Raw genomic sequence first — 42,068 nt, 5'->3', positions numbered from 1 at the left:
GTAGCTCTGAAATGGTGGTTCTTACTTTCCATTTTAACCTACGATGTGCAGCAATATGGAGGGCTATTTTTGCGGTTACGTTCATCATAGCTAGCCTGAAAGCGCGAAAGCCTGAGACCAATTGAGTTACTACTTACTCTATACTCTATCAATCGGATACAAAAAGAATCCCCCTTTCATTCCTCAACCGAAATGAGAGGGGGATTCTTCATGCAATGAAAAGCCGGAATTAAAATGGAAGAAAAGCAGCGTTTGGAGAGCTTGACTAGAGCTTGCTTAATGATAAAGTAGATCTTACGTAAAGCTGCGTATAGCCAACTTATAGCTACGTATAGCCTACTTGCAGCCGACGCTCAGCCTAGACATCAGCCTTATACAACGGCATTAATATCATAAATTCAGTTCCCAAGCCTACCTGACTTTGTACGGTAATATTCCCACCATGCGACTCCACAATCGAGCGGGTAATGGCGAGACCGAGACCTGCGCCACCTTGTTTGCGCGAACGAGAACTGCTTGTGCGGTAAAATCGCTCAAAGATATGGGGCAGATGTTCAGGTTCAATGCCTGTGCCGTTATCTTTCACTGATAATTCAGCCTTATGATACGTGGCATATAACGTTATGGAGATGGCTCCATGCTCAGGATCGGTGTGCTGCACCGCGTTATGGAACAGATTCAGCACAACCTGCTTCAGCTTGTAAGGGTCAGCCAGTACATATACTTCAGCCGTCAGATCGAGATGAACGGATCTTTGCTGAGCCATCATGGCAAGTTGTGGTTGCATTTCGAGCAGCAGACTGTCCAGCTGAATGACCTCTCGCTCCTGCTTCGGAGTCTGATCGAGCTTGGTTAGTAACAGCAAATCTTCCACCAGCTTGTTAATTCGTACAGATTCGCCATGCATGCTGTCCAGCGCTTTATACAATTGATCTTGATTGGTCGCTGCACCCCGCTGCAGTACTTCAATGAAGCCGTGAATGGAGGTGAGCGGGGTACGAAGCTCATGGGAAGCATCAGACAAGAAACGCTGCATCTGCTCTTTCGATTCCCGCTCTGCTTCAAACGAATTCTCCAGCCTTTCAAGCATGCCATTGAATGAAACTGCGAGCTGATCCACTTCCTCTTGTCCCTGAACGACGGGAAGGCGTTCTGCGAGGCTGCCTGCATCGATCTGTTGTACTTTATTCACCATGTTAGATAGAGGAACCAGTGTCCGGCGTAATACCTTAGTGTATAGAATCAGACCGGCTACCATGGCCAACAGCGATAACATGAGGAAGATTAGAAGCTGTTTAATAATCAAGTCTCTCAGTGGCTTCGTAGCCGTGCCCATCTGCACCATCGGTAAACCGCGATTGCGTGGACCGGGTGAAGCGAATACAATCAATTGCTCATTCCCTTGGCTATCCGTGACGATCCGGTAGGGAATATGTTTTTGTTCTTTCAACTCATCTGTAATGTCCTGATATTCAGCGGTTGATAGTTGAGGGGCTTTCAGACCATCTTCTCCAAAAACATCCTCGAACGTACCTTGGTTATCAAACAGGGCCAGTGAACGGTCAGGAATAAACAGCACCCGATTACCAGACCCGTTTCCAGCCTGTCCACCAAAAGGATTGTTGGAAGAGCCGTTACGTGACTGGATTCCGAGCCAAACCGGGGGCATGGACATGAGCTGTTCTTCCATGGTTTTTGCCTGATTCCGGTAGAGAAAGCTTTCCATGATCCAGAATTGCAGGATACCGATTAACAATAACAGCCCAGCAAGCACGAACAGAGAACGTGAGAGCAATTGAGATCGTAATGAACGAGGCCAGATCCATTGGTGCAGACGTCTTAAACGAAGTTTATTTTTCTTAGGCAGCGAGTTCATCAGAGATCCACCCTGTACCCGACACCCCGAAGCGTACGAATGAGTTTATGCTCTTTATCCCCGAGTTTGTCGCGCAAGGAACGAACGTAAACCTCCACAATATTTTCTTCCCCGCCAAAATCATACCCCCAAACCCGGCTCAGAATGGTCGCTTTGCTAAGTACAATTCCATGATTAAGCACAATAAATTTTAACAGTTCGTATTCGGTAGGAGATAACTCCAGGACCTGATTCTGATAGGTGATTTCTTTGCGCTGATCATCAATTCGGAAGGGACCGTGGGTGACGGCTCCTATTAATAAAGGAAATTGATTCCGCAGTCTGGCCTGAATCCGGGCGAGCAGCTCGTCAAAGGCAAAGGGTTTGATCATGTAATCGTCAGCACCTAACCAAAGGCCCTTAACCCGATTCTCGACTTCATCCTTCGCTGTCAGCATAATTACACCAACCTCGGCACCAGTCTTACGCAGACGCTCGACCACTTCGAATCCATCCATCTCTGGCATCATGACATCCAGAATAGCCATATGTGGCTTGAATTCAAGCGCCAACTCAAGCGCAGCGGCTCCATCGGGTGCGGTGCGCACATCGAAGCCCTCATTGCTTAATCCAAGCTCTAGAAATTGTAAAATATGCGGTTCATCATCAGCCAATAGTATTTTAATTCCGCTGCTAAGCTTCATAATGTGCTTCTCTCCTTGCCTGATCCATCTAGATTTCTCCCTCACTTCGGAGGGACTGTATGTTGTATTATCGCTTGCCAAACTGAAATTTAGCTGAAAGGATTGTGAATTATCCTCAGACAACATTCAGCGGGCACTCATCCCAGTTTTATTTTGGCATGTCACAATACTAGACATGAAGAACTTTGAAGGAGTGATTAACATTGAATAACACCAAAAGAAGGATGGATCTTGTCCTTCTGCCGATTGTATTACTGGCGGCATTTCTGAATGGGTACGGTATCTGGAACGATCAATATGCCAATTCCTATTATACGACTGCCGTTGGGAGTATGCTCAGCAACTTCCATAACTTTTTCTATGCTTCACTAGACTCGGCAGGCTCGGTCACTGTAGATAAACCACCTGTTGTCTTCTGGATCCAGACGGCCTTTGCCTATGTCTTCGGATTGCACGGATGGAGTGTTATTTTGCCGCAGGTATTAGCGGGAATCGGTTCGGTGCTCCTGATCTATTTCATGGTGAAACCTACATATGGTCTTGCAGCAGCACGAATCTCGGCACTTGCGATGGCGACTGTGCCTGTTGTGGCGGCAGTCAGCCGGACCAACAATATTGACAGCATGCTGGTGTTTACACTACTGCTGGGTTCATGGTTTTTGTTCAAAGGCAGCAAACAAGGCAGTACTTGGCGCATTCTGGTTGCCTTTGGGTTAATAGGCGTAGCCTTTAATATGAAAATGCTTCAAGCCTACATGATTCTCCCGGCTTTTTACTTGTTTTATCTGCTTGCATTTCAGGCGAAATGGAGAAGGAAGATCATCCTGCTGATCGGCAGCACAGCAGTTCTGGCGGTGGTTTCCTTATCCTGGGCGGTCACTGTGGATTCTATCCCCGAAGACGAGCGGCCTTATATCGGCAGCAGTGAGACAAACTCGGTCATGGAACTCGCCTTTGGATACAATGGACTGGCTCGCCTAACGGGTCAGCAGAATACTGCAGGTAACGCAGGTATGCCAAATGGTATGGGACAGGGAAATAATCGGGGCAATCGAGGAGACTTGTCTTCAGGCCCTAATCAGACAGATAGTGGTGTTCCTGGTGCTGGGCAAGATGTCAATGCACCGGATAACGATAATATGAATGGTTCGAACGGCTTGAACGCCATGGGCGGCATGAATGGGCCGAATGGCAATTTCCCGAACGGACAGATGCCGAATGATATGGAAATGCCAAATGGAAGAAATTTCGGCGGAGGCATGGGAGGAATGTTTGGTACGGGGGAAAAAGGTCCTCTGCGTCTGTTCCAGACTGAACTGTCAGGTCAAGCTAGCTGGCTGTTGCCAGTTGTGCTGCTTGGGTGCATTGCCCTATTTGCAGGGTTAAGACGGAGAAATATAACCAGCAAGCACAAGGAAGCCTTGTTCTGGATGACATGGCTGCTTCCCGTTGCTGCCTTTTTCAGTGTGGCAGGCTTCTTCCATCAGTATTATCTGATTATGCTTGCACCTCCAATTGCGGCGCTGACTGGCGCAGGATTTGTAGCGATGTGGAAGTCATATCGTGATCGCGATGGATGGCAGGCATGGTTGCTTCCGGTGTCCGTGCTGCTGACGACCCTGTTCGGCTGGTATATCATGCAGGCGTATAACGATACGATTGGTGCAGGCTGGTCCATTAGTGAATTGATCGCAGGTATTCTGGTCACGGTCATCCTGGTCGTTATGCTGCGTCGTACACATCGTTTGAAACAGGGCTTCATTATCACGGGATTCATGGTGATGCTGATCGGTCCAATCTACTGGGCATTCACCCCAATCACTTATGGCGGCAACAGCATGATTCCGGCAGCAGGACCTACTGGTTCCAATGGTATGTTTGGTGGAACAGGAATGGGCATGCCGATGGTGAGCGGTGCAGGAAACACAGAAATGCCTACAATGGGTGGCCGTGGCGGAATGGGTAACCGTAACGAAGAAGTGGATACAGCCACACTGAATTATCTAAAAGAGCACAATACAGGCGAAACGTATCTCTTCGCCACAACAGACTATAATCAGGCAGCACCTTATATCATCGATGAGAAAGCAGCGGTGATTACGCTTGGAGGTTTCTCCGGGTCAGACCCGGTGTACACAACAGATGAACTGGAGCAACTCGTCAAGAGCGGGCAAGTGAAATACTTCATGGTTGGTGGCATGGGTGGCCGAGGAGGAAACTCGGAAATTAGCGATTGGATCAAAGAACACGGAACCGAGATTCCAACGTCAGAATGGCAGACAGGCACCGACAGCGAATCTACGGATAACGGAGACACCGGAAACAGAACTGGATTCGGATTCGGCGGACAGACTACCTTGTATGAAGTGAAATTGTAAGCTGAAATGAAAAACTCGAACGAAGTCCATTGGAAAAGGGAGGGGACAAACATGGCTCACGCGTACCGATATAGCATTATTATTCCCATGTATAACGAAGAAGCGGTGATCGAGGAGACTTATCGGCGTCTGAAGAAGGTCATGGGCAGCACAGGAGAGAGTTATGAACTGTTGTTTGTTAATGATGGCAGCGTGGATCGAAGTGCACAGATGATCCGTGATTACGCCCGTTGGGACGAGAGTGTCAAACTGATCGATTTTGCCCGTAACTTCGGACATCAGATTGCGATAACAGCGGGTATGGATTACGCAGTGGGGGATGCGGTGGTTATTATTGATGCGGATCTGCAGGACCCTCCCGAACTGATACTGGATATGATCGCCAAATGGAAAGAGGGTTATGAAGTCGTATATGCCCGTCGCACCAGAAGAAGTGGGGAAACTCGTTTCAAGAAATGGTCGGCAAGTCTGTTCTATCGTGTACTTCGTGCTTCAACGGATACAGATATCCCGGTAGACACCGGAGATTTTCGCCTGATTGACCGCAAAGTATGTGATGAGATGAAACGTCTTCCGGAGAAAAACCGGTTTGTGCGCGGGTTGGTCAGTTGGGTCGGATTTCGTCAGACTGCGATTGAATATGAACGCGATGAACGTCTGGCAGGCGAAACAAAATATCCGCTGAAACGCATGTTGAAGCTAAGCCTGGACGGCATTACTTCATTTTCGTATAAACCGCTCAAGCTCGCAGGTTATGTAGGTGCAATCCTGTCGGTTGGCGGATTCATCTATATGTTAACGGTTATTGTTTCGGCCATCTTTACAGATTCAACAATTAAGGGATGGCCATCCATTGTGAGTATCATGCTGATGTTTAACGGATTCATCCTGATCATGCTGGGCATTCTGGGCGAGTACGTTGGCCGTATCTATGATGAGACCAAGGCGCGTCCGCTATACATTGTGAGAGATGTAGTTCAGGCCGAGGGCCAGCAAGCGCAATCCCGATTGACAGCCCGAGTTGCTCATCATGACTAAGCGTCTAGTGACACTCTTCAAGTTCGGTATTGTGGGTGTTGCAAATACGGCAGTGGATGCGGTGGTGTTTGCTTTGCTTGCAGTGGTCGGTGTACCGGTTCTGATGGCTCAAGTAATCTCGTACAGCTGCGGTGTTGCGAACAGTTATTGGCTGAACGGCAGGTGGACTTTTCGAGATACGGCACGAGGGGGCGGCGATAGAGCGAAATTTATTCGTTTTCTAATCACCAATCTCATCGTTCTCGCATTATCCGCCCTCATTCTGATGACTTTGCACGATATGCTGGGTTGGAGTCTCGTGATGAGTAAAATCCTGGCGACCTTGATGGGGATGGTTCTGAACTATATGGCTAGCAGATATTGGGTGTTTCGTATCGCTACTTAGCTGCCCACAGCGTGCAATATTGGTTATAAGAAGCAAATGAAAGGAGTGTATGATGATATGCGAATTAAAAAAGCAGTTATTCCGGCAGCGGGTCTCGGAACCCGTTTCCTGCCAGCGACCAAAGCACAGCCCAAAGAGATGTTACCGATTGTAGACAAACCGGCCATCCAATACATTGTTGAAGAAGCAGTGCAATCAGGCATTGAGAATATCCTCATTGTGACTGGACGCAACAAAAAATCCATAGAGGACCATTTTGATAAATCGGTTGAACTTGAACATTCTTTGTATGCCAAGGGCAAACAGTCTTTACTGGAAGAGGTGCAGGCCATCAGCGAGATGGCAAATATTCATTTTATTCGTCAAAAAGAACCGTTGGGTCTGGGGCATGCCATTGGGTGTGCACGGCAATTTGTAGGGGATGATGCTTTCGCTGTACTGCTGGGAGATGACATAATGGTGTCTGATCCGCCTGCACTTGCACAGATGGTACATCTCTATGAAAAGACAGGCAACCAGATCATCGGTGTCCGTCAGGTAGACGCGGCAAATGTGAGCAAATATGGCATCATTGACTCGAATGGTGCAGAGGACCGGGTTCACCGGATCACCAATCTGGTTGAAAAACCTTCTCTTGCAGAAGCACCATCCCGAACAGCTGTAATGGGACGATACATTCTGAAACCTTCCATCTTTCCAATCCTGGATCAGATCGAGAGAGGGGCTGGAGGGGAATATCAGTTAACGGATGCTTTGAAAGAAGTGAGTCAGGTGGAGGAACTGTTGGCCCTTGAACTGGAGGGGCGCCGCTACGATATTGGTGATCAATTCGGATATATTCAGGCAATCTTGGAGATCGGACTGATGCGCAAGGAATTACAGCCCATGCTGACACCCTATCTTCAGAAGCTTGCAACCCAGTGGGCATAGGGATTGATATGTAGCAGAGGTTTAGATCTGCTATAGGACGAGTTCTCCTCCGTGCCATGGTTCTGTCATAGACTCTAGTGTTGTACAATTATTCCAGTAACGCTACAATTAGCAAGAAGTTTAGGTTGCTCTTTGAGGAGTGAGGAATCATGAATGAATCTATCATCAGGGACCTTATTAAGTATATGGACGTGGAGGACAACGCCGCCATTCAGTACATTCAGACCGAGCATCGGATGAAACTGGGACTCTTTTGGGGGATACAGGAAGGCAGCCGGGTTCTGGAAATCGGGTGTGGTCAGGGAGATACAACGGCCGTGCTTGCACATCTGGTGGGGGAGCACGGGTACGTTCATGGTGTAGATATTGCACCGGAGGATTATGGTACACCGCTGACCGTAGGCGAAGCGGCAGCCAAGCTGCGGAGATCTCCACTGGGTGATCGAATTCGAATGGATTATGATTTTGACATTTTAAGTGATCAGGTTCAATTCACCGAGAATGAGTTTGATGTTATTGTACTTTCCCATTGTTCTTGGTACTTGAAATCGTTTGACGAACTCGCCGAGATTCTTAGCAAGGTTAGGACGTGGGGACATGAGTTATGTTTTGCAGAATGGGATGCCCGAGTTACAGATGTGAGCCAGCTCTCACATTGGTTATCCGTTCTGATTCAGTCCCAGGTCGAATGTTACAAGGAGAACAGCTTCTCCAATGTGCGCACGCTCTTTACACCGGAGGACATCCAAGAGCTTGTCTCTGCGGCAGGCTGGACGATTAAGGAAGAGAATTCGATCCATTCTCCCGAGCTGCAGGACGGTCGCTGGGAAACCGAAATGACACTGGCAGAAGCGCCTGTGGAACTGAAACTGCTTCCGATCCCGGACAAAGTAAAGACACTTCTTCTTTCCGAACTGAAATTACTTAAGACACATCATGTCTCGGGGCCAGGGAGCCCACTGGGAACGTATGCGATGGTTGCCAAAAAGCAGTAAAGAAATAGCTATTTGCAGTATATTATAAGAAAAAAGTCCATCACGTACTTTTCACAGAAGACAGACCGTTTAGCTGAATTTTTTCTTGTGATAATTGAATGGTTCAGCTCCGCTGGAAACATATAAATGCCATAATCTAAAAAAATGTGTTTACTTCATCACAGTAATTTTGATATTATAATCGCAATATCAAATGCGACGAAGAGACGAGTAGATAAAATTCATTCTTTCAAAGAGAGCTCCGGTAGCTGAAAAGGAGTAAAGAACTTTTTATTGAATAAAGACTCAGAGCAGCACATCGGAACTTAGCATTAAGGGATGGTGTGACAGGAGCTCCTGTTACAGAGCTAGAGTATGAACGGTCTACAGCTAGCAACATGGTTGTAAACCTTTACTTGAAGAGGCGGATATGGTGACATATTGGCGAATCTGGGTGGTACCACGAGAGTTCAATCTCGTCCCTGAGACTATTGTCTTGGGGATGGGATTTTTTGGTTTTTCCGGGGTGTGACTACACGCTTTGGAATTGCCTGAATAGTGTTAATTAGGAAGTCAATTTCATAATACGTTTTTGGTGAGTTATGAAATTGGTCAAAGAGAAGAATCACTTAAACTGAAAGGAAATGATGATTGAATGTCAGCAAAATTGAAAGTTGGTATCGTCGGAGGAACAGGAATGGTGGGTCAGCGTTTTGTGGACCTGCTTGATCAACATCCATGGTTTGAAGTAACAGCTATTTCTGCAAGCGCCAATTCGACAGGTAAAACATATGAAGAATCCGTACAAGGTAGATGGAAACTCGCAGTTCCTATTCCGGAAGCTGTGAAGAAAATCGTTGTTCAGGATGCTTCCCAGGTTGAGGCTTTTGCCAGCCAGGTTGACTTTATTTTCTGCGCGGTTGATATGAAAAAGAATGAAATTCAAGCACTCGAAGAAGCTTACGCTAGAACAGGCACACCTGTCGTGTCCAACAACTCAGCTCACCGCTGGACAGCAGATGTACCCATGGTAATCCCTGAGATTAACCCGGGACATCTGGATGTTATTGAAGCTCAACGCAAGCGTCTGGGTACAAAAACCGGATTTATTGCTGTAAAACCAAACTGCTCGATTCAGAGCTATGTGCCTGCACTGCACGCCTTGCGTGAGTTCAACCCGACTCAGGTCGTTGCTTCCACGTATCAAGCAATCTCGGGAGCAGGTAAAAACTTTACGGACTGGCCTGATATGCTTGATAATGTCATTCCATACATCGGTGGCGAAGAAGAGAAGAGTGAGCAGGAACCACTACGGATCTGGGGTAGCATCGAAAATAATGAGATCGTCAAAGCATCGGCTCCATTAATTACAACCCAATGTATTCGTGTTCCAGTAACGGATGGACATCTTGCGACCGTGTTTGTAAACTTCGAGAAAAAACCAAGCAAAGACGAAATTTTGGAGCGTTGGTTGCAGTTCAAAGGTCGTCCGCAGGAACTGGCTCTGCCAAGTGCACCAAAACAATTCATTACGTATTTTGAAGAAGAGAACAGACCACAGACAAAACTGGATCGTGATATCGAACGCGGAATGGGTGTATCCACAGGCCGACTGCGCGAAGACTCACTCTATGATTATAAATTCGTGGGATTGTCCCACAACACGCTCCGCGGAGCGGCAGGTGGTGCGGTTCTGATCGCAGAACTGCTTAAAGCCGAAGGATATATTCAACCGAAATAAGTGTAAAGGCATCATGAGCAGCAGATTTCTGAACAGCATATTTCATGAAAAACCATCACTTGTTGATGGTTTTTTTTGTATTGTGAACAGGGACCAGAAAATGGGCAGGAATAGATTAAAGAGATTCCAGTAGAGGGTTGTAGTGGCGTAAAACGCCGACAATGTTGTCGGCGTTTTTTACTCAGGCTCATTTAGATATACATAATGTAAGAAATAGCCTATATGTTTAGAACATACGTGAGCTATATCATGTGAAGTTTAAGATACTATGCTAGTTTGCTGCTTCATAGCAGCTGCTGGGCACTGAGCCGAAACCTCGGCTTCAGGAAGACTGCGACTTTTTAAACGGGATGCAGGACAACTCCCTTCTTCGTCACGCTTGGTTTCCCAATTGACCGGGTTGGTCATATCCGGGATGCGCTGCTCCAAAATGGCCTGATATTGACGTGCTTTCTCTTCCAAATGGGCTACGCGGCTCTTGGCCTCTTCAAGCTGAATCAGCGCCGCTTCCTTATACTCCATCATAAGTGCGAATCGCTGCGAAACGGTTGAATCACCTTCGAGGCAGAGATCGACGTATGTTTTAATATTTTCAATCGGTAAACCTGTCTGCTTGAGGCATTTGACGCCATGTAGCCAATTGATGGATTCTTCATCAAACACCCGAATATTATTTTTATTGCGTTGAATGCTCGGAACCAAGCCTTTATCCGTGTAAAAGCGAACAGCGTGCTCTGTGAGTCCCGTAAGCTGGGCAGCATCCTGGACAGTATACATATGTACTCCTCCTTCTAAAAAAATATTGGAGACCGCTTGACTTCGTGTAAGACGAAGGAGCTAGGGTTATTGTAACGCAAGTCGGCCGGAAGTGGAATCCTCGCTTCGTTACTGAATTTCAGGAATACGTGACCACTTGCGATTCACAATTGAACCATAGGAGGAATTGAATATGCAAACTGTAACCTTGAACAATGGAGTGAAAATGCCGATTATTGGCTTTGGTGTCTACCAGGTTCCCGATGCTGATGAATGTGAGAACACGGTATATGAGGCGCTGAAGGCCGGTTACCGCCTAATTGATACCGCTGCCGGTTACCTAAACGAAGAAGCGGTTGGACATGCAATTAAACGCAGTGGCATAGCGCGGGAAGAACTTTTCATCACGACCAAGCTTTGGATTCAGGATGCAGGATACGAAAGTGCCAAGCGGGCGTTTGCCAAATCGTTAAGTAAGCTGCAGCTCGATTATCTGGATATGTACCTCATTCACATGCCGTTTGGTGATTACTACGGCGCATGGCGTGCGATGGAAGAACTATACCGTGAGGGCAAGATCAGGGCTATCGGTGTCAGTAACTTCCTACCTGACCGCCTGATGGACCTCATCGTCCACAACGAAGTTGTGCCTGTTATCAATCAGATCGAAACTCATCCGTTTCAACAGCAGGTCGACAGCGCTGTTTTCATGAAAGAACAGGGGATACAGCACCAGTCATGGTCCCCGTTCGCCGAAGGTCGCAACAATTTGTTCAGCAACGAAGTCTTGGTTTCCATTGCCGAGAAACATAACAAATCCGTCGCCCAGGTTGTACTGCGCTGGCTTGTGCAGCGGGATGTTGTTGTTATTCCAAAATCAGTACGCAAAGAGCGGCTTATCGAGAACTTCGATATTTTCGACTTTGTACTAAGCCCGGAAGAGATTGCAACCATTTCCACACTGGATACCAAGGAAAGTCTATTCATGAAGATTGATAATCCTGAAGTTGCCAAGATGCTGGGCAATATGAAAGTGGATTTGTAGCCAAGAACTGATTGCTAGGTTTACTAAACGTAGCATTATCGTTGCACTTGAAGTAATAAAAGCAATCCAATGCAAAACGCCGACAATCATGTCGGCGTTTTTTTCATCCAATATTTTGCTAGGCCGCAGATGTCTTATCTGACTTTTGCAGAAGCTGAGAGCGACGACCGAGCAGATAACCTGTTAATGAAGCAAGCATCTGCTGGAATACCATGCCTAGAACAACCGGGACAGCAACAGGTGGCGGAAAATAAGAAACAGCCAGTACTGCGCCAGCGCTGATATTACGCATACCTCCATTGAACACCAGAGCGACCTGATCGGCCTCGTTCCAGCCTAGCAATCGGGCGATGAAGTAACTTAGCGCATAACCGAATGATGCCAGGAAAATAATGATGACCGCAAGACCAGCCAACTTCCAGTTGAAATCAGCCAAGTAGGGCGCAACGACAGATCCGTTAATCGCAACGACAGATGCCATGAACAATTTGGATAACGGATTCAACCTTGGTCCCCAGACCGGGACAATGGCGCCTTTGGTCCACTCATTCAGCAGCATACCGAGCAGGGATGGTACCACAATCATCCAGAACAGACTGCTCATCATGGCTGCTGTGTCCAGTGTGACACTGGTTCCGATTAACAGGGATAACACCCCGGGCACTACAAAAGGAGCAAGCATGGTATCAATCAAGATGATGGATAGCGTAAGTGCGATATTGCCCCGATATATACTGACCCAAATGAAGCTGCTTATTCCTGTCGGGATCACGGCTGCCAGAACCAGGCCCGTTATGGTATACGCATCTGTAGGGAAAACCAGATGACCCATACCGAGAGCAATTAGAGGCATCGCCAAATGCAAAATAAACAGACATACAAACAGGGGGAACGGCTTCTTCAGCACGTTCACAAAATCCCGTATCCCAAGACTGATACTTCCAGCGAACGTCATGAACGCAAAAAGCCAAGGAGATAAAAAGGTATAAGAAGAAAGAAAACTCCCGCATAACACGCCAATAATAATACTGATTGGGGTAATCAGTGGCATGATGCGGTTCAAGCGATGGTTCAAGGCTTGAAGCATAATCATGACATCCCTTTACCGTGTGATTTTACTATTATACATGTTAATAACGTTGGCTGCAGACCCATTTGCAATGAAGCAGTCTGAACAGGTATCATGGAATTGGAACAAGGATTCCGATCAGGAGAAGGGGAGATGATCATGTTTATAAGAAAAAGAAAGCACACATTAATGATGACAGGGCTTATTGCATCAAGTATTCTTTTGATTTCGGCCTGTTCTGTCGTGGAACAAGCTAATCAAAGTCTAAATTATGTGAGTGGGGCTACTGATTATATAGAACAGGTATCAACCGCCGGGGCTGATCTGCAAGAGCTCGCATCAAGTGCGGTGAATAATCCGGAGACTACAACGCAGATTCAGGAGAAAATCGATCTGATCCAAGCAGAAGCAAGTGAATTTTCTCAGTTGACTGCTCCTGCAATAGGAGAGAGCATTCATGAAAATCTGGTTAGTTACAATACTCAATTAACAGAAGTTGTGGGCAATTTCGAGAATACAATTGCAGAGCAAGGTTTTACGGCAGAAAATTGGGAAAAGACGGGCATTCCTGAACTGATCACGAACATCAATAATTTGAAAGATCCGCTAAGCGGACTTCAGGGTGAATAAGTTGAATTAACTTTCAATATGGAAGACAACACAGTTTGAAATTTTCATATTTTATAAGGGCGAGATATCGGGATGATTGAATTACCGTTATGCTCGCTTTTTTATTTTCCAAAAACTCATGCATATTTAATATCACAGGAGCTAGACTATATCATGTGAATAGGAAATGTATATTACATTAATCTCATATTGATGTGAAGATGATCTATGGTTTGACAAGGTTGGGACAGAGGCGTATGATGAACATATAGATTAATAAAGTATAGTTACTTACTATAAGTTTATAATTGCACCTAAAACTATTTTGCCAAAGGAGAACTGAGTCATGACCCAACACAATGGAAAAGTAATCATTATTACAGGTGGAGCTAGTGGTATTGGTAAAGAAACAGCACTTCAACTTTCGGATCAAGGTGCGACTATTGTTGTCGCTGATTATAATGAAGACGGAGCGAAGAAGCTTGCGGCACAGATTGAAGCAGCAGGCGGAACAGCGGGCGCGTACAAAGTAGATGTATCCAAAGGGGACGAGATCAAAGCCCTGATCGACTGGACAGTTGAGCAATATGGTACGTTAAGCGGTATTTTCAATAACGCAGGCATTGGACTTGTGAAGCCATTTCTGGAGATGGACCCGGAATCCTATCACAGAGTCATTGATGTAGATCAGCACAGTGTATACTACGGTATGTATTATGGCGCGAAAAAAATGGTTGAATTGAATGTACAAGGTACTATTGTAAATACAGCTTCGATCTATGGAAGTGTTGCTGCAGTAGGCAGCTTCAACTACAACGCAGCCAAGGCTGCTGTTGTTATGATGTCCAAATCCGGTGCATTGGAACTTGCTGAGCATGGAATTCGTGTAGTTGGTGTAGCACCTGGTTTTATCGAAACACCGATTTTGGGTGATGACCAAGCCATGAAAGATGCGCTTGCTACTCAACATATGCGTGGAGAGCTCATTCAACCGGAGAAAGTAGCCAGTGTGGTTACATTCCTGTTCAGTGATGCAGCAAGTGCAGTGAACGGTACAACCGTAGCCGTAGATGATGGATTCCTCAGCTTCAAAACCAAATAAAATAAGTAACCTTTCTAAAATTAAGAGAACTCATCTCAAAAAAGAAAAACAGAAAAAAACGGTGCAGAACGATTTATTCGTTTTGCACCGTTTTTGTATTTTCATTTTGTCGAATCATCCCGAAATTTCAGAGATCGTGATACAATTAACAAGGGTATAGCTTTGTATCATTTTGTGGTGTCATATACAATTCGAACTCCGAGAGAGCCATAACTCTCTTCTTTGTAATGACATTGAGAACAGGTTTTGGTCGAACATAACGCATCGTTATGAACTTGTAATTTTTCGTTGCACTGTGGACATTTATTTTCAAAAAGAGTCTTCAACACGTTAAACATGCTTAATCACTCATTTCGGATTAATTTACTTGGTTTTTATTATAACGGATAATATTCGCTGTGTATACCACTTTTGAGTGGTGTTGAAATGATATTTATATAGCACGAAAGGAAGCGCATAACCGATGGATCTTCTGCTTTTTGTCATCATGTTTATACTGGGTCTGGTCGGTTCATTCTTCTCCGGTTTGTTGGGTATTGGTGGGGCCATTATCAATTATCCGCTGCTGTTATATGTTCCATCCTGGATGGGATTGGAGCCGTTCTCAGCACATCAGGTATCGTCGATTAGTATGTTTCAAGTGTTCTTCGCTTCACTTGCCGGTGTGATTGCATTCCGCAGAAAAGTAAAAACGGGTAGAAGTGGTGGAGCGATCGTTCACCGCGGTTTGGTGCTGTACATGGGCTCCAGCATTCTTGCTGGCAGTCTGATCGGCGGGTTCATATCCGGTCATCTGGACGGAAGGGTTATTAATCTGATCTATGGCATTCTGGCGATCATCGCGATTGTGCTTATGCTGATTCCCGGAAAGGGAAAGCTTGATACCTCAGAACCACTGGTGTTTAACCGATGGATTGCAGCAGGTACTGCTTTTGCAGTAGGCATTGTATCAGGAATTGTTGGTGCGGGGGGTGCCTTTATCCTTATTCCCATCATGCTGACGATTCTCAACATCCCCGTACGAACGACAATTGCTTCTTCACTGGCGATTGTATTTATCTCCGCCATTGGCGGCGTTATAGGAAAAATTACGGGTGGAGACATTCCGATGGACCCCATCATCTATACGGTGATCGGTAGTCTGCTGGGGGCATCCCTTGGTTCACGGGTTAGTTCGATGATCAATGTGAGGGTACTTCGATATGCATTAATCGTACTTATCGCCATCACAGCGGTCAAAGTCTGGTCATCCATTCTGTAAAATCACGTATATGGGAATGAACAATGACGATTTCGTAACCAAACGGTTGGATCGCCGTATAAAGGTTATGAACATGAGCTGAAGCGTTGGATACACGATCAAATGAGTTCAGTTTTCGTCCATGGAGCACCTCATCTCCTTTCATGGATACATGTTTAACATTAATAGAATTTGAGGTATCCACCCTATGAACAACGTACTCACAGAACAGGCTGATGCAGGATATCGGCTAGCTGAGCAGAAAGCATCTCAGTATTTCACCTCTCTTAGGCAGCAACTTATAGATAATACGTATACAACAGCACTTACCCAAGATATTCATGTATGGCAAAAAAAACATATTCATCGTTTTGCCTGGCTTTCTCTTTTATCACCTAGCAAAAGAAAACCGGATCCCCGGGATGTTCATAGATATATTCACTGGCTGAATACGACAGGAAAGCTGGATGATTACCTGGATCGGAGTATCTCCTATATTTATATGCGAGATCTGGGGCAAGCCCTTGATTCTCCGGGTACGCAGACCCGAATTCAGAACGTTGTCCAGAATACCAAAAAATACTTTGTGGGCTCTGCCACTGGGCGCAAAGGACAGACTGATTATATCAGTCTGGCTGCGTTGTACCGGTGGGGACAGAAGGAGCACATAGAATCCGCTGTCATCTGGGTGATGAACAAATTAAAGAATGTAGCATCCAACATCCCGAAGGAGCTGGATGCAGAGCAGGCGCAGCGGAAGCTGATCAAGATCATTCTCGGCGTGGTCCTTCATGTGGACGATGAGATGAATGAGCAGACACCACCTGAAGAACGTGCCCGGAGATTTGATGCGGCGATCCGACTGGGTTATTCGTACGGTTTGACGTATCCATTTGTGGATGACCTGCTGGATTCTCAGGCTTTGACTGTTCAGGAAAAAGAACAATATTCCCTGATGATACGTGATGCACTTCTTACCGGGGTCGTCCCTGATCTGGGGGAGTGGAAAGGCAGCAACCTTGAAGTAATTGAATATGTGCATTCCGAGCTTCGGGAAGCATTTGAGTACATCAAGAACTACCAGCATCCAGAAAAACGGCGCACGTTTTTAGAGCAATCCTATGTATTCTTTCAGTCTCAGGAGATCGATCGCAACAAGAAATTAGCCAATGCGAATTACAGCAATGAAGAATTGTACATTCCGATTATTATCAAATCTTCTTCTTCCCGATTAATCGTCCGGTCTGTTCTCAGTGCTCCAGTGGATGAAGGATTTGATCTGCGGACGTTCTATTACGGGATATATAATCAGTTGGCTGATGATTTTGCCGATATGTTTGACGATATGGAAGAAGGGGCAGTAACTCCATATACGTACTATTTGAAGTATCGAGATTTGCGCCCTGATCTGATTAATCCATATGAATTGTATTGGGCAGTCATCTCACATCTAATCCATGATGTTTACAACTCGGATGCCAAGACCCGTGAGGTCATACTGGATCGTGCCATTAACGGTCTGAAGCGCTGTAAAGAACGGTTGGGGCAGCAAAAATATGATGAAGTGATGACGATCTTTGCCTCGGGGCAGCCTGAATTCAATCAACTGGTTCAACAGATGGTGCGAAAAGCAGATGACGTTGATTTCCTGGATAAATTGTTACGCGATCAGGTTGTGCTTCAATTGAAAAATGACAAGCAGGAGAAAGAGGAGTTCAAACAGACCATTCGAACGGTTCGTGAACAGATTAATGTGGAGTTGCAGATTGTGAAGCCCGGTGGCCTTCATGAGATGAAAGAAACACTGATCGATGCAGCCAATTACAGCTTGCAGGGAGACGGAAAAAGGTTGCGTCCGATATTAACTTGGGTTATGGGCGTACGCGAGTATGGTCTACCTGAGTCATCCATTGTTCCGCTGCTAAGATCGCTGGAGTACATGCACACCGCTTCCCTGATCTTTGATGATCTGCCTACGCAGGATAATGCTTCGACAAGACGTGGACGTTCCACGCTGCACCATGTACACAATAGTGCCACAGCAGAGCTTACGGGTCTGTTTCTCATTCAGAAGGCGATTGGAGAGCAATCTTCATTGGATCGCTTTGATGCGGCAACCGTGCTCAGACTCATTCAGTATTCGGCTGAAAAAGCAGAGGATATGTGTATGGGGCAGGCCATGGATCTGAACTCCAAAGGCAAGGCATTGACGCTGGAGCAGTTGAACATGATCTGTTTTTACAAAACAGGCATTGCCTTCGAAGCTGCCCTGGTCATGCCAGCCATACTTGCCCAAGTGAAGGAACCGGAGATGGCTACGCTGAAAAAGTTCGCTTATCATGCGGGGATCGCCTTCCAGATCAAGGACGACTTGCTGGATTTCGAGGGGAATCACCTCATTCTTGGGAAACCTGCAGGTCAGGATGAGCGGAACAACAATTCCACCTTTGTATCCATTCTCGGTGATGAAGGCGCGAAGAAAGAGATGTGGGAGCATTATTGTCTTGCCACAGATGCATTGACCGAGATGCCGAAACCAATTCCATTTTTGAGACATCTATTGGATTATCTCGTTGGGCGGGAGCGCTGACCCATTTTCTCGCATTCCCTTACAACACATGACTTATTATGATATATAACGACAAAGGTCAGGATTCCATATGAATGGATTCCAGGCCTTGTTTGACTTTGTAGACACCAAACTTTTGAAAAGATATGTTTCGATAACTGAATTTTTGGGTACTAAGCTGGTATTGTGATTTTAAAACGATCCGATCCTTTGTGGAACAACTTCCTTCCAATTAAAATTAACTTTCGACTATTTAAAACTGAGTTTATATGCCAAAAGGAGAGTTTACAATGCAGGTTCAAAAGGTCGACCATCACGAATTGTTCGAGCAGATCTACAACCAAGCACCTATTGGAATTGCACTCGTTGCTCCGACAGGGGAATGGAGAAAAGTGAACCCCGCATTTTGCTGTATGCTGGGTTTTACTTATGAGGAATTAACGAAGCTCACCTACCAGGATATTACGCATCCGGATGATTCACCACAAGATGTGATGTATAACTGCGAGCTATTCGAAGGTAAATCTAAAGAGTATAAATATGAAAAACGTTATATCCATAAAAATGGTAATATCTTATGGATTTCATTGCATGTTTCATTAGTTCGTAGCGAAATTACGGATGAACCTCTTTACTTCATTTGCCATATTGTTGATATAACTGACCGCAAAATGTCTGAACAAAAGCTTCTACATAGTGAAGAGGTGTTCAAACTTATTACGGATCATGCTCAGGAGATCATCTATATTGCCGATCAGGAGGGTGTTTGTCGATTCTGCTCACCCTCAGTTCAAGGTTTACTGGGCTATTCGCCAGAAGAAGTAATTGGTCAAAATAATGATGCATATTTTCACCCACAAGATCTGGAACGGATCTCACAGATGGACCTGACTAAAGGAAATCTGTTGAATATCAGGGTCCGCCATAAAGAGGGGGATTACCTTTGGTTTGAAACCACATACAAAGTCTTTGGTGATGCGGAGCATGGACAGCAGATTCTTACGATTGGACGAGATATATCAGAGCGAAAAAAACAAAAGGATATCAGTGCTGAGGCTGAACGTATTGCCTTAATTGGTAGTTGGGAATGGGATATGGTCAAAGACCACATTACATTTTCAGATCAGATCTTTGAGATTTTTGAACTTGAACGGACCTGCAAACCATATCGTATAAGTGATGTTTTTGATGTTATGGATTCCGAAGATATAGCCTCTTTACAAAAACATATTACAGGGGTAAAACAAGGTGAACCGCTCGATTTTGAATACAAACATATCAGCTCTGATGGACGTGAGAAGTATCTTCACTTGCGCGGATTGATTACGCTTGATGAGCATCGTCAGCCAGTCCAGCTAAACGGAACACTACAGGATATCACTGAACGCAAACGCATCGAATTTAAATTGCAGGAATCTGTGGAGCGATACACTTCGCTTAAGAAATACAATCATGACGCCATTATCTCGTTTAACATGGATGGTAATATTATGAATGCAAATCCAGTAGCGGTGAAAATGACGGGCTGTCCCGTGGCTGAAATGATCGGTACAAGCATAAGCAGATTTATCGGAGCCAGTAATCTGGGTCTGATTCTGGGCAGTAATTATGAGATGGCTGAAAAGGAGATCAACGCTGTTCGGCACACGGATGGATCTGAGACAGAAGTCTTGGCTACGCTTGCTCCAATTATTATTAATAAATCCAATGTCGGGTTTTACCTGATTGCGAAGGATATTACGGAGCAGAAAAAACTGCTTGTAGCCAAAGAGACAGCGGAGAGAATGAATAAGGCCAAAAGTGAATTTTTGGCGATGATGAGTCATGAAATCCGCACACCTATGAACGGTGTAATTGGGATGACGGATTTGCTTCTGGATACTCCTGGACTTAGCGGGGAACAAAAGGAATATATCGAAATCATCCAGAAGAGTGGAGATTCCTTGTTGGCCATCATTAATGATATTCTTGATTTTTCCAAAATCGAGTCAGGCAAAACCGATCTGGTAGAAGATCCTTTTGATCTCGTTGAAATCGTGACCGAGACGGTGCAAATCGTAAAACCTCTGGCTCGTGAAAAAAAGCTGGATGTTCGTATGTGCGTAGAAGATGCTATTCCAACTCCAGTGTATGGTGATGCTTATCGTCTTAAACAGGTACTTACCAATATCATCGGCAACGCGGTCAAATTCACTTCAGAAGGCGGCGTGGAAATTAAAGTTGGGGTTAAGGAGCAGTGCAGCAATAACGTGCAGCTTTATTTTCAGGTAAAGGATTCGGGCATTGGCATTCCGGTTGAGAGGAAACAACAATTATTTGAACCTTTCTATCAACTGGAGAATTTTATGACCCGCAAACCTCAAGGTACCGGTCTTGGCCTTGCCATTAGCAAGAAACTGGTGGAGCTTATGCAAGGCGAGATCTGGATCGAGGAATCGGATGAACCGGGTACAATATTTATATTTACCGCCCAATTTAAATTAATTAATGGTGAAGAAAGCAACAGGTTGGATCTACAGCAGAAGAAGAGCAGAACATCAGCCTTACGGATTTTAATTGCAGAAGACAATGAGGTGAATCAGCTCGTCCTTAGCAGAATCGTTGAGAAAAAAGGGCACTTCGTGGATCATGTGGCGGACGGTGTTGAGGCAATCGAGGCTGTCAAACACAATTCATATGATATTGTCTTCATGGATGTGCATATGCCAAGGCTTAATGGGTTCGAAGCGACAAAAGTGATTAAAAATTCTTTGCACCCCGAGAGTTGTCCATACATTATTGCGGTAACTGCAAATGCGTTAAGAGGAGACATGGATAAATGCTTGAAGGCAGGCATGGATGCGTATGTCAGCAAACCGATTAAAATCGAATCCATTATGCAAGCATTGGAGACCTATTACATCAAATATAATCTCTGAGTGCACTAAAAATGGATTCATGAGCAAAAAGCTGCTAGCTTATCGTAAATAGGCTAGCAGCTTTTTTTTGTTGTTCCATGATTTTGTCCTCCACCCCTGTATCCCACAGATACGAATATAGACAAATCTCTAAGGATTTTTGATCCACAATTTGGAGATGTCCATATATCCGAATTCAGCTATCTGCATGCCGAAGATACTCTGATCCAGTTCAGCCTGCTTGTTCATGTGACAGCCATGCAAGATCCAGCAGTGATCACGTAGCAAGGCTTCAGCTTCATCCAGGAGCGCAGTACGGTCTGCCCGATGAAGCTTTGCGAAATGATCCAGTTTGCCATCCAGTAGAGACTGGAATGCAGGAGACATACACATATGAAAATGGTTGGACAGGTTTTTGAAAAAATGAATCATGCCGTACTGCCAATCTTCCTCCAGTATCTCTTCAGCGAGGATCAATTGTGCGTTCGTGGTTTCCTCTGAGTTGAAATAATCCACAACGGCTTGCATGCTGATGTTCATTCCGATAGACTGCGCACGACTCTGAAACCACTCCGCAACGTCTGTATCCTTATTATGCTTATATGATAATGTTATCGTCTCACCCTGGTACCCACAGTTATGCAGCAATTCACGAGCATGCTCAAGAGAGGCAGCGGTCCAGTCTTGGGCTGCACTTCTCCAGGGCAGAAAGCTGCTGGCTGGTGTGATCCGATTCCCACCGAGATCTCGGACAAGCGCGACCGAATCATAGACGATACGCAGGGCTTGTCGAAATAGGGGATGATGATGGATGCCTTCCTTGTGAAAATTGAACAGCATATACTGACAACCCAGCGCCGGATAATTGATACTGTTGGTCTGATCACATCCTGTTGCCAGACTCAATCGATCTGTACCCGGTAGCTCATAATAGCGATCATTCGGACTCAGGTCAGGCACAAACCAGAAATGGACTTGATCCAGATGCGGCCGGATGCCGTAGTACGCATCAAAAGCGGTAAGCTCCAGCACATCTTCATTCAGCTCAGAGATCTGAAAAGGACCGGTACCTACCAATGTATTGGCTACATTGTAATCGTAGGGCAGGATTGTCATCCGAATACAACTGAACAGATGCAAGAAAAACAGATTAGGACGATGTAGAACAAACTTGATGCAGTAATCACCAGCTACTTCCGCGCGTTCGATATCCCGATATAACCAGATGGACGGACTATGCACATCAGTCAATCGTTGCAAGGTCGCTTGGACATCCCGGGACGTCATGACACGTCCATTGTGGAAACGTACACCTTTTCGGAGATAGAAGGTCCATAGGCGATGGTCCTCGCTGCACTCCCACATGTGAGCCAGTGCTGGCAGAAATGATTCCGACTTGGCATCATAAGTGATCAATGTATTACAGACCTGGCTTAGCAGGTAGGTTTCAAATGCAGTATAAACAAAGGCTGGGTCCAAATCACCTAACTGGCGTGACCTCATGATTCGCAGGATATCCTGACCAGAGGCAGTTTCATCGTGGCTGTGAAATCCCATCTGTTGATGGAGGGAGAGCATGAGCTGTTCTCGCAGTGAATCATGCATCTGAACGTTTCCGATGAGTTCAATGGCGTCTTTCATTTTGCCTTTACCTAAAAGTTCTGTAAAACTCGCTTCCAGCGCCTCGTTCATGCTGCGCAGCATTGTTAGCTTCGAATGATGTCCACGACCACGCCCAGGCTGCCAATGGATAAAGCCTTGTTCCTCCAATTTTCTAAGAATGAATTTCACATTACGAGGGGTGCAGCACAAGGCAGCGGACAGGCTATCAATGGTTACAGCTACAGGTTCATGAAGTTTGAATGAAAGTTGTTCGGCGCCGGCGAGCCTTATAAAGTGTGTATTTAGGGTATCCATGGTCATGACTCCTCTATTAAAGGTGAAAAGTGTGATCATATGTTTACACTTTTCTTTCCCCCTTTTATCCTTACAATTATACATTAGTAGAGGTTGTTCAAAAAGTACTGAAAACCGTTCTTTTTGAACACGCATTGGAGCAGTCAGAATAGGAGAAGTTCGCATGAAGCAATATTTAAGGCAAATTCACCCCTTGGCATGGACGATTATTATCGGAACCATGTTTGGACGTCTTGTGACGTCAATGAGTATCCCGTTTCTATCCATCTATCTGACACGTGTGCTAGAGGCTACACCGACCCAGACCGGTATTACTGTGGCCGTTAGCTCGCTGGCAGGTGTCATGGTCAGCTTTTATGGAGGTTATATTTCGGACCGTATCGGGCGCAAAATCGTGATGTTAATCTCGGTATTTAGCTGGGCAGGTGTGTTTTTTATCTTTTCAGCAGCAGAGCATCTATGGGTGTTCTTTGTTGCCAATACGTTAAACGGATTATGCCGCGCAGTATTTGAGCCCACCTCCAGAGCGCTGTTATCGGATATTACTTCTCCGGAGAACAAATTGCTGGTGTTCAATCTCAGATATGCTGCAATTAATCTCGGTGTGGTCTTTGGGCCAATTATCGGATTTCAGCTGGGATCATCTGAATCTACGTTTCCGTTTGTGATTTCCGGCTTGGTATACATAGCCTATGGACTTGTATTATTTCTGCAATTCAAGCTACAGCATGCCAATCTGCCAGAGCGTCATCAGGCAACTGCACCACGTTTGCGTGAAGCACTTATGACCACCGGTCGCGACCGGGTATTTCTGCCGGTATTGATCGGTACTACATTTTGTGTGCTGGGTTACGGACATTTCAGTTCTACGTTGGCACAGTACTTGGCGAGGAGCCCGATCTTTGAGAATGGAAGCCAGATGTTCTCGTACATGCTTTCCCTGAACGCCGTGACCGTATTGATTATTCAGTATCCTCTTGTGCGAACCTTCCGAAACTTCCCACCGCTTGTTCCTCTGATTGTGGGTAACCTGCTGGTCGCAACCAGTCTGATGATGGTCGGAATCGCTGAAGGTGTACTCATGATGATGATGAGTGTCATACTATTTACCATTGGGGAAGTATTGTTGTTCACCATGATGGATATGCTCATTGACCGGATTGCGAAGCCGGAATGGAAAGGAACGTATTTCGGGACCATTGGATTCAATAATATCGGTAGTGTCATTGCTCCTGTCATGGGAGGGGTGTTGTTAAGTCAATTTGGAGCGGAGAATGGGTTCGCTGTCTTTCTACCGATTGCGCTGACGACTGCACTCGGGGTACCTTTTCTTCTGATCGCACATAGACGTCTTGTTGTTAGAGAGAAGCAAACCGAGCCCACAACATTAAGTATGTAGCGAGAATTGAAAAGTTTAATGACATGAATTAAATAACAATTCAGTTAAAATTATCTTGACGGATGTTAGTCCAGCGAATACAATAAACAACAAATATGTGAAACGGGTGGGATGATGATTATGTTTATGCCGAACCAGATTTCGAATCGATAACTGAATACGCATGAGCATAGTGACATTAATCCAATTTTTTTGCAATGATCGCGTTGGGACAGTCATGTTTGTGCACCTCTGTCGTGGACGCTCATCATTATTGCGATGCAGAGGAGATACGGAAATGCTTTGCATTTCATTCGATCTCTTTTGGCTACAAGCTGTAGATGAACATTAGTTCATCTATGGCTTTTTTGCATGCATTCCACCCAATTTGTTGCACATGGAAGGGAGAATTTGTTTTGCTTTTTGCAATGAAAATACCCTTAAGGGAAGAAAGAGAGGTAACCATATGAAGCAACCTGCCCAAAGTTATACCATTTGGTTCTCCCAACGCACGGGCAGTACTCTGTTGGGTGACGCTTTAAGTTCTACAGGTGTAGCCGGTTATCCGAGCGAATGGCTGCATTATCAGTTTAAAAGTCCAGATAATTTGAAGCATGAAGATCTGGAGCAGATTTGGAGCCATGGGACAACGTCGAACGGCGTGTTTGGCATAAAGATTAATTTTGAACAACGATGGATTGACGCTTTCCGTAGTCTCTATCATCTGCGACCAGAGTTATCGCGAGCTGAGGTATGGAGTACAGGGTTTCCGAATTGTAACAAGCATATATACATGACACGTCGCAACAAAGTCAGATTGGCGGTGTCGTGGTGGAGAGCCATTGTTTCGGGGGAGTGGCATCGCAAGCATGGAGATCGCCCTCACATACAAGATATTGCAGATCAATATAACTTTGATGCGATTAAACATCTGCTTGTCGAGAGTAACATGTGCGAAGCTGCAATCGAAGATTTCCTGTCTGAATCAGGCATTGAACCGCTGACAATTGTTTATGAGGATTTTATACAAGATTATGAGGGGACCGTCATGGATGTGCTAGCGTTTTTGGATGTTCAATCGGACGGTGTTACGGTATCAGCCCCGTCCTTTGACCCGATTGCAGATGAGATCTCTGAACAATGGGTACAACGATTTCGGGAAGAATGCCAGAGAGAATGGGAGAATGTAAGATGGTAAACACACTTGGAAAGATTCATCCGCGGGTCGGAAATGTTGCATTTATTGTTATTATGTATGATTCATCATAGTGAGGAACAAAGATGGTTTGAATCACTAAAACGGAATAGAATTGTTATGCGAAGGGGTGAGGGGTTATGCCCAAAACAGAGAAACGCTCCATGTCTTGGCTGCTGCGCTATCTAAAACCAGTCAAAGGACGGCTGGCCGTGCTTTTGATCATGTTGCTCACATCAACGGGGCTTCAGCTTTTGAATCCACAGATTATCAAACGATTTATCGATACAGCAGCAAGTGGGGGAGTCCTCACCAATCTTGTTGAGCTTGCAGGAATATTTCTGGTTGTTGCCGTGTTTAATCAACTCATCACGGTAGCGGTTAGTTATTTGGGGAACGACGTGGCCTGGCGGGCCACGAATCAACTGCGCGGAGATCTGCTGAAGCACTGTCTGCGTCTCGATATGCGTTTTCATAATGAGAAAACACCTGGTGAGATGATTGAACGTGTGGATGGTGACGTAACGAGTATCTCCAATTTTTTCGCGATGTTCATTGTGCAAGTGATTGGGAGTTTTGTGCTGCTGGCCGGAATTCTCGGATTCATGTTCAGCGTTAATGTGCCCATTGCTTTGGTCATGACCGTGTTCACATTGTTATCGATCCTGTTCATGGTCTTCATCCGAAATCTGGGCGTGGACTCTTCCAAAAATGAACGGGCGGCAAGTGCCTCTCTGTTCGGATTAATTGAAGAACGCATTGCCGGGATTGAAGATGTGCAAGCGAATGGTCATGTGCCCTATGTGATGAACCGTTTTTACCGTACGATGCGCACGGTATTCCTTAAGGGGAGAAAAGCCTGGCTGCTACGGGTTATTCCGTGGAATACCACAGTAGTTCTGTTCGCTCTGGCGGTCACTGCGGTACTTTTACTGGGTGTGCATTATTATATGGAAGGTCTAATTAGTATCGGAACATTATTTCTGATCTATCAATATACGCAGATGCTGAATGATCCGATTGAGATGCTTGGAGATCAGGTGCAGGAGTTCCAAAAAGCAAAATCCGGCATGCTGCGCTCCAGAGAGCTGTTGTCCATGCGAAGTGTGATTGAAGAGGGTACGGAGGAGCAATTGCCGAAAGGACCTCTTGGTCTGGAATTCAGTCAGGTACATTTCAGTTATAACCAGGATAAACCGGTATTGCACGACATTACTTTTGCTATTAAGCCTGGTGAACGTCTGGGAATTATCGGTCGCACAGGTAGCGGTAAATCGAGTCTTAGTCGTGTTCTTCTCCGCCTATACAATCTGGATCGGGGTACGATCCGTGTAGGTGGAACGGATATCACAAAGCTTTCGTTACAAGCGCTCTATCGCCGGGTGGGTATGGTGACACAGGATGTGCAGTTGTTTGATGGCACGCTGCGTGATAACCTGACCCTGTTCAATGGGGATGTATCGGATCAGATGATCAAGGAGACGACGGATCGCCTTGGACTTAGCCAATGGATTAATTCACAACCAGAAGGACTCGATACGTATCTGGCAGCAGGTGGAGCTTCATTGTCGGCAGGGGAAGCACAGTTATTTGCCTTAACCCGCGTATTCCTGACCGAACCGAGTCTGGTTATTCTGGATGAGCCGTCGTCACGTCTGGATGCTGCGACAGAAGGCATGCTTCAATCTGCGATTGACCAGTTAATGAAACAATCCACCGGAGTGATTATTGCTCACCGACTGGCTACGCTGGAGAAAGTTGACCGGATTATGGTGCTCGGGGATGGGAAGGTACTGGAATTTGGAGCGAGAGAAGAACTTGCCAGTAACCCGGCATCTCACTATGCCAGACTGCTCATTACAGGCCGAGAGGAGGAATTGGCATGACTGTAGCAGGATTTATAGGCCGTATGTTTCGATTTAGGCCTTTGTTGTTTATAATCAACGGATTGTTATGGTGTATATTTCATTCCTTGCCGCTAGCTATCGGGATCGGGATGCAGTGGTTTTTTGATCGGACGACAGCAGGTTCCAATGACTACATGTGGCTTGCTGTGCCGCTTATCTTTATTGCTTTGGTCCGAATGGCACGGGTGGGCACATTTTTTGTAGCCTTCTATGCATGGGTTACGTATCTGTATCATGTTCAGGCGATTTTGCGAACCAACATGCTCGCAGCGATCATGCGCTGGCCTGGACGTAATCTTCCGGCTTCACCAGGGGAGGCGATGAGTCGCTTTAGGGATGATGTCGATGAAGTCGTCGAGTATGTAGAATCATGGGTGGACTTCTGGGGACGGCTCGTATTTGCTATTGTGTCCATCGTCATTATGGCAAACATTAATTGGCAGATCACATTGGTTGCCGTGCTGCCATTGGTGGTCGTGACCTTACTCAACAACCTGTCCGGGAATCGGGCTCGGAAGTACGCACAGGTTAATCGCGAAGCGACTGGGCGAATTACCAGTTTTATTGCGGAAACATTTGGAGCCGTGCAAGCTCTGAAACTGGGTCAGGCCGAAGAGAATGTCTCTTTACGTTTCAACCAGTTGAATGAAGATCGTCGCCAGGCTGCACTCCGAGACAATCTGTTCAAGCAGTGGATGAGATCGATGAATCAGCATGTGCTAAGTATTTGTACCGGACTGATTCTACTGATGTGTGCAGCTGAGATGAAAGCAGGTAACTTTACCGTAGGTGATTTTGCCTTATTCACCAGTTATCTGGCCAATATCGGATTTAGCATTTCACTGTTTGGTTATATGGTGTTTCAGCACAGAAGGCTCAAGGTATCCTATGATCGTATGCGTAAGCTATTCCGCCCGGGGGAAGAAGACCAGATCATGGATTCGAGAGAAATCTACCTGTATGAAGATCCGCCGGAGCTTGTAAGTGAACAGAGGGACCCTAAGGAGAAGTTGCAATCTCTTGAGGTGAATAAGCTGACTTATCAATATCCGAATTCTGCAAATGGTATAGAAGAGATCAGTTTCCGTTTGAAACGCGGACAATTTCTGGTCATTACGGGACGGATCGGATCAGGTAAATCAACGCTTGTACGCACACTTCTTGGACTGTTACCTAAACAAAAAGGGGACATTCACTGGAATGGAGCAGCTGTTGATCCAGCCACGTTCCTGATGCCGCCTAGAGCAGCGTATACCCCGCAAGTGCCAAGACTGTTCAGTGATACATTGAAAGAAAATATCGTCCAAGGCAAACAGGGTAACACCGAGCAAGCCCTTGAAAAAGCCATTCGTCTGGCTGTGATGGAGAAGGATATCAAACATTTGGATCAGGGGCTTGAGACCCCGGTTGGTCCAAGAGGAGTTATGCTATCAGGCGGGCAGATTCAGCGCGCGGCCACAGGACGCATGTTAATGACGGAGGCGGATCTGTTTATCTTTGATGACCTGTCCAGTGCACTGGATGTGGAGACAGAACAACAAGTATGGGAAGGGCTGTTCCAAGAGCCGGATGTCACCTGCATTGCAGTTTCTCACCGCAGGGCAGCACTTTCCAAAGCAGATCACATTATCGTGATGAAAGATGGACGCATTGAAGCCGAGGGAAGTTTGACTGAATTGCTTGCCACCAATGAAGAGATGCATCTGCTGTGGCAAGGGGAACAAACCCCCGCCAAAGTCGGATAGCTTTAAAAATTTAGAAAAGATAATAAGAAAGCAAAAAAGCCTTACAGACGACTCCTTGAAAGAGTACAGTCTGTAAGACTTTTATCGTTATAAAGAGTGGAAAGATGGAATATTTTTATCTCATCATCTGAGCAATCAAGGAATACGCAATGATGACCAGGAAGATAATAGTGATATGGTTAATGGAGAAGATAAACATCCGTTTGGACCATTTCTCTGTTTCTTTCTTATCAAAGGTAGCCACACTGAGAATGAGCCAAGCCAAGCTAACCAGAAATGCCACAATAGCGACAAATGGACTCATCGGCCAGAATAAAAAGCTGGAGATCAGTAACAGTACCAGATAGACGTTTGTCTGAATGTATGTCCGTCTGATGCCTTTAACAACGGGTAGCATGGGAACACCAGCAGCTTTGTATTCGTCAAAACGACGAATCGCAATCCCGTAGAAGTGAGGCATTTGCCATAAGAGCATCGTAACGACCAATGCCCAGATCTCGAAATGACCCAGTTCCGGTGAAATGGCTGCCCAACCGATGAGTGGAGGCACAGCACCCGAAAGACTTCCCACTTCCGTGTTGTAGATCGTTGTACGTTTGGTCCACATCGTGTAAGGGAACACGTAAAGCAACAGACCCAAAATACCAAATACAGCAGCGGATGGGGAAGCGATGTACAACATGATGCCCCCGATGATGGTGATTGCAATACCGAGAATTAGACCCGACTTGGTATCTACGCGTCCCGTAACGGTAGGACGTTTCTTCGTACGTTCCATGATCGCATCAATATCACGATCATACAAGTTGTTAAACACCCCTGCAGCTCCAATAATGAGAGAAGACCCAATAAAAGAAAGGATGATTGGTACAATATTAGCTAAGATTGAAGCATCAAATACATATAAAGCCAAACTTAAACCCGCAAACATGGCGATCAGGTTGGACTTGATGATTCCGATTTTGATCGTATCGAAGAATACTTTCGGAATCGAGCTATACTCCAGGCTGATATTGGTCTGTGAACCATTGTTCAATGTTTTCAAGAACTCACTTCCTATATCTATACTTATATATTATGTCGCTATTATACCATTCAATACACTATGTGATTTAATTAACGTTTTAGTATTTAAAATAATGTCATTTGATTGTGAACAATTTAAAAACAAGGTTGTTTTTAATTGTTAAATAATAATTTCTGTGTTACAGGAGAGAATCCAAAAATCCGGGTATAACAGTGATTTAAAGTTTGTTCTGTCATTGTAGTGTAAGTGTAAATAATCTTTTATTCAACTCACACAGGCTGGATTGAAGAAGGTAGTTAAAGATATATGTTGCAAAATGGTTAGGTTTTGTTTATTGTAGATATAAGATATCTTTAATAGTCTTGTTTAAATGTGTTCTTGTAAATCTCCGATATTACTTTCTTAAGAGAGAGCGGAGGTTATTTTTAAATCTTAATTAGAGATATTAAATGTCTGGAAAGGGTGTATATTATGAGTAATATGAATCAACTCTTGGATGTACTTATTATTGGTGGAGGACCAGCGGGGCTTAATGCAGCCCTAGTACTTGGCAGGGCCCGCAAGAACGTTGTGGTCATTGATGATGAGACACCGCGTAACTGGGTTACAAGGGAGACTCATGGGTTTGTGACAAGAGATGGGGCAAGTCCACGTGAATTCCGGAAAGCTGCCAAAGAACAGATTGCAGCGTATCCCTCAGTTCAATTTGCATCCGATACGGCAACAACGATAACAGGTAGCGATGGTGATTTTGTAGTTAAGACTACTCAGGGGGTAAGCTATCGCACGAAAAAGATTTTGTTTGCGGTAGGTAAGAAAGACCTTCCCTTGGATATTAACGGATTAACAGAGGTTTACGGTAAAAGTGCGTTTGTGTGTCCATATTGTGATGGATGGGAGTTAAGAGACCAAGCGCTGGTCATCATCGTTAGTGGAGATAAGGCATTACATATGGCAAAAGTCATATCCGGTTGGACAGCACAATATACGATCTGTACGAATGGATCAAATTCCTTAACCGATGAGCAGCGTGAAGAGCTGAAGCGGCATAATGTTACTGTATTCGATGCACCGATTCAATCCATTAACTCTGAAGAAGGAATGGTACATCAAGTTGTGCTAAATGACGGTACAGCGATTCCATGCACAGGAGTTTTCTTCCAACCGAAACTGTTTACCGGATCAGAACTGCCAAAGGCCATCGGTTGTGAAATTACAGAATCGGGAACGGTTATCGTTGATGCTTCCGGCAAAACATCTGTAGCGGGTGTATACAGTGCTGGTGATGCAGCATCCGAGATGTATCAGGCAATCACGGCTGCGTCTCTGGGGGCATTGTCTGCGGTAAGCATTAATAATGAATTGAATTTCGAGAAGTGGGATGAGCCAAGTCATCTGTAGATCAATTTAATAGCGTCATAGAACTATATCTTCATAGGTTCATAAATTAGGGGTTTGCATATGCAATCCTCTATTTGTAGTTGTTCAATTTAAACGTTGAACGGTTCAATTAAAAGTAATTCAGCCGGAAGAAAATTTGATATTAAATCAATTATGGTTTATTGTATTATCAAATGATACATATTACTATCATTTATATAATCATCAAAGGAGAGATCACTTATGAATGAAAGCAGAGTAGTCATCAAATGGCTAACGAATACCTTGCTCCACGGCGTAGAGATAAGAGGTGATCATCATGAGTGATGCAACTTACATTCCACAGCCTAAAATGTATGGACCACTTGGCAATCTGCCTTTGATTGATAAAGATAAACCAACGTTGTCGCTAGGTGTTCTGGCTGAACAGCATGGACCAATATATCGACTTACGGTTCCCGGTTATTCCGGTTTAATCGTATCTGGACCAGATCTTGTCGCTGAGTTATGTGATGTGTCCCGTTTTGACAAATATGTATACAATGAACTCGAAAATGTACGTGCCTTTGGAGGCGATGGTTTATTTACAAGCAGAACATCGGAGCCCAATTGGAAAAAGGCCCATAACATTCTGCTTCCCACCTTCAGCAAACAGGCCATGAAAGGTTATCATCCCATGATGGTTAATATCGCCGAACAATTGATCAACAAGTGGGCACGCCTCAATTCCAACGATACGATTGATGTTGCGGATGATATGACACGCCTTACGTTGGATACCATTGGACTATGTGGATTCAATTATCGGTTTAACAGTTTTTACAGACAGGACCACAGTCCTTTTATTGAAAGCATGGTTCGAGCATTAAATGAAGCAATGCAAAAGAGTTCACGTTTGAAAATTCAGAATCTGCTTATGGTGAAGACCAAACGACAGTTCCAGGAGGATATTCAGACGATGTTCTCTCTGGTAGATCAGATTATAGAGGAGCGTAAAGCGAGTTCAGCACCCGAAGAGGTCGACTTGCTTGCACGTATGCTGAATGGCAAAGATCCGGAGACTGGAGAAATGCTGGATGATGAGAACATTCGCTATCAGATTATTACTTTTCTCATTGCTGGACATGAAACGACGAGTGGTTTGTTATCCTTTGCTCTTTATTTTTTACTGAAAAATCCGGAATCGCTTCAAAAGGCGTATGACGAGGTAGATCAGATATTGGTCAGTGACTCACCACAGTACGAGGAAATTCTTCAGCTTTCCTATATTCGCATGATTCTTAGTGAATCGCTACGTCTCTGGCCAACCGCTCCGGGATTTGACGTATATGCCAAAGAAGACACCGTCATAGGTGGCAAATATCCCTTAAAGAAAGGGGAAAGCTGCAGTATTCTCCTGCCTCAGCTTCACCGTGACAGAGAGGCCTGGGGAGAGGATGCGGAGCTTTTCCGTCCAGAGCGATTTGAAGATACGACGAAAGTGCCTCATCATGCGTATAAACCTTTTGGTAATGGGGAGAGAGCATGTATCGGCATGCAGTTTGCTTTATATGAAGCAACACTTGTGCTTGGCATGGTCCTCAAACATTTTGACCTGATCGATTATAGCAACTATGAGTTGGATGTTAAACAGACGCTAACGTTGAAGCCAGGAGACTTCCGAATCCAGGTGAAACCGCGCGCTACTTCGCAAACGAGGAATAAATCTACCGTATCTGCGAAAGAGAAACCTGCTCCTGGTGTTCATAAAGACGTAGCAAGTTCCAGTCAAACGGGAGATACCCTAGCCGGTGAAGCAGATGGTAACCCTTCGCTCCTGGTGTTATATGGTTCCAATCTCGGAACGGCAGAAGGCATCGCCAGAGTGCTGGTGGATAAAGGGCGTTCGTATGGAATCCCAAGTGAAGCAGCCACTCTGAATGAGTGGGTTGGCCGCATACACCGCCAAGGTGTTGTTCTCATCGTCACTGCTTCGTATAATGGTAAACCTCCGCAAAATGCTACGGCATTTGTAGACTGGTTGAAGGGAGCAGAGTCAGAGGAAGCACGGGATGTGAACTATGCCGTTCTGGGCTGTGGAGATCGGAGTTGGTCCGGGACGTATCAGAGTATTCCTCGATTGATAGATGAGAAGCTTGAAGGATTGGGAGGTAAAAGACTGTTATCCCGCGGTGAAGCCGATGCCGGAGGTGATATGGAGAAACAAGTTGAGACATGGCAGCATATGTTGTGGCCGCAGGTGTTGAATGCTCTGGGGATCAACGCGGAAGTAGTGAAGCCAACCCTACCAAGCACAAGCAGAATTCAAATGGAGTTTGTCCACGAGAAAGTAGAGATGCCACTTGCACAAACTTATGATGCCAGCTATGCCACGGTTGTAGTTAATAAAGAGCTTCAGGCGCTGGGAAGTGGAAGAAGCACACGTCACATCGAAGTGTCACTGCCTGAAGGCATGAGTTATAGAGAAGGCGACCATCTCGGCGTGTTGCCTAGCAATCAGAAGCAGAATGTGGATCGGATACTCAGTCGGTTCGGACTACGTGGGGATACTCCGATCCAATTAACTTCGGACGTCAGCCATCTTACACACCTACCACTGAACAGACCCGTCAAGATTCATGAGTTGCTCGCTTATTGTGTGGAATTGCAGACACCAGTCTCCAGAACACAGTTGCAGGAGTTAGCTAATCATACGGTATGTCCACCTCATAAGCGTGAACTGGAAGGCATGTTGGATGAAAACAGCTACAAGGATTATATTCTTGCCAATCGAATCACGATGTTGGACCTGCTAGAAAAGTATGAGGCGTGTGAGTTGCCATTCGAAAGGTTCCTTGAACTATTGCCTCCGCTTAAGCCCAGATATTATTCAATATCCAGCTCGCCAAGCCTGAATTCCGAGCAAGCGAGCATAACTGTATCGGTAGTAAGAGAGCCTGCATGGAGTGGCAAAGGCGAATATCTGGGTGTTGCTTCAACGTACCTGGCCGGTTGTCCAGCGGGCGAACGAATTCTGATGTTTATACGTACGCCGGAATCCGAATTTTATCTGCCGGAAGAGGCTGACGTACCCATGATCATGGTGGGACCAGGGACGGGTGTTGCGCCGTTCAGAGGTTTCCTCCAGGCGAGAGCGGTCATGAAACAGAGAGGTTTGCCACTGAGTGATGCGCATTTGTTCTTTGGGTGCAGGAATGAATCAGATTTCATATATCGTCCTGAGCTTGAGCAATTCGAACGGGAAGGGATCGTTAAGTTGCACACTGCTTTTTCTCGTGCGGATGGCAAGCCCAAAACGTATGTACAGCATCTAATGAAAGAGAATTCCGAACAGTTAATTCACATGCTGATGAACAAAGGAAAACTCTACGTATGCGGGGATGGAAGCCAGATGGCTCCTGAGGTAGAAGAGACTTTGCAGCAAGCATATCAGGATGTGCAGGGTGCAACGATGCAGCAAGCGAAGGACTGGCTCATTCAGCTTCAGGCCGAAGGACGCTACGTGCAAGACGTGTGGGCAGGTAAACGTATGGTTGAACCCTCTCAATTATCTATTAAAACTTAAAAATGAAAGTGTAACTTCAACTTCAATCAGTAGTTTACCAGAAAGTACACAAGTAGTACCTTACGCACAAAAGTAATAATGGAATAATGCTCTACTCATCCAAAAAACAGCCGTTCGATCTGGAGTTTCACATCCAAATCGGCGGCTGTTTTGATTAGGCGTTTTGTAAGAACGAGAAATGATTCTTATCTGGAATCCTGAATCGTTGCAGTACTGTTGTTGGCACTCAGGTCGGAAAGCGGATCGAAAGGGGGCCCTGTTATTGTACCTACGAGCAGTGCAATATCCACCGCATTGACCGGGCTGCCCCATGAATTTCCAGAGAAGACCATAACGGCCTGGTCATTAACAAATCCTCTCGTATTATAAACAACATTGCTAATAACTTCTCCAGTCGTATTAGGGTTAAAGTAGGCTGGTTGACGTAAGGAATAAAAAATATTATTTCGCACAATCAAGCCGGTCATATTACCGATCTGGCTCACGAGACCACGATTGACAACCCAACCTGAAGAAGGGCCAGCTTGAGGAGGCCCGAATATCGTATTATTTATTACGGTATGATTGGTTCCGCCTAATTGAATAAATTCAACAGCATAAGGGTTATCACTCGTGATCGTTAATCCGTCTACAGTTACTCCGCTCCCAATGATGGTGAAAGGAATAACAGCAGCTTGTAACAGGATGATTGTACTAGGATAACCTTTTAGAGTTATTCCTGCTTTATTAATGGTAATGTTCGCAGTGATTGGGTATGTGCCACCAAGAATATGAACGGTTCCTGTTGGAGATACCGCGGTTACACCTTGCTGAATCGTTCCAAAAGGACTGTCCTGTGTTCCGTCCCCACCGACTGCACCTTGTAAAACATATACATCAAAGGGATTGGGCTGGACTGTGCCCGTGGCTCCGGTTGCACCCGTGGTGCCAGTAACACCAGTCGCTCCAGTTGCTCCAGCGAGGCCAGTTGCTCCAGTGGCACCTGTATTGCCCGTAGCCCCCGTTGCACCTGTAGCTCCGGTAGCGCCCTCCGGACCGCCAGATGGTCCTGTGTCACCCGTGGGACCTGTGGTTCCTGTCGCGCCCGTGACTCCGGTAAGTCCAGTTGAGCCGGTAATACCTGTAGCCCCGGTAGGACCTGTCGCGCCAGTGTCACCCGTGGGACCTGTGGTTCCTGTCGCGCCCGTGACTCCGGTAAGTCCAGTTGAGCCGGTAATACCTGTAGCCCCGGTAGGACCTGTCACGCCAGTGTCACCCGTGGCACCTGTGGTTCCTGTCGAGCCTGTGACTCCGGTAAGTCCAGTGGAGCCGGTAATGCCTGTAGCCCCGGTAGGACCCGTCACGCCAGTGTCACCCGTGGCACCTGTCGTCCCAGTTACTCCACTGATGCCCGTAGCACCGGTAACTCCTGTAATGCCCGTGACCCCTGTAACGCCTGTAGAGCCGGTAATACCTGTAGCTCCGGTAGGACCTGTACTGCCGGTAGGACCTGTCACGCCAGTGGTACCCGTCGTGCCCGTACTTCCACTGGCGCCTATCGCGCCTGTAAGACCCGTAGCACCCGTCGACCCTGTAGAGCCGGTCGCGCCTGTTGTCCCGGTAGCCCCGGTAGCACCGGTGGAACCTGTGGAACCTGTGGAACCTGTGGAGCCAGAGACTCCTGTAACGCCTGTAGCTCCTGTAGCCCCGGTAGCTCCATTCAAATTCTCGCTGCCAAATAATTCGGAATAAACGAGTCGGTGAGCAGCAACCAAAGAGCCGGCACTGTTTTTCCCCCAAAAAGAAGCCAAAATGTCCTCAGGGGTTGCTCCTGTAACTGTAATAACGTATTCGAAACTGTTGAGATCTGCAAAATAATTTCGTGTAGCTACTGCACCTGGTAAGATTGTGAATTGCTCACTTACATATAAAGCTCTGGTTGCAATTAATGAATATCCTTGGATGAGTATAGTTGCGGCGTTCACGGCACTCTGATTTTCAATTTTGATTGAAACAGTCTGGGTTGGTCTTACCCCATTTACGGGACTATTATCAATAGGGCCAGTTAGCAGGATTGCCAAGTTTTTCACTCCTTTTCTCAGTAATCGAAATTAAGTGTGATTCACACTGATGTTATGTTTATTCGAAGACAGGGAAAAGTTCCCTAATTTCTCAGAATGAAATGTATAAAAGGTAATAATTAAAAAAGAGGATGTTATGATGACTCTCATATGAAAATGCTTTCAAATAAAAAGTGAAATATTATGATTGACAGTGCCGATCTGAGCGGGTTTAATTATATAGACCGATTGTTATAATTATTTGAAGGAAGTGGCTTTCGTTGAGTGAAAAGTCTAATGCTAGAGAGTCTATTGTCAGCACAGCAGCGAGACTGTTTTTTTCACAAGGATATCATGCGACCGGTCTGAATCAGATCATCAAAGAGAGTAGTACGCCGAAAGGGTCGTTGTATCATTATTTCCCGCAAGGCAAGGAAGAGCTCGCGCACGAGTGTATTCAAAAAGCCAATGAACAAATCTTGCAGACATTTGAGAAAACATTTGCAGCCCACGACAATACGGGGGATGCCATTCAGAGATTTATTCATGATTTGGCTCATGAAACAGAAGCAGCCGGGTTTACCGGATTTCTGCCATTCAGCTTCTGGGCAGCTGTGGAGACATCGTGTATTAGTCAGCAGTTGCGTATTGCATGTCAGGGTGTATTTGCAGATTGGCAAAATGTCATTAAGAAACATCTGATTCTGGATGGCGTTGGTGAAGAGAAGGCGCGGGAGACGGCACTTCTGATCATTTCTTTGATGGAGGGAGCACTGATTATCAGCCTGACGAATCAGGATAAACAGCCTCTGCTGACGGCTGCTGAGTATTTGTCGGTTGTGACGAAGAACGCCAAACAGATTCAATAATTTATACCAAGAGACAGAGAAAAAGAAAGTTCGATACGTTTGAGGAGGATGGGATCGTGGAGGTTTCCATGAAGGCTGATTCTGCACAGAATCAACAAGAAACAAAGCAATACAAGGTATTTCCGATTTTGTTCGCGATGCTGCTGAGCGGCTTTATTGGTCTGTTTGGAGAAACGGCATTAAACGTGGCATTGACGCCACTTATGGGACTGCTTGAAGTAGGACCTACAACGATTCAATGGTTAACCACAGGATACTTGCTTGTATTGGGAATCCTGGTACCGGTATCTGGAACGCTGTTACAGTGGTTTACAACCAGACAGCTGTTCACAACGTCCCTGATTTTCTCCATTGCAGGCACATTCGTTGCTGCGCTTGCACCTAGCTTCGAAATTCTGTTAGTGGCACGGGTACTTCAGGCTGTAGGTACAGCGCTGTTGCTGCCACTGATGTTTAACACGATATTGGTTATTTTCCCGATTGAAAAACGTGGTGCTGCCATGGGACTGATCGGTTTGGTTATCATGTTTGCACCAGCAAGCGGTCCGAGTATCTCCGGTCTGATCCTGGCTAATCTGAGCTGGCACTGGATCTTCTGGATTTCCTTACCGTTCTTCCTGATCTCATTGGTATGCGGCTTGTTGTTCTTGCCGAATATTTCGAAATTGACCAAGCCCAAAATTGACGTACTGTCCATTATCCTTTCTACCCTTGGTTTTGGTGGTATCGTATACGGATTCAGTAGTGCAGGTGGACATGGGGATGGTGGCGGAGGCTGGACCAGTCCGGTAGTTGTTGCTACTCTCGTTATTGGTGTGTTGTCCTTGCTGTTATTCAGTATCCGTCAGTTGAGAATGAAACAGCCAATGATGGATTTGCGTGTATTCAGATACCCGATGTTTACTGTCGGTTTGATCCTGGTCTTCATCTGTATGATGATTATTTTGTCATCCATGTTGATTCTGCCGATGTATCTGCAACAGGGGATGGCTGTCACGGCACTGACTGCAGGATTAGTCTTGTTGCCAGGTAGTCTGTTAAATGGATTCTTGTCTCCAGTCATGGGACGTTTATTTGACAAGTTTGGTCCTAAATGGCTTGTTATTATCGGAATGTCAATCGTGGCGATTGTCCTGTTCTTGTACACGGGTATTGAAGCGACGACTTCCCTTGGAACAATTATTACGCTGCATGTATTCATGATGGTCGGTATCTCGATGATTATGATGCCTGCACAGACCAATGGTCTGAATCAACTGCCACCTGAGTACTATCCGCACGGTACTGCCATCATGAATACGTTGCAACAGGTATCCGGAGCAATCGGTACGGCTGTTGCGGTAAGTATACTGAGCGCAGGACAGTCCAGCTTCTTGAGCGGTGTGGCGAATCCGGAGAGTCCGGAGAATAAACTGGCTGGTTTCACATCAGGTATACAGAATGCATTTGTTTTTGCACTGGTTCTGGCGATCACGGGTCTGATTACTTCAATCTTCGTGAAGCGGGTCAAAGTTGGAGCTCAAGCTGGACAACAAGGTCCTATGCATTAATTCAATAACTAACAATAACAATTTGATATTGTATCAGAGCGATGTGTCCCTTAACTTTAAGGACGCGTCGCTTTTTTGCGTATTTATTCTATCTTTTTTGGTGTTGACGTGAAACGGGTTATAGCTATTAGAGTAAAAATGTAGCCGGAATAGGGCGGTTTAAAGAATGAATTTCAGAGCAAATACTTCATGTTCCGGCAAAATTGTATATGTTCATACTAATATAAAAGGGTAATATAGAATGTAATAGTACAATTTTTAACCAATTCGAAAACGGTTTATATTTTATTTTTAATCAAGGAGACTTCATTATGATCATCATCAATCCCATTGGCAATAACATTGAAAAGATGCTGTTGCACTACGAAAAAAACGGCCATCTCACTCTACAGGCTTCGCTTATTAGTAATAGCTCAGTTGTATATAGATTGCAAGACTATTGTCTCAAGGTATATGCTTCACGTGCAAGATTGGATGGGGAGATAGAAATTGAGGCACTTAGGGCATTGCAGAGTAATTCTTATGCACCTAAATTGTATGCGTATTCACCAGGTGAGTACACCCTGACAGAGTGGATTGAAGCATTCAAACTGAAAGAGTACCGTGTAACCTATGGACACATTCCTCCCAACTTGATATACGATATGTTTACGACGGAACTTCAGCAGATTCATGCTGGATATTGGGACTGGGATGTCATCCGATATGAGAATTTGCTCTGGACCAAGACAGGTGATGTGAAGAGAACGAACTTTTGGTTGTGTGAGCCTGTGAACTCCAGACGTGAGAGCTTATATAACCAGGTCATTCGAAGGATTGATAACATCTACAATGGCGATCGTACCGAAATGGAGGCGATGGAACAGTACTTTTATCGTCACCAGTTGACTTCATTAGAGATCGAACAAGCTTTCAGCGATTTCAGGTCCCAACGGCCAAGACTGGCGATAGCACAATAAATCTCATACTTAAAACCCCAAAGATATTAGAGAATCTTTGGGGTTTCTTTCATGATATAACATAGCCTTACTTTTACAGAGTGTACGTTACTTCTTCACCAGGGCCAATATTTCATCTGCAACGAGGTCAGGGCGATATTGATGGATGTAATGATCGGTATCTTTAATGGTTACCTGTTTAGAATCATCTGACCAAGATTTGAATTCTACTTGTGATTTATCCCATTCGGGTTCACTTGCACCAAGGTAATCAGCCGTCAGTATGGTGAGTGGAAACGGTAAGGTTTGCTTGTGATCTACAACCACTTTGGCATTGGCAGCTATTTCACGTAATTCATCCAACGTGTTAACATTACCATAGTTGTGCAACAGCGCAGTTGTATCCAATTTTTTCAGATCATCGGGTACAAGTTTCAGTTCATTACGATTGGCATTAGAAGTTTCGACAACCATGTCAGATTGCATGGAGAGGCGGAATAGTCCGGTTTGGATACGGAATTTATTCGCAAAACCACCAATTGTGTCTGCCAAAGAGTCATCGTCATTCGAATAATATTCGGGGCTTCCTCCATCAATCATGACGATACCCTTGACGAGATCCGGGTATTTTTGTGCGAAACGGATGGTTTCCAGCGAGCCGAGCGAATGTCCAACTAATACATAAGGTGGCTTCTGTCCAGATACCTGCAACAACTCGTGTAATTCTTCAGCTATGGTATCGACATCACGTTTCTTATCGGTCTGATCGCTATATCCATAGCCAAATCGGTCATATACAGCGAATTTTGTGTTGGGAGCAAGCTTTTCATATAATGGATAATAATCTACATAGGGATTAGCGGTCCCCCAGCCAGAGGCGAGTACTACTGTTACATCGCCTTCTCCACCAGTATATAGATGCATATTGTCTCCATGGACTTCGTACAGCTTACCAGGGGGGACGAGTGTTTTGGCATCCTGCCTTACACCCACTTGTTGGTAGATCACGCCAGTACCCAGAAGCAACAGAACTATCGCCAGGTCAAATATCAAAAACTTAACTAATCTTTTACGCCATTTCTTCATGTTTTCTCACATACTCTCCATGTATTTTCTCTATCATATATGCCCAATCTTATACGAGAGAAAACAGAGTCTTAATTCTATCTTAATTACTGTACTTGCCAATAATCTCTTCAAATATTTGTAAGTTAAAAAACCTGACAGTATCCTTATGCGACTCTGAGCCGCGTTTTAATTTGGTCT

General features: G+C 45.3%; 29 protein-coding genes and 1 other annotated feature. Of the genes, 21 read left to right on the top strand and 8 right to left on the bottom strand.

Annotation, left to right across the window (positions count from 1 at the left end; translation table 11 throughout):
• Window positions 1-358 precede the first annotated feature (358 nt).
• The gene (locus J2Z28_RS29855; protein WP_211085616.1) at window positions 359-1,876 is read right to left on the bottom strand and encodes a sensor histidine kinase; all 1,518 of its coding nucleotides are present in this window, start codon (window positions 1,874-1,876) and stop codon (window positions 359-361) included.
• The gene (locus J2Z28_RS29850) at window positions 1,876-2,559 is read right to left on the bottom strand and encodes a response regulator transcription factor (protein WP_036670730.1); all 684 of its coding nucleotides are present in this window, start codon (window positions 2,557-2,559) and stop codon (window positions 1,876-1,878) included. Before J2Z28_RS29850 ends, J2Z28_RS29855 begins: the two co-directional genes overlap by 1 nt.
• A gap of 203 nt (window positions 2,560-2,762) precedes the next feature.
• Here J2Z28_RS29850 and J2Z28_RS29845 point away from each other — a divergent pair, with 203 nt between their 5' ends.
• The 6 genes from J2Z28_RS29845 to asd all read left to right on the top strand — a co-directional run bounded on the left by J2Z28_RS29845 (window position 2,763) and on the right by asd (window position 10,005).
• Complete coding sequence (locus tag J2Z28_RS29845) at window positions 2,763-4,937, top strand: ArnT family glycosyltransferase (protein WP_211085615.1); 2,175 nt, start codon at window positions 2,763-2,765, stop codon at window positions 4,935-4,937.
• A gap of 51 nt (window positions 4,938-4,988) precedes the next feature.
• On the top strand, window positions 4,989-5,975 hold the full coding sequence (locus tag J2Z28_RS29840; RefSeq protein WP_076249473.1) for a glycosyltransferase family 2 protein: 987 nt from the start codon (window positions 4,989-4,991) through the stop codon (window positions 5,973-5,975).
• Window positions 5,968-6,360, top strand: a complete 393-nt coding sequence (locus J2Z28_RS29835) for a GtrA family protein (RefSeq protein ID WP_211085614.1) — start codon at window positions 5,968-5,970, stop codon at window positions 6,358-6,360. Before J2Z28_RS29840 ends, J2Z28_RS29835 begins: the two co-directional genes overlap by 8 nt.
• Window positions 6,361-6,417: 57 nt before the next feature.
• Window positions 6,418-7,290, top strand: a complete 873-nt coding sequence (gene galU / locus J2Z28_RS29830) for a UTP--glucose-1-phosphate uridylyltransferase GalU (protein ID WP_211085613.1) — start codon at window positions 6,418-6,420, stop codon at window positions 7,288-7,290.
• Window positions 7,291-7,439: 149 nt separating this feature from the next.
• Window positions 7,440-8,285 carry a class I SAM-dependent methyltransferase gene (locus tag J2Z28_RS29825; protein ID WP_211085612.1) on the top strand — a complete coding sequence of 282 codons (846 nt, stop codon included), beginning with the start codon at window positions 7,440-7,442 and terminating at the stop codon, window positions 8,283-8,285.
• A gap of 189 nt (window positions 8,286-8,474) precedes the next feature.
• Window positions 8,475-8,751 (top strand) — a binding site (T-box leader).
• A gap of 168 nt (window positions 8,752-8,919) precedes the next feature.
• Entirely contained in the window at window positions 8,920-10,005 is a 1,086-nt protein-coding gene (gene asd / locus J2Z28_RS29820; protein ID WP_211085611.1) for an aspartate-semialdehyde dehydrogenase, read from the top strand.
• A gap of 258 nt (window positions 10,006-10,263) precedes the next feature.
• On the opposite strand, the gene J2Z28_RS29815 is transcribed toward asd, so the two are convergent.
• Complete coding sequence (locus J2Z28_RS29815; protein ID WP_047842784.1) at window positions 10,264-10,782, bottom strand: MerR family transcriptional regulator; 519 nt, start codon at window positions 10,780-10,782, stop codon at window positions 10,264-10,266.
• A 172-nt stretch (window positions 10,783-10,954) separates the two neighbouring features.
• On the opposite strand from J2Z28_RS29815, the gene J2Z28_RS29810 reads away from it, so the two are divergent.
• Window positions 10,955-11,806, top strand: coding sequence for an aldo/keto reductase (locus J2Z28_RS29810; RefSeq protein ID WP_211085610.1), 852 nt, complete (start codon window positions 10,955-10,957; stop codon window positions 11,804-11,806).
• 118 nt (window positions 11,807-11,924) lie between these two features.
• Here the strand turns inward: J2Z28_RS29810 and J2Z28_RS29805 are convergent, their stop codons facing one another.
• Window positions 11,925-12,893, bottom strand: a complete 969-nt coding sequence (locus J2Z28_RS29805) for a bile acid:sodium symporter family protein (RefSeq protein ID WP_211085609.1) — start codon at window positions 12,891-12,893, stop codon at window positions 11,925-11,927.
• A gap of 135 nt (window positions 12,894-13,028) precedes the next feature.
• Between J2Z28_RS29805 and J2Z28_RS29800 the strand changes: the two genes are divergently transcribed.
• The 5 genes from J2Z28_RS29800 to J2Z28_RS29780 all read left to right on the top strand — a co-directional run bounded on the left by J2Z28_RS29800 (window position 13,029) and on the right by J2Z28_RS29780 (window position 21,313).
• Window positions 13,029-13,505, top strand: coding sequence for a DUF6376 family protein (locus tag J2Z28_RS29800; RefSeq protein ID WP_211085608.1), 477 nt, complete (start codon window positions 13,029-13,031; stop codon window positions 13,503-13,505).
• A 325-nt stretch (window positions 13,506-13,830) separates the two neighbouring features.
• The gene (locus tag J2Z28_RS29795) at window positions 13,831-14,586 is read left to right on the top strand and encodes an SDR family NAD(P)-dependent oxidoreductase (protein ID WP_211085607.1); all 756 of its coding nucleotides are present in this window, start codon (window positions 13,831-13,833) and stop codon (window positions 14,584-14,586) included.
• Window positions 14,587-15,049: 463 nt separating this feature from the next.
• Complete coding sequence (locus J2Z28_RS29790; RefSeq protein ID WP_211085606.1) at window positions 15,050-15,847, top strand: sulfite exporter TauE/SafE family protein; 798 nt, start codon at window positions 15,050-15,052, stop codon at window positions 15,845-15,847.
• Window positions 15,848-16,034: 187 nt separating this feature from the next.
• A complete protein-coding gene (locus J2Z28_RS29785) occupies window positions 16,035-18,416 on the top strand; it encodes a polyprenyl synthetase family protein (RefSeq protein ID WP_211085605.1) in 2,382 nt (793 codons plus the stop codon).
• Window positions 18,417-18,685: 269 nt separating this feature from the next.
• Window positions 18,686-21,313 (top strand): PAS domain S-box protein, encoded by a 2,628-nt coding sequence (locus J2Z28_RS29780; RefSeq protein WP_211085604.1) that lies wholly within the window; start codon window positions 18,686-18,688, stop codon window positions 21,311-21,313.
• Between the two features lie 129 nt (window positions 21,314-21,442).
• Here J2Z28_RS29780 and J2Z28_RS29775 read toward each other — a convergent pair whose 3' ends face one another.
• Entirely contained in the window at window positions 21,443-23,209 is a 1,767-nt protein-coding gene (locus tag J2Z28_RS29775) for an ABC transporter substrate-binding protein (protein WP_211085603.1), read from the bottom strand.
• Window positions 23,210-23,372: 163 nt separating this feature from the next.
• Between J2Z28_RS29775 and J2Z28_RS29770 the strand changes: the two genes are divergently transcribed.
• The 4 genes from J2Z28_RS29770 (at window position 23,373) to J2Z28_RS29755 (ending at window position 29,434) form a co-directional block, all read left to right on the top strand.
• Window positions 23,373-24,608: an MDR family MFS transporter gene (locus tag J2Z28_RS29770; RefSeq protein ID WP_211085602.1), complete on the top strand. Its 1,236-nt coding sequence runs from the start codon at window positions 23,373-23,375 to the stop codon at window positions 24,606-24,608.
• Between the two features lie 445 nt (window positions 24,609-25,053).
• A complete protein-coding gene (locus J2Z28_RS29765; RefSeq protein WP_211085601.1) occupies window positions 25,054-25,785 on the top strand; it encodes a Stf0 family sulfotransferase in 732 nt (243 codons plus the stop codon).
• A 137-nt stretch (window positions 25,786-25,922) separates the two neighbouring features.
• Window positions 25,923-27,668 carry an ABC transporter ATP-binding protein gene (locus J2Z28_RS29760; RefSeq protein ID WP_211085600.1) on the top strand — a complete coding sequence of 582 codons (1,746 nt, stop codon included), beginning with the start codon at window positions 25,923-25,925 and terminating at the stop codon, window positions 27,666-27,668.
• A complete protein-coding gene (locus tag J2Z28_RS29755; protein WP_211085599.1) occupies window positions 27,665-29,434 on the top strand; it encodes an ABC transporter ATP-binding protein in 1,770 nt (589 codons plus the stop codon). Before J2Z28_RS29760 ends, J2Z28_RS29755 begins: the two co-directional genes overlap by 4 nt.
• 115 nt (window positions 29,435-29,549) lie before the next feature.
• Here J2Z28_RS29755 and cyoE read toward each other — a convergent pair whose 3' ends face one another.
• The gene (cyoE, locus tag J2Z28_RS29750) at window positions 29,550-30,479 is read right to left on the bottom strand and encodes a heme o synthase (RefSeq protein WP_036608378.1); all 930 of its coding nucleotides are present in this window, start codon (window positions 30,477-30,479) and stop codon (window positions 29,550-29,552) included.
• Window positions 30,480-30,941: 462 nt separating this feature from the next.
• Between cyoE and J2Z28_RS29745 the strand changes: the two genes are divergently transcribed.
• Together J2Z28_RS29745 and J2Z28_RS29740 are read left to right on the top strand one after the other, a co-directional pair.
• Entirely contained in the window at window positions 30,942-31,862 is a 921-nt protein-coding gene (locus J2Z28_RS29745; protein ID WP_211085619.1) for an NAD(P)/FAD-dependent oxidoreductase, read from the top strand.
• 298 nt (window positions 31,863-32,160) lie between these two features.
• Entirely contained in the window at window positions 32,161-35,406 is a 3,246-nt protein-coding gene (locus tag J2Z28_RS29740; RefSeq protein WP_211085598.1) for a bifunctional cytochrome P450/NADPH--P450 reductase, read from the top strand.
• A gap of 185 nt (window positions 35,407-35,591) precedes the next feature.
• Here J2Z28_RS29740 and J2Z28_RS31595 read toward each other — a convergent pair whose 3' ends face one another.
• Entirely contained in the window at window positions 35,592-37,475 is a 1,884-nt protein-coding gene (locus J2Z28_RS31595) for a collagen-like triple helix repeat-containing protein (protein WP_342357565.1), read from the bottom strand.
• Between the two features lie 251 nt (window positions 37,476-37,726).
• Here J2Z28_RS31595 and J2Z28_RS29730 point away from each other — a divergent pair, with 251 nt between their 5' ends.
• The 3 genes from J2Z28_RS29730 (at window position 37,727) to J2Z28_RS29720 (ending at window position 40,823) form a co-directional block, all read left to right on the top strand.
• A complete protein-coding gene (locus J2Z28_RS29730; protein ID WP_211085597.1) occupies window positions 37,727-38,314 on the top strand; it encodes a TetR/AcrR family transcriptional regulator in 588 nt (195 codons plus the stop codon).
• 68 nt (window positions 38,315-38,382) lie between these two features.
• Window positions 38,383-39,864 (top strand): DHA2 family efflux MFS transporter permease subunit, encoded by a 1,482-nt coding sequence (locus J2Z28_RS29725; RefSeq protein ID WP_211085617.1) that lies wholly within the window; start codon window positions 38,383-38,385, stop codon window positions 39,862-39,864.
• A gap of 311 nt (window positions 39,865-40,175) precedes the next feature.
• The gene (locus J2Z28_RS29720) at window positions 40,176-40,823 is read left to right on the top strand and encodes a protein kinase family protein (RefSeq protein ID WP_211085596.1); all 648 of its coding nucleotides are present in this window, start codon (window positions 40,176-40,178) and stop codon (window positions 40,821-40,823) included.
• Between the two features lie 87 nt (window positions 40,824-40,910).
• Here the strand turns inward: J2Z28_RS29720 and J2Z28_RS29715 are convergent, their stop codons facing one another.
• Window positions 40,911-41,888, bottom strand: a complete 978-nt coding sequence (locus J2Z28_RS29715; protein WP_211085595.1) for an alpha/beta fold hydrolase — start codon at window positions 41,886-41,888, stop codon at window positions 40,911-40,913.
• Between the last annotated feature and the right edge of the window lie 180 nt (window positions 41,889-42,068).

Origin of the sequence: Paenibacillus xylanexedens, assembly GCF_017874615.1 — a bacterium.
Taxonomy (GTDB): domain Bacteria; phylum Bacillota; class Bacilli; order Paenibacillales; family Paenibacillaceae; genus Paenibacillus; species Paenibacillus xylanexedens.
This window is presented reverse-complemented; position numbering and strand designations above follow the sequence as displayed.

Coding starts and splice junctions, on each gene's coding strand:
- J2Z28_RS29855 (WP_211085616.1), bottom strand. CDS start 1,876: ATGAACTCGCTGCCTAAGAAAAATAAACTTCGTTTAAGACGTCTGCAC.
- J2Z28_RS29850 (WP_036670730.1), bottom strand. CDS start 2,559: ATGAAGCTTAGCAGCGGAATTAAAATACTATTGGCTGATGATGAACCG.
- J2Z28_RS29840 (WP_076249473.1), top strand. CDS start 4,989: ATGGCTCACGCGTACCGATATAGCATTATTATTCCCATGTATAACGAA.
- J2Z28_RS29835 (WP_211085614.1), top strand. CDS start 5,968: ATGACTAAGCGTCTAGTGACACTCTTCAAGTTCGGTATTGTGGGTGTT.
- galU (WP_211085613.1), top strand. CDS start 6,418: ATGCGAATTAAAAAAGCAGTTATTCCGGCAGCGGGTCTCGGAACCCGT.
- J2Z28_RS29825 (WP_211085612.1), top strand. CDS start 7,440: ATGAATGAATCTATCATCAGGGACCTTATTAAGTATATGGACGTGGAG.
- asd (WP_211085611.1), top strand. CDS start 8,920: ATGTCAGCAAAATTGAAAGTTGGTATCGTCGGAGGAACAGGAATGGTG.
- J2Z28_RS29815 (WP_047842784.1), bottom strand. CDS start 10,782: ATGTATACTGTCCAGGATGCTGCCCAGCTTACGGGACTCACAGAGCAC.
- J2Z28_RS29810 (WP_211085610.1), top strand. CDS start 10,955: ATGCAAACTGTAACCTTGAACAATGGAGTGAAAATGCCGATTATTGGC.
- J2Z28_RS29805 (WP_211085609.1), bottom strand. CDS start 12,893: ATGCTTCAAGCCTTGAACCATCGCTTGAACCGCATCATGCCACTGATT.
- J2Z28_RS29800 (WP_211085608.1), top strand. CDS start 13,029: ATGATCATGTTTATAAGAAAAAGAAAGCACACATTAATGATGACAGGG.
- J2Z28_RS29795 (WP_211085607.1), top strand. CDS start 13,831: ATGACCCAACACAATGGAAAAGTAATCATTATTACAGGTGGAGCTAGT.
- J2Z28_RS29790 (WP_211085606.1), top strand. CDS start 15,050: ATGGATCTTCTGCTTTTTGTCATCATGTTTATACTGGGTCTGGTCGGT.
- J2Z28_RS29785 (WP_211085605.1), top strand. CDS start 16,035: ATGAACAACGTACTCACAGAACAGGCTGATGCAGGATATCGGCTAGCT.
- J2Z28_RS29780 (WP_211085604.1), top strand. CDS start 18,686: ATGCAGGTTCAAAAGGTCGACCATCACGAATTGTTCGAGCAGATCTAC.
- J2Z28_RS29775 (WP_211085603.1), bottom strand. CDS start 23,209: ATGGATACCCTAAATACACACTTTATAAGGCTCGCCGGCGCCGAACAA.
- J2Z28_RS29770 (WP_211085602.1), top strand. CDS start 23,373: ATGAAGCAATATTTAAGGCAAATTCACCCCTTGGCATGGACGATTATT.
- J2Z28_RS29765 (WP_211085601.1), top strand. CDS start 25,054: ATGAAGCAACCTGCCCAAAGTTATACCATTTGGTTCTCCCAACGCACG.
- J2Z28_RS29760 (WP_211085600.1), top strand. CDS start 25,923: ATGCCCAAAACAGAGAAACGCTCCATGTCTTGGCTGCTGCGCTATCTA.
- J2Z28_RS29755 (WP_211085599.1), top strand. CDS start 27,665: ATGACTGTAGCAGGATTTATAGGCCGTATGTTTCGATTTAGGCCTTTG.
- J2Z28_RS29745 (WP_211085619.1), top strand. CDS start 30,942: ATGAATCAACTCTTGGATGTACTTATTATTGGTGGAGGACCAGCGGGG.
- J2Z28_RS29740 (WP_211085598.1), top strand. CDS start 32,161: ATGAGTGATGCAACTTACATTCCACAGCCTAAAATGTATGGACCACTT.
- J2Z28_RS29725 (WP_211085617.1), top strand. CDS start 38,383: ATGAAGGCTGATTCTGCACAGAATCAACAAGAAACAAAGCAATACAAG.
- J2Z28_RS29720 (WP_211085596.1), top strand. CDS start 40,176: ATGATCATCATCAATCCCATTGGCAATAACATTGAAAAGATGCTGTTG.
- J2Z28_RS29715 (WP_211085595.1), bottom strand. CDS start 41,888: ATGAAGAAATGGCGTAAAAGATTAGTTAAGTTTTTGATATTTGACCTG.